At 59.4% G+C, this 43,492-nt stretch carries 44 protein-coding genes; 23 read left to right on the top strand and 21 right to left on the bottom strand.

Features of this window, described 5'->3' with window-relative positions; translation table 11 throughout:
• From Q4481_RS15835 to Q4481_RS15810, 6 genes are all read right to left on the bottom strand, one after another.
• The coding region (locus tag Q4481_RS15835; RefSeq protein ID WP_304377359.1) for an ICP22 family protein at positions 1-1,034 on the bottom strand (1,034 nt) is incomplete at its 3' end.
• Positions 1,035-1,138: 104 nt separating this feature from the next.
• Complete coding sequence (locus Q4481_RS15830) at positions 1,139-1,330, bottom strand: hypothetical protein (protein ID WP_304377358.1); 192 nt, start codon at positions 1,328-1,330, stop codon at positions 1,139-1,141.
• Between the two features lie 145 nt (positions 1,331-1,475).
• Positions 1,476-2,285 carry a 4,5-DOPA-extradiol-dioxygenase gene (gene ygiD, locus Q4481_RS15825; RefSeq protein ID WP_304377357.1) on the bottom strand — a complete coding sequence of 270 codons (810 nt, stop codon included), beginning with the start codon at positions 2,283-2,285 and terminating at the stop codon, positions 1,476-1,478.
• Positions 2,286-2,378: 93 nt separating this feature from the next.
• On the bottom strand, positions 2,379-3,176 hold the full coding sequence (locus Q4481_RS15820; RefSeq protein ID WP_304377356.1) for a hypothetical protein: 798 nt from the start codon (positions 3,174-3,176) through the stop codon (positions 2,379-2,381).
• A gap of 55 nt (positions 3,177-3,231) precedes the next feature.
• Positions 3,232-4,710 (bottom strand): NAD-dependent succinate-semialdehyde dehydrogenase, encoded by a 1,479-nt coding sequence (locus tag Q4481_RS15815; protein ID WP_304377355.1) that lies wholly within the window; start codon positions 4,708-4,710, stop codon positions 3,232-3,234.
• Positions 4,711-4,713: 3 nt separating this feature from the next.
• Positions 4,714-5,994, bottom strand: coding sequence for a 4-aminobutyrate--2-oxoglutarate transaminase (locus Q4481_RS15810; RefSeq protein WP_304377354.1), 1,281 nt, complete (start codon positions 5,992-5,994; stop codon positions 4,714-4,716).
• A gap of 181 nt (positions 5,995-6,175) precedes the next feature.
• Here Q4481_RS15810 and Q4481_RS15805 point away from each other — a divergent pair, with 181 nt between their 5' ends.
• Positions 6,176-7,000 carry a MerR family transcriptional regulator gene (locus Q4481_RS15805; RefSeq protein WP_304377353.1) on the top strand — a complete coding sequence of 275 codons (825 nt, stop codon included), beginning with the start codon at positions 6,176-6,178 and terminating at the stop codon, positions 6,998-7,000.
• Positions 7,001-7,018: 18 nt separating this feature from the next.
• Here the strand turns inward: Q4481_RS15805 and Q4481_RS15800 are convergent, their stop codons facing one another.
• Together Q4481_RS15800 and Q4481_RS15795 are read right to left on the bottom strand one after the other, a co-directional pair.
• Positions 7,019-8,365, bottom strand: coding sequence for a sigma-54-dependent transcriptional regulator (locus Q4481_RS15800; RefSeq protein ID WP_304377352.1), 1,347 nt, complete (start codon positions 8,363-8,365; stop codon positions 7,019-7,021).
• A 4-nt stretch (positions 8,366-8,369) separates the two neighbouring features.
• On the bottom strand, positions 8,370-10,211 hold the full coding sequence (locus Q4481_RS15795; RefSeq protein WP_304377351.1) for a sensor histidine kinase: 1,842 nt from the start codon (positions 10,209-10,211) through the stop codon (positions 8,370-8,372).
• 237 nt (positions 10,212-10,448) lie between these two features.
• On the opposite strand from Q4481_RS15795, the gene Q4481_RS15790 reads away from it, so the two are divergent.
• On the top strand, positions 10,449-11,786 hold the full coding sequence (locus Q4481_RS15790) for a dicarboxylate/amino acid:cation symporter (protein ID WP_377353176.1): 1,338 nt from the start codon (positions 10,449-10,451) through the stop codon (positions 11,784-11,786).
• 131 nt (positions 11,787-11,917) lie between these two features.
• Here the strand turns inward: Q4481_RS15790 and Q4481_RS15785 are convergent, their stop codons facing one another.
• A complete protein-coding gene (locus Q4481_RS15785; protein WP_304377349.1) occupies positions 11,918-12,541 on the bottom strand; it encodes a TetR/AcrR family transcriptional regulator in 624 nt (207 codons plus the stop codon).
• A gap of 90 nt (positions 12,542-12,631) precedes the next feature.
• Here Q4481_RS15785 and Q4481_RS15780 point away from each other — a divergent pair, with 90 nt between their 5' ends.
• Positions 12,632-13,012 (top strand): hypothetical protein, encoded by a 381-nt coding sequence (locus tag Q4481_RS15780; RefSeq protein WP_304377348.1) that lies wholly within the window; start codon positions 12,632-12,634, stop codon positions 13,010-13,012.
• Positions 13,013-13,053: 41 nt separating this feature from the next.
• Here the strand turns inward: Q4481_RS15780 and Q4481_RS15775 are convergent, their stop codons facing one another.
• Together Q4481_RS15775 and odc2 are read right to left on the bottom strand one after the other, a co-directional pair.
• A complete protein-coding gene (locus Q4481_RS15775; RefSeq protein ID WP_304377347.1) occupies positions 13,054-13,653 on the bottom strand; it encodes a GNAT family N-acetyltransferase in 600 nt (199 codons plus the stop codon).
• Positions 13,654-13,781: 128 nt separating this feature from the next.
• Complete coding sequence (gene odc2 / locus Q4481_RS15770; protein ID WP_304377346.1) at positions 13,782-14,915, bottom strand: ornithine/lysine decarboxylase; 1,134 nt, start codon at positions 14,913-14,915, stop codon at positions 13,782-13,784.
• A gap of 566 nt (positions 14,916-15,481) precedes the next feature.
• On the opposite strand from odc2, the gene Q4481_RS15765 reads away from it, so the two are divergent.
• The 7 genes from Q4481_RS15765 to xylA all read left to right on the top strand — a co-directional run bounded on the left by Q4481_RS15765 (position 15,482) and on the right by xylA (position 22,730).
• Complete coding sequence (locus Q4481_RS15765) at positions 15,482-16,375, top strand: LysR family transcriptional regulator (protein WP_304377345.1); 894 nt, start codon at positions 15,482-15,484, stop codon at positions 16,373-16,375.
• Between the two features lie 81 nt (positions 16,376-16,456).
• Positions 16,457-17,095 carry a DUF1007 family protein gene (locus Q4481_RS15760; protein ID WP_304377344.1) on the top strand — a complete coding sequence of 213 codons (639 nt, stop codon included), beginning with the start codon at positions 16,457-16,459 and terminating at the stop codon, positions 17,093-17,095.
• Complete coding sequence (locus Q4481_RS15755) at positions 17,095-18,195, top strand: nickel/cobalt transporter (RefSeq protein ID WP_304377343.1); 1,101 nt, start codon at positions 17,095-17,097, stop codon at positions 18,193-18,195. Before Q4481_RS15760 ends, Q4481_RS15755 begins: the two co-directional genes overlap by 1 nt.
• Positions 18,196-18,264: 69 nt before the next feature.
• Positions 18,265-18,798 (top strand): DUF1993 domain-containing protein, encoded by a 534-nt coding sequence (locus Q4481_RS15750; protein ID WP_304377342.1) that lies wholly within the window; start codon positions 18,265-18,267, stop codon positions 18,796-18,798.
• Positions 18,799-18,901: 103 nt separating this feature from the next.
• On the top strand, positions 18,902-19,927 hold the full coding sequence (locus Q4481_RS15745) for a LacI family DNA-binding transcriptional regulator (protein WP_304377341.1): 1,026 nt from the start codon (positions 18,902-18,904) through the stop codon (positions 19,925-19,927).
• Between the two features lie 17 nt (positions 19,928-19,944).
• Entirely contained in the window at positions 19,945-21,399 is a 1,455-nt protein-coding gene (gene xylB, locus Q4481_RS15740) for a xylulokinase (RefSeq protein ID WP_304377340.1), read from the top strand.
• Between the two features lie 20 nt (positions 21,400-21,419).
• Positions 21,420-22,730 carry a xylose isomerase gene (xylA, locus tag Q4481_RS15735; RefSeq protein ID WP_304377339.1) on the top strand — a complete coding sequence of 437 codons (1,311 nt, stop codon included), beginning with the start codon at positions 21,420-21,422 and terminating at the stop codon, positions 22,728-22,730.
• Positions 22,731-22,791: 61 nt separating this feature from the next.
• Here the strand turns inward: xylA and Q4481_RS15730 are convergent, their stop codons facing one another.
• On the bottom strand, positions 22,792-23,814 hold the full coding sequence (locus Q4481_RS15730) for a LacI family DNA-binding transcriptional regulator (protein ID WP_304377338.1): 1,023 nt from the start codon (positions 23,812-23,814) through the stop codon (positions 22,792-22,794).
• Between the two features lie 168 nt (positions 23,815-23,982).
• Between Q4481_RS15730 and Q4481_RS15725 the strand changes: the two genes are divergently transcribed.
• The 4 genes from Q4481_RS15725 to Q4481_RS15710 all read left to right on the top strand — a co-directional run bounded on the left by Q4481_RS15725 (position 23,983) and on the right by Q4481_RS15710 (position 28,766).
• Entirely contained in the window at positions 23,983-25,509 is a 1,527-nt protein-coding gene (locus Q4481_RS15725) for a sugar ABC transporter ATP-binding protein (RefSeq protein ID WP_304377337.1), read from the top strand.
• A gap of 63 nt (positions 25,510-25,572) precedes the next feature.
• Positions 25,573-26,565 carry an ABC transporter permease gene (locus Q4481_RS15720; RefSeq protein ID WP_304377375.1) on the top strand — a complete coding sequence of 331 codons (993 nt, stop codon included), beginning with the start codon at positions 25,573-25,575 and terminating at the stop codon, positions 26,563-26,565.
• 66 nt (positions 26,566-26,631) lie between these two features.
• Entirely contained in the window at positions 26,632-27,576 is a 945-nt protein-coding gene (locus Q4481_RS15715; RefSeq protein WP_304377336.1) for a substrate-binding domain-containing protein, read from the top strand.
• Between the two features lie 137 nt (positions 27,577-27,713).
• The gene (locus Q4481_RS15710; protein WP_304377335.1) at positions 27,714-28,766 is read left to right on the top strand and encodes a sugar phosphate isomerase/epimerase family protein; all 1,053 of its coding nucleotides are present in this window, start codon (positions 27,714-27,716) and stop codon (positions 28,764-28,766) included.
• Here the strand turns inward: Q4481_RS15710 and Q4481_RS15705 are convergent.
• Positions 28,763-29,401: a CatB-related O-acetyltransferase gene (locus Q4481_RS15705; protein ID WP_304377334.1), complete on the bottom strand. Its 639-nt coding sequence runs from the start codon at positions 29,399-29,401 to the stop codon at positions 28,763-28,765. The genes Q4481_RS15710 and Q4481_RS15705 overlap by 4 nt on opposite strands.
• 113 nt (positions 29,402-29,514) lie before the next feature.
• On the opposite strand from Q4481_RS15705, the gene Q4481_RS15700 reads away from it, so the two are divergent.
• Both Q4481_RS15700 and Q4481_RS15695 read left to right on the top strand, forming a co-directional pair.
• Entirely contained in the window at positions 29,515-30,684 is a 1,170-nt protein-coding gene (locus Q4481_RS15700) for a Gfo/Idh/MocA family protein (RefSeq protein WP_304377333.1), read from the top strand.
• 108 nt (positions 30,685-30,792) lie between these two features.
• The gene (locus Q4481_RS15695) at positions 30,793-32,187 is read left to right on the top strand and encodes a GH1 family beta-glucosidase (protein WP_304377332.1); all 1,395 of its coding nucleotides are present in this window, start codon (positions 30,793-30,795) and stop codon (positions 32,185-32,187) included.
• Between the two features lie 37 nt (positions 32,188-32,224).
• Here the strand turns inward: Q4481_RS15695 and Q4481_RS15690 are convergent, their stop codons facing one another.
• From Q4481_RS15690 to Q4481_RS15660, 7 genes are all read right to left on the bottom strand, one after another.
• Positions 32,225-32,689, bottom strand: a complete 465-nt coding sequence (locus tag Q4481_RS15690) for a hypothetical protein (RefSeq protein ID WP_304377331.1) — start codon at positions 32,687-32,689, stop codon at positions 32,225-32,227.
• A gap of 4 nt (positions 32,690-32,693) precedes the next feature.
• Positions 32,694-33,161 (bottom strand): MarR family winged helix-turn-helix transcriptional regulator, encoded by a 468-nt coding sequence (locus tag Q4481_RS15685; RefSeq protein ID WP_304377330.1) that lies wholly within the window; start codon positions 33,159-33,161, stop codon positions 32,694-32,696.
• A gap of 117 nt (positions 33,162-33,278) precedes the next feature.
• Complete coding sequence (locus tag Q4481_RS15680; protein WP_304377329.1) at positions 33,279-34,460, bottom strand: amino acid aminotransferase; 1,182 nt, start codon at positions 34,458-34,460, stop codon at positions 33,279-33,281.
• Between the two features lie 19 nt (positions 34,461-34,479).
• A complete protein-coding gene (gene trhO / locus Q4481_RS15675) occupies positions 34,480-35,421 on the bottom strand; it encodes an oxygen-dependent tRNA uridine(34) hydroxylase TrhO (RefSeq protein ID WP_304377328.1) in 942 nt (313 codons plus the stop codon).
• Positions 35,422-35,493: 72 nt separating this feature from the next.
• A complete protein-coding gene (locus Q4481_RS15670) occupies positions 35,494-35,913 on the bottom strand; it encodes an EVE domain-containing protein (protein ID WP_304377327.1) in 420 nt (139 codons plus the stop codon).
• On the bottom strand, positions 35,910-36,278 hold the full coding sequence (locus tag Q4481_RS15665; protein WP_304377326.1) for a VOC family protein: 369 nt from the start codon (positions 36,276-36,278) through the stop codon (positions 35,910-35,912). The genes Q4481_RS15670 and Q4481_RS15665 overlap by 4 nt, the downstream gene beginning before the upstream one ends.
• A 60-nt stretch (positions 36,279-36,338) precedes the next feature.
• Positions 36,339-37,055 carry a helix-turn-helix transcriptional regulator gene (locus tag Q4481_RS15660; protein ID WP_304377325.1) on the bottom strand — a complete coding sequence of 239 codons (717 nt, stop codon included), beginning with the start codon at positions 37,053-37,055 and terminating at the stop codon, positions 36,339-36,341.
• Between the two features lie 152 nt (positions 37,056-37,207).
• Here Q4481_RS15660 and Q4481_RS15655 point away from each other — a divergent pair, with 152 nt between their 5' ends.
• From Q4481_RS15655 to msrQ, 6 genes are all read left to right on the top strand, one after another.
• Positions 37,208-37,846 carry a 2-dehydro-3-deoxy-phosphogluconate aldolase gene (locus tag Q4481_RS15655; RefSeq protein WP_304377324.1) on the top strand — a complete coding sequence of 213 codons (639 nt, stop codon included), beginning with the start codon at positions 37,208-37,210 and terminating at the stop codon, positions 37,844-37,846.
• Between the two features lie 110 nt (positions 37,847-37,956).
• The gene (locus Q4481_RS15650; protein WP_304377323.1) at positions 37,957-38,670 is read left to right on the top strand and encodes a tellurite resistance TerB family protein; all 714 of its coding nucleotides are present in this window, start codon (positions 37,957-37,959) and stop codon (positions 38,668-38,670) included.
• 74 nt (positions 38,671-38,744) lie between these two features.
• Entirely contained in the window at positions 38,745-39,434 is a 690-nt protein-coding gene (locus Q4481_RS15645) for a GNAT family N-acetyltransferase (RefSeq protein WP_304377322.1), read from the top strand.
• 5 nt (positions 39,435-39,439) lie between these two features.
• Positions 39,440-39,640, top strand: a complete 201-nt coding sequence (locus Q4481_RS15640) for a hypothetical protein (protein WP_304377321.1) — start codon at positions 39,440-39,442, stop codon at positions 39,638-39,640.
• Between the two features lie 115 nt (positions 39,641-39,755).
• Positions 39,756-40,700, top strand: a complete 945-nt coding sequence (msrP, locus tag Q4481_RS15635) for a protein-methionine-sulfoxide reductase catalytic subunit MsrP (RefSeq protein WP_304377320.1) — start codon at positions 39,756-39,758, stop codon at positions 40,698-40,700.
• Positions 40,700-41,350, top strand: coding sequence for a protein-methionine-sulfoxide reductase heme-binding subunit MsrQ (gene msrQ / locus Q4481_RS15630; protein WP_304377319.1), 651 nt, complete (start codon positions 40,700-40,702; stop codon positions 41,348-41,350). The genes msrP and msrQ overlap by 1 nt, the downstream gene beginning before the upstream one ends.
• Here msrQ and Q4481_RS15625 read toward each other — a convergent pair.
• Positions 41,329-42,081 carry a gamma-glutamyl-gamma-aminobutyrate hydrolase family protein gene (locus Q4481_RS15625; RefSeq protein ID WP_304377318.1) on the bottom strand — a complete coding sequence of 251 codons (753 nt, stop codon included), beginning with the start codon at positions 42,079-42,081 and terminating at the stop codon, positions 41,329-41,331. The two genes, msrQ and Q4481_RS15625, sit on opposite strands and share 22 nt — an antisense overlap.
• Before the next feature lie 229 nt (positions 42,082-42,310).
• On the opposite strand from Q4481_RS15625, the gene Q4481_RS15620 reads away from it, so the two are divergent.
• On the top strand, positions 42,311-43,417 hold the full coding sequence (locus Q4481_RS15620; RefSeq protein ID WP_304377317.1) for a TRAP transporter substrate-binding protein: 1,107 nt from the start codon (positions 42,311-42,313) through the stop codon (positions 43,415-43,417).
• Positions 43,418-43,492 lie beyond the last annotated feature (75 nt).

Below are 43,492 nucleotides of genomic sequence, written 5' to 3'. Positions count from 1 at the left end.
TGATCTTCTGCGGGAGCGGCATGATCTTCTGCGGGAGCGGCATGATTCTCTGCCGGCGCAGCATGATCCTCCGTCGGTGCGGCGTGGTCCTCTGCGGGGGCCGCATGACCTTCAGCAGGTGCTGCGTGCTCGCCGGATGTATCGGCGGCGGTTTCACCATGTTCGGACGCCGGCTTTTCTTCTGAGCCACCCAGTCCGATCATTCCAAGCACGCTGTCGAGGAAACCGGGTTCTTCGGCGGCAGCTTCCGCCGGATGTTCGCCTTCCTTGGCCGGCTCGCCATGGTCGGCTGCCTTGTCGCCCTCAGCGGGTTGCTCGCCATGGGCATTTTCCTTGGCAGCCTCGCCATGTTCATTGGCCGGTTTGCCATGGTCGTTGGCTGCCGGTTTGGCCTCGTGGCCTTCCTTCTTCTTTTCGCCGTGGGCGTTCTTGTCGGCTTCCGCATCCTCGGCAGGCTTTTCGGGCTCGGCGCAATCCACCTTGTCCGGGGCGTCCTTCATCTTGCCCATCATCTTCTGTACGTCTTCGAGATCGAGCGAAACGCGATCGCCGTAGAACCGGCCTTCAGCCGTCGGTTGGCCGTCGAAGTAGCGAGCGACGAAAGGCGACTTCATTTGCGGCAGATAACGCGGGTTCATGGCAATCAACACTTCCGCGCCGATGGCGCGGCCACGCATTTCCGCCCGGGTTGCCGGGCCCTTTGCGTCGAGAACGTTCACCTGGATGAGGTCGACCTGGTAGGCTTTGGCCGCGAGACCGGCAATGCGAAGCGCTGTCTTGATCCGCATCTCGCCATCGGCGTTCTCCATGCGGATATATTTCCGCAGCCAGAGCCGCCGGGCCGGGGTTTTCAAGACCATGGTCTGGATCGTGGTGCAGGCTTCGCCAGCCACGTTTTCGGCGGGTTTGCCCATGATTGCATCGGAGCCGATATAAAGTGCTGCCGCACCTGTTCCTCCGAGAAGCACGGTCATGCCAAGCACGATGAACAGAAGCTTTCGGGAAAGCCGAATCTTGGGTAGGCCGATTTTCAACTCGAGACTCCGTCGTCGTGCCCAGATGATCGGGTCAGACCCGCTTCACGCCATTATAGGCGGCAGCGATTGCCGAAGATTTAACGGAATCGAGACGATGTTCGTTAACGACAGACGCGGACCATGCGTTTGGAGATGCGTCCATAGCCATCGGCCACCGCGACCTTGCGCATCACGCAGTTGGCGCTTGGCTTCTTGACGTACCAGCCACGCTTTTTCCAACCGGCTTCACTATCGACCTGCATTGCTAGCAGGATAGGCAATACGAGAACTGTGGTCAGAAGCGGCTTGAACATAAGGTCCCCTCAATATTTCCTTGTTGGGGGGACAATAGCGTCGCGATGAATACTGCGCTGTTCCGGATGAAACAGCCGGAAGTGCTGTCTGGATTGGTGCTGCTCGGCGGTCGATTCCGCCGAGCAGGGGAGGGTCTGGTTCTGTTCAGCTCAGCACGAAGGACCGCATTGAGATCGAACCCAAATCAATCGTGTCGTTGAAGAAGCTGACTTTTTCCTTCTCGTCCATCACGGCAAGCGGATAGAGGATCGGCAGAAAATGTTCGACAGTCGGATGGGCTAGTGCGGCGGTGCGGCCAAGGCTACCGGCGTCCAGCACCTTGCCGATATCCTTGTTGCCGATCGCATCGGCCATATAGGCATCGAACTCGACGGCCCAGTCGAACTTCTGGCCGTCAAAACTCAGCGCGCGCAGATTGTGAACGATATTGCCGGAGCCGATGATCAGCACACCCTTCTCGCGCAGCGCCTTCAGTTCCTGAGCCAGCCTGAAATGATCGGCCAGACCTTTCGACAGGTCGAGCGACAACTGATAGACCGGGATATCGGCCTTGGGAAACATCTGGATCAGCACCGACCAGGCACCGTGATCAAGGCCCCAGCGCTCGTCGGAATGGGCGTGGCTTTCTTCCAGCAACTCGATGGTGGCCTGGGCAAAGTCCGGGGCACCGGGGGCATTGTACTGCTGGGCGAAGAGTTCCGGCGGGAAGCCGCCAAAATCGTGAATGGTCTTGGGGTTGGAGCCGATATGGACGAGTGTCGCGCCTCTCGTCATCCAATGGGCGGAGATGACGAGGATCGCCTTAGGCGTCGGCAGTTCCTCGCCCATCTGTCGCCAACTGCGGCTATATTCATTGTCGATGATCGCATTCATCGGGCTGCCATGGCCGACGAAAAGTGCCGGCATGCGCGGTGTGTTGGGAAGGGAAGCGAATGCGTTGGAAAGCGATGCCATCTTGATCTCCGGCGGCCAACGGGCCGCATCTTCTGGCATCAAGATAGGTGGTTTGGAATGTTCACGAAAGGGTGGAGATGATCGACAAATCGTTCACTGATTTGAGCATTTTCGGTCGGTGTACATGCTGGGCTTTACAGGCGAAAAGCTGAGCGTCCACCAGGACCAATTGTATATGCCCGGTTTGGGCGTGGTTTCTACAATGAGCTCGGCGTGATATTCTGAATATTCGCGCGAGACCATGGTCAGAGGTGTCATGTCGAACAATGAGGTGATCTGAGACTGGCCGCTTTCGATACAGAAATGGGTGTCCTTTGCCAGCACCTCAGCAGCCGGAAGTACCTTCGCGCCGTAATAAAGGCTGACCCCGAGCATGATCGGGACGCCGAGAGCGTAGCCCGGCAAATAGTTCCCGAAGGCTCTTGTTGAACCGCGGCGACGCAAGTGAAGAAATGCGACGAGGGCGAGGATACTTGTGCCCAGAAGCACCGGTATCAGGATCGTTCCTGGGTAGCGTGCAAAGGGATGCTCCATAAGAAGCAGGAATGGCGCAGAAAGCCCTGCAAGGAACCAATAGAGGGCGTCAGATAAACGTTTGCGTTTGTCATCATTCGCCACAAATGGAATGAGGCAAAGCCTGAAAATGCCGTGGATCAGTGGGATAAGAATGAAAAGTAAGGCCGCGAGTGCTGCAGATGTAAGGAGGATGGCATAGGCAATATTGCCGCTGCCATACTGGGCTCTGATTCCATCGGCAATAAGCAGCATGGCCACGGCGTAGATCAGGACTGCCAGCGAAAAGAGCCATTTCATCGGCGCGGATAGCAATACGATGAAATAGACAATGGCGAGTGTCGCCACGAAATAGATCAGCCAACTGTAATTGACCAAAGTTCATGCCCCAAATGAAACGGGCCGGCAGAGCCGGCCCGATCAGGTTGCGCCTTTAGATTGAAAGGCACATATACTTGATCTCGATATAATCCTCGATACCGTATTTCGAACCTTCGCGACCCTGGCCGGATTGCTTGATGCCGCCGAAGGGCGCGACCTCGGTGGAGATCAGGCCGGTATTGATGCCGACCATGCCATATTCCAGCGCTTCGGCCACCCGGAAGATCTTGGACATGTCCTTCGAGTAGAAGTAGGAGGCCAGGCCGAATTCGGTATTGTTGGCCATCTCGATGACCTGCTCTTCGGTTTCGAACTTGAAGAGCGGAGCCACCGGTCCGAAGGTTTCCTCGCGCGCCACAAGCATGTCGGTGGTCACGCCGGTCAGGATCGTCGGTTCGAAGAACAAGCCACCCTTTTCGTGCGGCTTGCCGCCGGTAGCCACCTTGGCGCCCTTCGATACGGCATCCGAAATATGTTCCTCGACCTTGTCGACAGCGGCTCTGGTTATCAGCGGGCCGGCATTGACGCCAGCTTCGAAACCATCGCCGACCTTCATGGCAGAAACCTTGGCGGCCAGCTTTTCGGCGAAGGCGTCATAAACGCCGGCCTGGACATAGAGGCGGTTGGCGCAGACGCAGGTCTGGCCGTTGTTGCGGTATTTCGACACCATGGCGCCTTCGACCGCAGCATCGAGATCAGCATCGTCGAACACGATGAACGGCGCATTGCCACCCAGTTCGAGGCCAAGCTTCATGATCTGGTCTGCGCCCTGGCGCATCAGGATCTTGCCGACATTGGTCGAGCCGGTGAAGGTCAGCTTGCGCACCTTGTCGTTCTCGGTGAATTCCTTGCCGATCGACGAGGAATCCTTGGAAGTGACGACGTTGAAGATGCCGGCCGGAACCCCGGCACGCTCTGCCAGAAGCGCCAGCGAAAGCGCCGAGAGCGGCGTTTCGGCGGCAGGCTTGGAGATCATGGCGCAGCCCGCAGCCACGGCCGGCGCCATCTTGCGGGCCAGCATGGCGTTGGGGAAGTTCCACGGCGTGATTGCCGCCACGACACCGATCGGCTGCTTGATGACGATGATGCGCTTGTCGGGCTGGTGGCCGGGAATAGTATCGCCATAGACGCGCTTGGCTTCTTCGCCGAACCACTCGACATAGGAGGCACCATAGAGGATTTCGCCCTTGGCCTCGGCCAGTGGCTTGCCCATTTCCATGGTCAGGATGGTTGCCAGGTCATCGGCATTGGCGACCATCAGTTCATAGAGCTTGCGCAGGACGCCAGCGCGTTCCTTGCCGGTCTTCGCAGCCCAGATCTTTTGGGCCTTGTAGGCGGCATCGATGGCACGGGCAGTCTCGGCGCGATTCATGTCCGGCAGGGTGGCGATCACGTCGCCATTGGCTGGATTGGTCACGTCGAAAGTCTTGCCGCTGTCGCTCGTGGCAACCCATTCGCCAGCGATCAGCGCCTTGTCGATGACCAGAGACGGATCCTTGAGCTTCGACAGGAGTGCGTTCGAAATCGGCATAGATCAAGCCTCCTTGGCGCATTCGCGCAGGGTTTCCTCGAGAATATCGAGGGCTTCGGCGAATACGTTGTCCTGAATGGTCAGCGGTGCGAGGAAGCGGATGACATTGCCATAGACGCCGCAGGTCAGAAGGATGAGGCCCTTTTCGAGCGCCTTTTCACGCACCTTGTTGGTGAAGGCGGCGTTCGGCTCCTTGGTGCCCGGAATGTTGAATTCGACGGCATTCATGAAGCCCGGTCCGCGAATGTCAACGATCTGCGGCACGGCTTCGATCAGCGACTGCAGGCGCTGCTTGAGGCGGTTGCCGAGCGAGGTTGCGCGTTCGCAGAGCTTTTCTTCCTCGATGATGTCGAGCACGGCATTACCGGCTGCAACGCCAAGCGGGTTACCGGCATAGGTGCCGCCAAGACCGCCCGGTCCCGGTGCATCCATGATGTCGGCGCGACCGGTGACGGCCGCGATCGGCAGGCCGCCGCCAAGGCCCTTGGCCATGGTGGTGATGTCGGCGACGACACCGGTATGTTCCATCGCAAACAGCTTGCCGGTACGGGCAAAGCCGGTCTGCACTTCGTCGGCGATCAGCAGAATGCCGTGCTTGTCGGCGATTTCGCGCAGCTTGACGAGCAGAGCCTTCGGCGTTTCATAGAAACCGCCTTCGCCCTGTACGGGTTCGATGATGAAGGCTGCCACGCGGGCCGGATCGACATCGGCCTTGAACATCTTGTCGAGCACGCCGAGCGTCTCTTCAACAGAACCGCCATGCAGCTCGGCCGGGAACGGAACGTGGTAGACATCCGGCATCATGGCGCCGAAGCCGACCTTGTATGGAACAACCTTGCCCGTGAGCGTCATGCCCATGAAGGTGCGGCCGTGGAAAGCGCCGGTAAAGGCGATTACGGCCGGGCGGCCGGTGGCGGCGCGGGCGATCTTGACGGCATTTTCAACGGCTTCGGCACCGGTGGTCACGAAGATGGTCTTCTTCTTGAAATTGCCCGGCACGGCATCGTTCAGGCGTTCGGCGAGCCGCACATAGTTCTCGTAGGGAACCACCTGGTGGCAGGTGTGGGTGAAGTGATCGAGCTGGTCCTTGACAGCAGCGATCACCTTCGGATGGCGGTGACCCGTGTTGACGACGGCGATACCGGCGGCAAAATCGATATAGCGGCGGCCCTCGACATCCCAGATTTCGGCATTCTCAGCCTTGTCGGCATAGACTTGCGTGGTGACGCCAACGCCGCGCGAAATCGAATCGGATCTGCGGGCGGCAAGTTCGGTATTGAGCATGGAAACCCCCGGGGTCTAGGTGCTGGATGGAATTCTCGGCGAGCCGGAAGCGTTATGGCTTCGGCAAGTTCGAAAAGATTTTTTGCATTTTTACTGTAACTTTGCAATATGGAAGTTGGGGAGAATTTGTAGAGACGGGTGAAGCAGGCGCCCGGTGGAGCCGGAACGGACAGGTGGCCATATGCAAGAGCAGATTCGGTACAAGATTGCGGAGGCGGCCCGAATGGCAGGCGTTTCGCCATCGACGCTCAGACTCTGGGAGAGCCAGGGGCTTGTCGATCCCGTCCGCACTGAGTCTGGGCAACGGCTCTATGAGGACAGCCATATCGAACGGCTGAAGAAGATCAGCTATCTGCGCAGTGAGAAGGGTCTGAATCCGGCTGCGATCCGCGAGAGCTTAGAGGATGATCCCGTCGCGGACAATGGTCCAAGACCGGTCTCTCAGTCTGTTGCCGCAGCCGAGGCGCCGATCGGCCACAAGATCCGCCATCTGCGGCGTGAAGCCGGCAAGACGCTGGAAAATGTCGCCAATGCCACCGGCATTTCTGTTTCAATGCTGTCAACATTCGAGCGCACCTCGCAGGGCCTGTCGTTCACGGCGCTACATCAGCTCGTGAGCCATTTCGGCACGACGATTTCCATTCTCAGCGGTCAGGAAGATCGCGGGACGGGCGAATCCCTGATCCGCAACGGCCAGTGGGCAAGCTGGCCCTCGACCTCGTCGGGTGTGGCGATCCAGGTCCTGTCGGAAGGAAAGAACCAGATGGAATGCCACCGGTTTCAGCTGGCGCCGGGGGCCTCGAGCGAAGGCGCCTATCAACACATCGGCGAGGAATTCATCCATGTTCTGAGCGGCAGCCTCGAGATCGTGCTCGATGGCGACCAGTTCTTCGAACTGGGCGCCGGCGACAGTTTTTATTTTGAAAGCCGGCGGCCGCATTCCTGGCGCAACAGTTATGCCGGTGAGACGGTGCTGCTCTGGATCAATACGCCACCGACGTTCTGATGCGCGTGTGGCAATCGCCTATTTTGCATAGTCTGCCCGATTGATGCCGTGGCGCTGGAGCTTGTCATAGAAGGTCTTGCGGGCGATGCCGAGCGCGTTGATCGTTGCCTGAACATCGCCGCCGGTTTCCTGCAGGGCCTTGCGGATCTGATCCGCTTCGAAGGCTTCGATACGGTCTGAAAGGGTTGGCTGGTCTGTCGTCACAGTTTGTTGTTTTTCTCCCTCGGGTTCAAATGTCTCGAGCCCGAGCACAAACCGTTCCGCGACATGGCCGAGTTCGCGGACATTGCCGGGCCAGTCCCTTCTCATCAGGCCATCGAGGAAGCCGCGCTCCATCCGGGGAAGGTCGCGATTGAAGCGACGGGCCGCCTTTTCCGCGAAATAGGCAAACAACAACGGAATATCGTCGCGGCGATCGCGCAAGGGCGGGATCGTCAGCGTCACGACATTCAGTCGATAATAGAGGTCTTCGCGAAAATCACCGCGCTCGGTCGGGTTGCCAAGGTCCACTTTGGCGGCGGCCACAACGCGAAGATCGACAGGGCGAACCTCGTTGGTGCCCAGTGGTGAGACTTCCCGCATTTCCAGAATGCGCAGGAACTTGACCTGGGTAGCGGGCGGCATGCTTTCGATCTCGTCGAGAAACAGGGTTCCGCCGGACGAATGCTCGATGCGACCGATGCGCTTTTTCTGGGCGCCGGTGAAGGCGCCGGTTTCATGGCCGAACAGTTCGCTCTCGATGACGCTTTCGGGCAGGGCACCGCAATTGATGGCGACAAAATTGCCTTTCGAACGGTGCCCGAGCCGGTGGAGCAGACCTGCCACCACTTCCTTGCCGCTTCCCGTCTCGCCGCGAACCAGCACATCGACATCGGTGTCGGCGATCTGTCTCAGCGTATGACGCAGACGCTCCATCGCGAGGGTCTGGCCGATCAAGGGCAGGTCATCGGCGGCGCGTTCGACCTGCTGGCGAAGATTGCGGTTTTCGAGGACCAGCCGCCGTTTCTCCATGGCTCGGCCAATGCTCTGCAGAAGCCTGTCGGTTGCGAAGGGTTTGGCGATGAAATCATAGACGCCGTCATGGATGGCCTGGACCGCCATGGCGATGTCGCCGTGGCCGGTGATGAGGATTACCGGCAGATCGGCGTCGCGCTTGCGGATTTCGGAAAAGAGCGTCAGGCCATCCATGCCCGGCATTCGGATGTCGCTGACAAGGATGCCGGGGAAATCTGCCGCGAGGCTTGCAAGAGCCTCGGATGCCCGACCGTAGGTCAAGACCTCATAGCCCGCAAGCTCCAGGGTCTGAGCGGTCGCGTGCCTGAGATCGGCATCGTCTTCTACCAGCGCCACTTGACCGATCGTCATACCGTCATGCCTTTCTCAGATAGACATCGAACGTGGCGCCGTCGGTGCTGCTCGCGACCTCGATCCGGCCACCGAATTCCTTTGCGATCTCCTGCGAGATCACCAGCCCCAGCCCCAGGCCACGTTCCTTCGATGTATTGAAGGGCGAGAAAAGCTGCGCCTGCACCTCTTCGCTGAGGCCGGGGCCATTGTCTGCAACGCGAATACAGACCATCTCGCCGATTGTGACAGTCTCCACCCGAACACGACCCTCTGGCCGCTCTGCAAGCGCTTCGAGTGCGTTCTGGAACAGGTTAATGAAGATCTGCTCCAGCCGTATCCCTTCGCCCAGCACCATCAGGTCCGGGTCCGTCCGCTCGATCTGCAGGGCTTCCATGCGGCCGGAAAAGCGGGTGCGCAACAGCAGGGCGGCTCCTTCAAGGACCTCCGTCAAGCGTGTCGGACCGACGCGCCCATGGCCCTTGCGGGCGAAATTCCGCAGACCGTCCGTTATATCGGCGATCCGCTCGGTCAGCCGCGCGATCGCGGCAAAGTTCTCGGTCGCTGCCTCATTTTTCCTGCGGGTGAGAAAGATCGCGCCATTGTCTGCATAGGCACGAATGGTGGCGAGCGGCTGGTTGATCTCGTGGGCGACACCTGCACTGACCTGACCCAGAATAGCGAGCCGGTTGGCTGCCACGAGATCCTGCTGCACCCCTTTCAGCTTGTGTTCCGTGCTCTTGTGGCCGGCGATCTCCGCCTCCAGTGCGTCGCGCGCTTGCGTGAGATCTTCGGTCCGCTCCCGGACGCGTCGCTCCAGTTCGGCCTGGATGCGTGCGGCTGTCGTCAGGCGTTCCTGTGACATCTGGCGGCGTCGGATCAGGATCGCGGAACCGGCAAGAACCGGTATGAAACCGGCAAGTGCGAGAAACATCGTCTGGCGAGCGCGGGAAGCCATCTCGGCATCGGTGGCGAGCAGATAATGGAGGCTCCATGGCGTCGAGGGAACCGCAAGCGTGAGATGCAGATAGGTATCTTTATGGTTCAGGCCGGGCAGTGCCGCACGGGTCAGGCTCAGGTCGCTGCCGATCGCTTCGTCCACCGGTAACGGCAGATAGTGCAGATCGGCCTGACCAAATTGCATGCTGTTGCGCAGGGCTGTGCGCTCGGCAGCGGGCAGCGGAACCAGGGTGTTGAACCTCATGGCCGCCAGGCTTGAAATGAGAATGATGCCACGCTGATCGGAAATGAAGGTGGCGCGGCCGGTTGCCTGCCACCTTGCTTCAATCCCGTCGAATTCGCTTTTCACCACCACGATGCCAAGCGGTCCCCGGGTGCCATCAACGCGACGGGACAGGTAGAGGCCAGGCCGTTTGCTGACGCTGCCGAGCGCGAATTCCTCGGCCCGTCCATCGCGCATCGCATCGGAGAAATAGGCGCGGAAGCTATAGTTGTTGCCAATGAAACTCGTCGGCTCCCGCCAGTTGCTCGAGGCGATCGCCCTGCCGTCAGGACCGATGACGTAGATAACCGACGCCTGGCTATCGGAGACCAGTCCTTCCAGCTTGCGGTTCAACCGGTCTATCTGCACGCCGCTGCGGCTCGACAGGGCGTCTGCGACTTCCTTGTCGAGTGACAGGATCAATGGCACCGCGCGCGGACGCTCGAGGGCCGCCTGCATCAGGGCGATTTTCAGTTCGGCATCACTTCTCGCCTGCTCGACGAGGTCCGCCAGGGCAAGCGAGCGCCCATAGTGCCATCCGATGGTTCCGACCAGAGCCGCCAGAACGAGCGACAGGGCCATCAGCCACAGGCGAAGCGTCCGGGATTGGGTCTGGGTCGGTGCAAAATCGTCAACCTGGTTCATGGTGGCATTGTGTGGATTTCCGCACATTGATCAAGGGAAATGTGCGAAATTCCAGACATACGGCGGTGTCTTCCTACTGCATCTAAAAATAATCAAATAATATCATATTGTTATAAATATGGCAAAAACTGGCACAAGGTTTGCGAACAGATGTCCAGACGGTCGTGAGACCGCCTTTGTTCAACGAACGTGCCCCGGGAGACCAGGCTTTCTGGTGGGGCCCCAGTGGAGGATATCATGGTCGCGCCTGCTGCAATCGCCGAACCCCGCATCAAACTGCCTTTCTATCGCCAACTCTATTTTCAGGTCCTCACGGCAATCGCGCTCGGGATCCTGCTCGGACATTTCTATCCCAAGCTCGGCGCCGATCTGAAGCCGCTTGGCGATGCCTTCATCCGGTTGGTGAAGATGGTCATCGCACCGGTGATCTTTCTCACGGTCGCCACCGGCATTGCCGGCATGGCTGACCTTCAGAAGGTAGGCCGCGTTGCCGGCAAGGCAATGCTCTACATCCTCACTTTCTCCACATTGGCGCTGGCAGTCGGCCTCCTGGTGTCCAACATCGTCCAGCCGGGTTCCGGCATGCATATCGACGTGTCGACGCTCGATGCCAAGGCCGTTGAAACCTATGCCGCCAAGGCGCACGAGCAATCGATCACCGGCTTCCTGATGAACATCATCCCAACGACGATCGTCGGAGCCTTCGCCGAAGGCGACATTCTGCAGGTGCTGTTCTTCTCCGTCCTGTTCGGGGTTGCGCTTGCCATGGTGGGCGAACGCGGCCGTCCGGTGGTGGATTTTCTGCAGGACCTCACGGTTCCGGTGTTCAAGCTCGTCTCGGTTCTGATGAAGGCAGCCCCGATCGGCGCCTTCGGCGCCATGGCCTTCACCATCGGCAAGTATGGCATTGGCTCGATCGCCAATCTCGCCATGCTGATCGGAACCTTCTATGTCACTGCGTTCCTGTTCGTGGTCGTCGTTCTTGGTGCCGTCGCCCGTTATAACGGCTTTTCGATCTTCGCCCTCATCCGCTACCTCAAGGAAGAACTGCTTCTGGTTCTTGGTACCTCCTCTTCGGAGGCTGCGCTTCCGGGCCTGATGCACAAGATGGAAAAGGCTGGCTGCAAGCGCTCCGTGGTCGGGCTCGTGGTTCCGACCGGCTATTCCTTCAATCTCGACGGAACCAATATCTACATGACGCTGGCGGCACTTTTCATTGCCCAGGCGACCGATATCAACCTGTCGCTTGCCGATCAGATCCTGTTGCTTGCCGTCGCCATGCTGTCATCCAAGGGGGCGGCCGGCATTACCGGCGCGGGTTTCATTACACTCGCTGCCACATTGTCGGTCGTACCGTCGGTGCCGGTTGCCGGCATGGCGCTGATCCTCGGCGTCGATCGCTTCATGTCCGAATGCCGCGCCATCACCAACTTCATCGGCAATGCCGTCGCAACCGTGGTCGTTGCGCGCTGGGAAGGGGAACTCGATCGCGACCAGCTCGCAGCCGCACTCGGCGGCCAGCTTCAGCCTGAGGCGATCGATCTGATTGAGCCGATGGCCCAGCCCGCCGAATAATAGAGACGTTGCGCTGAGAAGGGCGGGGTTTGCGAACCTCGCCCTTTCTTCGTTGGACCGGGTCGCCATTCCTAGGTGGGAATGGAGTCGAGCCCTTTACGGTCCGTCAGGTTTTTCAGGCACATCCTGTTTCAGAGCATCGCCGGCGACGTGTCGTCGGGTTTGTACAGTTTTAACAGAATTCCGCGTGCACGACGGCTCCGTGCTTCGATGGCGCCCGGTTCCAGGACTGGAATCTGTCCGGTGACCCGGCGTATCTGCAAATCGCCAATCAGCAAACTCAACCAGATTTCTGCGGCCTCTTCTTCCCGTTCCAGTTTCAGAACGCCGGAGGCGGAAGCGCGTTTGAACAGGGCGCCCACCAGCGGTGCGACAGTATCGCGACCGGCGCCTGCCAGCGCTCGTCCGAGATTCCCGCTTCCATCTGCGACAGCCGCCTTGTTGAGAGCGATCGCGCGCGGCCCCGTCAGCATCGATAAAAGGCGCTGCCCGACAAGATCGAGCATTGCCAGTGGTTCGCCATCGTCCTCGGTGCTTCCGGCCAACAGGGCCTTGATCTCGTCTGCGTTGCGTTCGACCAGAGACCGGAACAATCCGACCTTGTCGCCATACCAACGATAAAGGGTCTCCAGTGAAGCGCCGGCCCGTTTGGCGACTGCCTGCATTGTTACCGCTTCAAACCCGCCTTCCTCTATCAGCCTGTAGGTCACATCCTCGATCTGGCGGAGCCGTTCCTGTCGTTTTTCCTCGCGCATCGTTTCTTCCAATCCTCGCTTGACGAAAGCCGTAATTCAAATTACGTATTCGGTCAAACGTAATTACAATTACACCTTCAGGAGACGCTTATGTTTGGATCGAAAGCGGCGGAAGCCTCACTGACAACCCTGATCATCGTACAGACCGTCATGCTCGGTGCGCTTTATGCGGGCGTGCCGCCGCATCCGCCGCAGTCGACGCCGCTTTTCGCAATGGCGCCCTTTCTCGCGCTGGCGATTTCGCTTGCGGCAGCAGCATTGATCTTCAGGGGCGCGAATTCGCGCATATTCGCATGGTTGGGTGGTCTGGCGGCAATCGCGGCGCTGGTCTCGTTCGGGCCGCAGAAGTATTTTGATCCCGCAATTGGCGGCATCTGGCCTGCCGTGGTGGCGGGCCAGGTGTCTGCAACTATTTTGCTGGTATCGATTGTGCGGGAAAACAGGCGCAAGCCTCAGGGCGAAGCGCCATGAACAGGCACCGCCACCCATAACCTTTAAAGAAGCTCTGGCCGTCAGGCGGCCTTGCGGCTCGCCATATCCAGCATCCTGGCGCCGGTCGGCACCAACACGCCGGCGGCGCCATCGAGCCACTTGTCCTTGAGTTCGAGTGCCAGGAAGCGTTCGCGCGCAAAGGGTCCGGGCATCATCAGGGTGGCGGCTTTATCGATCGAGAAGCCGAAGCGCTCGTAATAGGGCGCATCGCCGACCAGCAGAATGGCGCCATGGTCGCGCTTCTTTGCCTCGAGAATTGCTGCCCGCATCAGGGCGCTGCCGATACCCTTGCCTTCGTGTTCAGGGTCAACAGCAAGTGGTCCGAGCAGCAATGCCGGCACCGCATTTCCCTGAAAGGTCACGCCCGCCTGGACATGCCAGAGGCGAACCGTGCCGATGACATGGCCTTCGCTGTCGCGGGCGACCAACGACAGGCCTTCAGCCGGTACGCGGTTGCGGCGGATCTGTTCGGACGACTTCTTCTTGCGGCCCGCCCCCATGGCCGTATCCAGCAAACGCTCGCGGGCTACGACATCGGCGGGGGTTTCCCGGTCGATGCGGAAGGCGGCTTCTTTTTTCGGCGCAAAGAATGCGCGCATGGATTCCAGAACAGCGGCCATCTTGGCCTCCCAGAATGTTGAATGGCTGCAGTGGGCGGCGCAAGCAGGCGCGCCACCGCAACGACCGCTCGAGGCGGTTAGACGACGATCATTGTGGGTCGCGCTCCGACTTCCGCCGGAGCTGCAAATCAGATGACGTAGGCCTTGAGCGGCTCGAAGCCATTGAAGGCCACGGCCGAGTAGGTCGTCGTATAGGCGCCGGTGCCCTCGATCAGAACCTCGTCGCCGATCGTCAGCGAGATCGGTAGCGGATACATGTTCTTCTCATAGAGCACGTCGGCGGAATCGCAAGTCGGACCGGCAAGCACGCAGGGCTCCATGGCGTCGGCGTCACGCACGGTGCGGATCGGGTAACGGATCGCTTCGTCCATGGTTTCGGCGAGACCGCCGAACTTTCCGATGTCGAGGAACACCCAACGATGGGCGTCATTGTCCGACTTCTTCGAGACCAGCACCACTTCGGCCTTGATCACGCCGGCATTGCCCACCATGCCGCGACCCGGCTCGATGATCGTTTCCGGAATATGATTGCCGAAATGCTTCTTCAGCGCGTCGAAAATCGCCCGACCGTAAGCCTCGGAGGACGGAATGTCCTTGAGGTAACGGGTCGGGAAGCCGCCGCCCATATTGACCATCTTCAGCTCGATGCCGCGCTTGGAAAGCTGCGTGAAGACGCGCTTGGCATCGGCCAGAGCCGAATCCCAGGCATCAAGCTTGGTCATCTGCGAGCCGACATGGAAGGAGACGCCGTAGGAAACAAGGCCGAGCTGATGGGCGTAGACGAGAACGTCCACAGCCATCTGCGGCACGCAACCGAACTTGCGGCTCAAGGGCCATTCGGCGCCTTCGCCATCAGTGAGGACGCGGCAGAACACGCGGGCGCCGGGGGCAGCACGGGCAATCTTCTCGACTTCCTCATGGCAATCGACTGCGAAGAGATTGACGCCAAGCGCATGGGCGCGAGCGACATCCCGTTCCTTCTTGATCGTGTTGCCGTAGGAGATCCGGCTCGGAGTCGCTCCGGCATTCAGCGCCATTTCGATTTCGGCCACCGAGGCGCAATCGAAGCTGGAGCCGAGGTCCGCCAGGAGTCGGAGGATTTCCGGGGCCGGGTTTGCCTTGACGGCGTAGTAGATCTGGCTGTCGGGCAGGGCGTGGCGGAATGCCTTGAAGTTGCCCTTGACGACGTCGAGGTCGACGATGAGGCACGGACCATCGGGTCGTCGGGTTGCGAGGAAATCGCGGATGCGCTGAGTGGTCATGACCTAGTCCTTCCAAAATCCAGAGCGAGTACATCCATCGCCGGAACCGGTAACCGGCCACGGACGGGACAAGCGAGATTTCGGCATGCGCAAAACCCTCAGGAACCAGCCGGTGGAGACACCGGAACCCGATTGGTGCGACATGCGCTCGAACGGCCGCCGCAAGCGGCGAACATTCTTGAGATCTGCCTTGGATTGGAGGGAGTTCCCAACCGCACTTCCGGCAATGAAGGTGTGCCTCTTCAGTAACCCCGGCTGATGGAAAGCCGGCAGACACCAGAAAGGCCCGCACCGTCGTTGCTTCAAGATGTCCTCGCATTTTCCGGTTGGCCGGAATAGCGACTGGAGCGGTTAGGTCCAGGTACCGTACCGATAACCTCACCTTAGGGATCAATCCCAGTTCGAGGGTCGGCGGACACCCACAGGCACGTGCGACTTTGGGCAAGCCGTGAGATAGGGATATTCGTCGTCACAATCAAGATTTTTTTTGCCCACTGTCGAAAAAAATCGGGCATGGTAAAACACTGGCGCTGCGCCGTTTTCTGGCATTTTTGTGATGGGGTTACATGGACACTCTGACCCGGATGAGGGCTTTCATCGATGTCGTGGATGCGGAAGGCTACTCGGCAGCCGCCCGCAAGCTGGGTCGCTCCAAGGCGCTTCTTTCGAAATATGTCAAGGAGTTGGAAGATGAGCTCGGCGCGCTGCTGCTCAATCGAACGACCCGGCAGTTCTCGTTGACGGAGGCTGGCCATACCTACTATCGGACCGCGTCCGAGATCCTGAAGGAGATCGACAATCTCTCCGATCTCGTCCGCGAAGGGGCAACCGACCTCAAGGGCCGGATCCGAATCACGGTGCCCCGAAGCTTTATCGATGCCGATATCGGCCGTTCGCTGATCGATTTTTCAACCGAGCATCCCGACATCACGCTTGAGATCATCGCCGAAGACCGATTCGTTGATCTCATCGAAGAGGGTTTCGATGTTGCCATCCGCATCACGCGGCTCGAAGATTCCGGCATGATCGCCCGCAAGCTCTGCGATTTCGGACTGCTCTGCTTTGCCTCGCCCAAGCTTCTGGAAACCCATGGACCAATCGAGCGGCCCGATGATCTCGTGAACATTCCCTGCATCGTCGATACCAACGGTCGCTATTACAACAACTGGCGTTTCGAACTTCCCGATGGCAGCAGCCAGACCGTCGCGGTCAAGGGTCCGATCGAAGTCAATTCGCCGATTGCCTCGACGCGGGCGGCAATTGCGGGTCTCGGGGTTGCGCTCATTCCCGATTTTGTTGCCAAACCCAAGACCGAATGCGGCGAGCTCACCACCATTCTGGCCGATTACATGCCCAAGGGCGGCGGCATTTATGCCATTTATCCGCATCGCCGCTATCTGCCGGCGAAAGTGCGTCGTTTCGTCGATTTCCTGCATGGCTGGTTCCGCAAGAATGCCTGACAGATTGCCGCATAGGATCGATTGTCGGAATTTGGACTCAATCTTGGTCGAAGAGAAACCAAGCGAGAGGAAGAACGGGAAATGTTGAGAATCTTGTTGCCGACCGTTTCCGTACTGGCGTTGATGCCTGCGGTTGCGCAGGCGCATCCGCATGTCTTCGCCGATGCGAGGCTGGAGATCGTGGCATCCTCCAGCGGCACGATCGAGGAATTGCACAATATCTGGCGGTTCGACGAAGTCTTTTCCTCCAGCGTGCTGATGGATTTCGACAAGAACACCAATCTCAAACTGGATCCGCCGGAGCTCGAGGAGATCGGCAAGACCGTTCTCGCCTCGCTCGAGGAGTTCAGCTACTACACAACGCTGACGGTGGATGGGAAGAACATCGCTGTCTCCAAGCCCGATGTCATCCATGTCGATTACAAGGATGGCCAGCTCTTGATGTTTTTTGCCATCAAGCCGGCAGCCTCGATGCCCCTCAAGGGCAAGCTGACCTTTGGCGTCTATGATCCGACACTCTACGCATCGATCGACTTTCCGAATGACAGCGATGTGGTGCTGATGGGTGATTTCAAGGGCTGCAAGTCTGCAGTCGTCCGCCCCGATCCCGATGAGGTGTTGAAGGAAAACCAGGCCAACCTGACCCAGGCCTTCTTCGATGATCCTGCCGGAACCAACATGTCGAAGCTGTTTGCAACGCGCATGGAGATCTCCTGCTGATGTCGGGACGCTGGCGCAAGGGACAGTGGGCAAGGGTGATGCTTGTGGGTTCCTTGCTGCTCGGAACCGCAGTCGCTGCCCATGCGCAGTCTTCTCTCGGACTGGGCAACAATGAACCGGGTGCGGGTCCGCCTTCCAGCTTCATCATGGCCTATATGCCGTGGCTGCAACCCGTGCTGACCTTCATCAACGCGAAGCAGCAGGAATTTTACCGAGCACTTACCGGTGCGCTCAAGGCGATGCGCAGCGATGGCTGGCAGGTCTGGTGGCTCGTGGGCCTGTCGTTCCTTTATGGGGTTTTCCATGCCGCAGGCCCCGGACATGGCAAGGCCGTGATTTCATCCTACATGCTTGCCAACGAGATCGAACTCAAGCGCGGTGTCGTGATTTCGTTTGCATCCGCCTTCATGCAGGGCCTGACAGCGATTATCGTCACCAGTGCGGGTTTCCTCATCCTGCGCGGGGCGACCATCAACATGACCGATGTGTCGAAATGGCTGGAGGTCGCGTCCTTTGGACTGATCACCGCTTTCGGCCTCTATCTCCTTGTCGCGAAGATCCGCTCGCTTTTCCGCAGTTCCGCACCTTCGATGCAGGAAGCGGAACTGGCCGTTGCCGGTGCCTCGCTTGGTGCGGCTGCCGTACACGATCACGCCGGCCATGGGCATATGCGTCTCAACCATCGTGATGCGCAAGGTCATAACCATGGCGCCGGTGAAGTCTGTGCGACCTGCGGTCATGTGCATGCGCCAAGCCCGGATTTGGTTCAGGGGGATCGTTTCTCGCTTGCGGATGCTTGGGCGGCCATCACGGCGGTCGGGCTGCGTCCCTGCTCCGGCGCACTTTTCGTCCTCACCTTTTCCTTCCTGAACGGGCTCTATCTGGGCGGGGTGGTCTCGGTGATCGCGATGTCGGTCGGTACGGCGATTACTGTGTCGATCCTCGCGACGATTGCCGTCACCTCCAAAGGGTTTGCGCTCCGTCTGGCTGGCGATGGCTCAGCGGCTTTGCGCCTAGGCCATGGGATTGAGATTCTGGGAGCGTTGGGTGTTGTTCTCTTCGGCCTGCTTTTTCTCGCCGCCTCGCTGCAAATTGGCTGATTGATCAAAAAGTGCTGGAGCTTTTCGGGGCGTCGTGACATTCAAGTCGGCCCAAAGAGGAGCTAAAGTATGACTATTTCTCTGCATTCCGTTGCCGCACGTTCCATCCTTCCGCGTCTGAAGGGTCTGTCCGAGGCGCTCGCCAGCGCCGAAGCCCATTGCGCAACGCATGGCATCGACCCGGCCCTCTGGGTTCAGGCGCGCCTGGCGCCGGATATGTATCCGCTCGCAAGGCAGGTTCAGATCGCGTCCGATCATGCCAAAGGGTGTCTCTACCGGATTGCGGGGCTGGACGTGCCTGCGTTGGCCGACACGGAGACGACATTTGCCGAATTGCGGGATCGCATCGCCAGGACTGTGGACCTCTTTGAGGCGGTGGATGTGGCTCGCGTCAACGGCCGCGATGACATGATGCTCGAGGTCAGATATCCCTGGGGCACACTCGATTTCACCTCCGAGGATTTTCTTGTCGGCTGGGTTATGCCGAACTTCTATTTTCATGTGACCACCGCCTACGACATCCTGCGTCACCTGGGTTTGCCGCTCGGCAAGCCAGTTTTCATGGGTCGCAGCATCGCTGAAGTTCTCCGTAAGCCAGCCTGATCCTCTGATCGTTTGACGGTACCTTTTGCTGTTGTGCCGTCGCTTGAAAGAAAATGATTTACGTACCTCAAAATCTGGGCTAAGAGCGCTGCAGGAGGAATTCATGCGTCCAACTGTACACGATCTGGCCCAATCTGCCGGTGTCAGCCTGGCGACGGTGGACCGCGTGCTCAACAACCGACCCGGGGTCAAGGCCAGCACCCGGTCGCGCGTCGAGGAAGCAATTGCGCGCATCGGCTTCGTGCGTGATGTCGCAGCGGCCAATCTCGCCAAGGGGCGCATCTATCCGCTCACCTTTGTGGTGCCGTCCGGCGACAATTCCTTCATGGTCTCCCTTCGACATCAGATCGAGGAGGCGAAGACCCGCTCGATCGCCGAACGCACTGAAATCGTGATGGTCGAAGTTCCGGCTTTCGATGCCGAAGCACTTGTTGCTGCCTTGCGGGCTCTGCGTAACGATCCTCCGGCAGGTGTGGCTGTGGTTGCGGTCGATACGGAGGAGGTGCGCCGCGAACTTCTGGCGCTGAAAGCCAGCGGCGTTGCGATCGTCACGCTCGTCTCCGATCTCGAAGGTTTCGACCGAGATCATTTTGCGGGTGTCGACAATCTCGCAGCCGGTCGCACGGCCGGCAGCCTCATGGCGCGCTTCCTGGCCGGCAAGACGGGGAGGATCGGCGTGATCGCTGGCTCCATGCTCGTGCGCGACCACCAGGACCGCCTCATCGGATTTCGCGAGCGTCTGGCGGAGATCAATCCGTCGCTTGTCATTCTGCCAGCCGAAGAATGCCATGACGATCCCCACCGCGTCGATGCGGCCGCGCGACGTCTCCTTGCGGAAGCGGAAGGGCTTGTCGGCATCTACAATCTCGGTGCGGGCAACCGTGGTCTTATCGCCGCTCTCTCGTTGATGCCGTCCGGGCCGCGACCGGTCGCGATCGCACATGAACTGACCGACCATACCAGAGCTGCGCTCGAGGGCGGCGTCATCGATGTCATTCTCAATCAGGATGCGGGCCATGAGGTGCGCGCGGCGATCCGGGTCATGAAGGCGAAATCCGACGGGACGCCGGTCATCGCAGCGCAGGAACGCATCCGCATCGACATCTTTCTGAAAGACAATTTGCCCTGAAAGGGCAGGGAGGAAACATGTATCTCGGGCTCGATCTCGGCACATCTGGCGTCAAGGCCATGTTGATGGACGATGGCCAGCAAATCATCGGCTCGGCGACCGGGCATCTTGATGTCTCACGGCCGCATCCGGGTTGGTCGGAGCAGGATCCGTCGCATTGGCTGCGCGCTACGGAGGAGGCGATCGGCCAGCTCAAGCAAAGCCATCCGAAAGAGCTCGCTGCGGTTCGCGGCATTGGCCTGTCCGGCCAGATGCATGGCGCAACGCTGCTCGACAGCAACAACCAGGTGCTGCGGCCCTGCATCCTCTGGAACGACACGCGATCCTATCGCGAGGCCGCCGAACTCGACGCCGATCCACGCTTCAGGGCAATAACCGGCAATATCGTTTTCCCGGGTTTCACGGCGCCCAAGCTGGTGTGGGTGAAGAACAATGAGCCGGATATCTTCGCCAAGGTCGCCAAGGTTCTGCTGCCCAAGGACTATCTTCGCCTCTGGCTTTCCGGCGAGCATCTTTCGGAAATGTCAGATTCTGCCGGCACGAGCTGGCTCGACACCGGCAAGCGTGCCTGGTCGAGCGAGTTGCTTGCCGCGACCGGGCTTTCGGTTGAGCAGATGCCGAAGCTGGTCGAGGGCACTCAGCCGGCTGGAATCCTGAGAGGTGAACTCGCAGCTAAATGGGGCATGGGAACCGGTATAGTTATTGCCGGCGGCGCGGGCGACAATGCCGCATCGGCCTGCGGCATGGGAACAGTTGCCGAGGGCGCCGCTTTCGTCTCGCTTGGTACTTCGGGCGTGCTTTTTGCTGCCAACGCGTCCTATCTGCCCAATCCTGCGAGTGCGGTTCACGCCTTCTGCCATGCGCTTCCCAACACCTGGCATCAGATGGGGGTCATCCTCTCGGCAACCGACGCCCTGAACTGGTATTCCGGCATTGCCGGCGAGAGTGCTGCGTCGCTAACAGCGGAGTTGGGGAACGAACTTCAGGCACCGGGCTCAGTCACTTTCCTGCCCTATCTCTCCGGAGAACGGACACCGCACAATGATGCTGCCATCCGTGGCGTCTTTACCGGTCTCGGTCATGAATCTTCGCGCGTCGTTCTCACACAGGCCGTGCTCGAAGGCGTCAGCTTCGCCATCCGCGACAATCTCGAAGCCTTGAAGAGTGCTGGCACCACGATCGGGCGGGTTACGGCGATCGGTGGCGGTTCACGGTCGCGCTACTGGCTGAAATCGATCGCGACCGCGCTTGATGTTCCCGTCGATATTCCCGCCGACGGCGATTTCGGGGCGGCATTCGGCGCTGCCCGTCTCGGTTTGATTGCGGCGACCGGTGCGGATCCTCTTTCGGTCTGTACGCCACCGAAAACGGCTGAAACCATCGAGCCCGTCGCCGCCCATCGCCCGGCCTATGAGGCTGCCTATCAACGCTACCGCAAACTCTATCCCGCCATTGCCGGTCTCGCCGGCTGAAACCAAACGGAGGAAACACCATGACAACCGGATTTTTCGGCAATATCCAGAAGATAAAGTATGAAGGGCCTGCGAGCACCAATCCGCTGGCCTACCGGCATTATAATCCCGATGAAATCGTGCTGGGCAAGCGCATGGAAGATCATCTGCGGTTTGCCATCGCCTATTGGCACACATTCGTCTGGCCGGGTACCGATCCGTTCGGCGGTAACACGTTCGAGCGTCCCTGGTTCGACAATACGATGGCGGCCGCCAAGCTGAAGGCTGATGTCGCCTTCGAGTTCTTCCAGCTGCTCGGCACGCCCTACTACTGCTTCCATGATGCCGATGTGCGTCCGGAAGGCGCCAATTTCGCCGAAAATACCCGCAATCTCGAGGAAATCGTCGACTATTTCGCGCAGAAGCAGGCCGAAACCGGCGTGAAGCTTCTGTGGGGCACGGCGAACCTCTTCTCGCATCGTCGTTACATGTCGGGTGCGGCGACCAATCCGGATCCGGATGTGTTTGCCTTTGCCGCCGCGACGGTGAAGACCTGCATCGACGCCACCAAGAAACTCGGTGGCGAGAACTACGTGCTCTGGGGCGGTCGCGAAGGTTATGAGACGCTGCTCAACACCAACCTGCGCCAGGAAATGGACCAGATGGGCCGCTTCCTGACCATGGTGGTGGATTACAAGCACCGCATCGGCTTCAAGGGCACCATTCTCATCGAACCGAAGCCGCAGGAACCGTCGAAGCATCAATACGATTACGACGTTGCCACCGTTTACGGGTTCCTGAAAAAGTATGGGCTCGAAAACGAGGTGAAGGTGAATATCGAGCAGGGACACGCGATCCTGGCCGGCCATACGTTCGAACATGAACTGGCGCTCGCCAATGCGCTCGGCATCTTCGGTTCCATCGACATGAACCGCAACGACTACCAGTCCGGCTGGGACACCGACCAGTTCCCCAACAATGTGCCGGAGATGGCGCTCGCCTATTACCAGGTGCTGGATGGTGGCGGCTTCACGACGGGCGGCACCAATTTCGATGCCAAGCTTCGTCGTCAGTCGCTCGATCCGGAAGATCTGCTGATCGGCCATATCGGCGGCATGGATTGCTGCGCGCGCGGCCTGAAAGCTGCAGCGAAGATGATCGAGGACAAGGCACTGTCCGGTCCGCTCGATGCCCGCTATGCCGGCTGGCACAATACCGAAGCCCGCAAGATGCTCGATGGCGGTTACACGTTGGAAGAGGTCGAAAGCTGGGTTCGCGAGACCAATGTCAATCCGCAGCCGAAATCCGGCAAGCAGGAACTCTTGGAAAACATCGTCAATCGCTACGTCTGATTGAAATGGGGGCGGCGGTCCTTCGATCGCCGCCTCTTTCACCCTGCCTGAACGGGATGACCTATTTGCCGCTGCGCGGCCGGCTGACCGAGTTGCGGACGATGAGATCCGGCATCAGCAGGAATTCCGTTTCATCCGGGTGTTCATTTGCCAGCAGTTGCAGGAGAAGCGCCATCGCCTGACGGCCGATCGCCGTCCGGGGCTGGCGAAGGGTCGTCAGGGTCGGATTGATGAAGGTCGCCTGTGGAACATCATCGAAACCGGTGACGGAAAAATCGCGCGGAATATCATAGCCGCGTGCGGTCAATCCCAGCATGACACCGATGGCCGTCTGGTCGTTCACGCACATGAAGGCTGTTGGCAGCGTGTCGCGCATGAACAGTTGCTCAAGCGCCAGCCGGCCGCTTTCGATGGTGCCATCGCCTTCGAGAATGATGCGGGCGGACTGCGGAATGCCGGCTGCGGCCAGACCCTCCTCATAGCCTTCGCGCCGACGACTGAAGGCCAGTCTCGTCCGTGAATCGCCGATGAAGGCAATGCGACGATGGCCTTCGGCAATCAGAAGATCGATCGCCTTACGCGCGCCAGCGACATCATCCACGCCGACATACGGAATGCCGCCGTTGAAGACGGGTTCGAAGACGCCGACGCTCGGTGGCAGCCTTGCGGTCATGCTCTGGTGGCCGAACGGCAGAATGCCGGTAAACAGGATCATTCCGGCGGCCTGGTTGGAATTGAGGAATTTCAGATATTCGAGGCCGCGTTGCGGTTCGTTCTGGGTATGGCCGATCAGCACGCCGTAACCGTGTGACCGTGCTTCGTTTTCAAGGCCGACCAGAATGCTGGAAAAGTTCGGATCGCCGATATCGGGTGCGACCACGAGGATCATGTTCGAACGACCCAGCCTCAGGCTGCGGGCCATGGCATTGGTCGTATAGCCGGTGATGGCAATCGCCTGGTTGACTTTGAGCCGCGTCGAATTGGCGACCTTCTCCGGCGTATGGATGGCGCGCGAGACCGTCGCGATCGACACTTCGGCAATCCTGGCGACGTCTTCGATTGTTGCCGGCGAGGAATTCGTCACTGCTGTCAGCCTTGAGGTCGTGTTGCAGTCGCGAAGTTACACAGACTGACCGGCAGGTCAAATGGGACTGGCCGGAAAATCCACCAATGTCATGAATGTAAACCTTTACATCAATCATGTAAAGGTTTACATAACGGCATGCGGATGGGAGCCGCTGGGGAGGATTTCATGAAGCCGGAGGCTGTCGACGGTGCGCGCACCGTTCTGGCTGCGAAGCGAATCTGCAAGTCATTCAATGGCGTGCAGGTGTTGTTCAGTGTTGATTTCGATCTCAAGGCTGGCGAAATCCATGCTTTGATGGGTGAAAACGGAGCCGGCAAGTCGACGCTGGTCAAGATTCTCTCCGGTTTCGAACAGCCTACTTCGGGCGAGATCCTGCTCGACGGCAAATCCGTCAAACTGCCGGCGAATGGTGCCGCAGAAGCGCTCGGCATCGTCATCATTCACCAGGAATTCAATCTCGCCGAACATCTCACCGTTACCGAAAGCCTGTTTCTCGGGCGGGAGATCACGCGTTTCGGGATGCTCGATCGCAAGCGCATGCGGGCGGAAACGCGCCGGGCGCTCGATCTCCTAGGCTCGCACGTCAACGAAAACGCGCTCATCAGCTCGCTGTCGGTCGCTGACAAGCAAATGGTGGAAATTGCCAAGGCCATCAGTCGGGATGCGCGGGTCGTCTTCATGGATGAGCCGACGGCGGTGCTTTCCCGTGAAGAGACGAGGGTTTTGTTCGAGCAGGTCCGCAAGCTTCGCGATGCCGGCACAAGCTTTGTCTTCGTATCGCACAAGCTCGACGAAGTGATGGAACTGACCGACCGCGTCACGGTTCTGCGCGACGGACAATGGGTGAAGACCGCGCCGACCGCAATGCTGGATGGCGAGGCGATCGCGCAATTGATGGTCGGTCGCGAGCTGTCGAGCCTTTATCCCGGCAAGCGGGAGCCCGATGTCGATGGTGAGATCGTCCTGTCCGTCCGCGGCCTGTCGACCGGTTTCGTCAAGGATGCCAGTTTCGAGGTGCGCAAGGGGGAGGTTCTGGGCTTTTCGGGCCTGATTGGCTCCGGGCGCACCGAGCTCATGGAGGCGGTGGCGGGTCTTAGGCCGCGCGTTGCCGGCGATGTTCGCATCAACGGCGCGCCAATGGCATCGGGCGATGCGCTTTCCGCCAATGCGCACGGCCTCGCCTACATGACCAAGGATCGCAAGTCGAAAGGCCTGTTGTTGAATGCCGGCATGACGGCCAATCTCACGCTGCAATCGCTCGAAAGGCACAGCCGGCTCTTCTATCTCGATCCGAAGAGCGAAGCGGAGGCCATGACAAGGGCAAAGCGCAGATTCGATATTCGGGTACGCGATGCCAACATCGTTGCCGGGCGCATGTCGGGCGGCAACCAGCAGAAGCTGCTTCTGGCCAAGGTCATGGAGACCGAGCCGCAGATCATCATCATCGATGAGCCGACGCGCGGTATCGATGTCGGCACCAAGCAGCAGATCTATCATTTCATCGCGGCACTGGCGCGCGATGGCCATACGATCATCGTCGTCTCCTCGGAAATGCCGGAAGTGATCGGGCTTTGCACCCGGGTCGCCGTCATGCGGGAAGGGCGGATCGTCGGCATGCTCGAAGGGGAGGAGATCTCCGAGCGTGAAATCATGCGCTATGCGGCCGGTTTGAAGAAACAGGATGCGGCCTAAGGCCACGCCCTCAAACAGAGTTCGGGTGAAGGACGGGAACGGAACATGACTGCCCAGGAAGAAATGGCCGCTCAGGCCAAGCCGGCACGGAACTGGAAGGATATCGATCTCAGGGCCGTCGCGCCTTTTGCTGCCCTGATCCTGCTTCTGATCGTCGGGGCGCTGGTCAATCCGAATTTCATCGGCCTAGCGAACCTGGCGAATGTTGCAACGCGCAGCGCGTTTATCGCCATTATCGCCGTCGGTGCGACCTTCGTGATTTCGTCCGGCGATCTCGATCTTTCGGTGGGTTCGATGGTGGCCTTCGTTGCCAGCCTCATGATCATCTTCATGAATTCGGGCGCCATTGCCGATCCCCATCTGATGCTGGTGGCGGCTGTCGTCTTCACGCTCATTGCCGGCGCGGCCTGCGGTCTCGCCAACGGTCTTATCACCACGCTTGGCAAGATCGAGCCGTTCATTGCGACGCTCGGTACCATGGGCATCTTTCGCGGCCTGACGACCTGGCTGTCACAGGGTGGAGCGATCACGCTCAAATCGCCGGAATTGCAGACAATCTATCGCCCGGTCTATTTCGGCTCGATCCTTGGCATTCCGGTGCCGATCGTCATCATCTTTGCCGTGACGGCTGTCGCCGCCTTCATTCTTTACCGGACCCGCTACGGGCGCCATGTGGTTGCGGTCGGTTCCAACCGCGATGTCGCCCGTTATTCCGGCATTACCGTCGATCGGGTCCGTACCATTGCCTTTGTCATCCAGGGCCTCTGCGTGGCGATTGCCGTTCTTCTTTATGTGCCGCGCCTTGGCTCGACATCGGCCACCACCGGCATTCTCTGGGAATTGCAGGCGATCACGGCGGTGGTTGTCGGCGGCACGGCGCTCAAGGGCGGCGCGGGCCGGGTCTGGGGCACCATCTGCGGCGCCTTCATTCTCGAACTGGTCGGCAACATCATGCTGCTGTCCAACTTCATCAGCGAATATCTGATCAGCACCATTCAGGGCTCGATCATCATCATTGCGATGCTCGTCCAGCGCTCGCTGGTTCGGAAATCGTAGCAGGGATCGGGTCAACGGGTCGCCCGGTTCGGAGGAGGAAAGACCCAGAAAGCAAGGGAGTGAGAAATGTTTAAGAAGGTATTGGGAGCGGCATTTCTGGCCGCAGCCCTCGCGACGACCGCCATGGCTCAGGAAACCAAGACCATCGGCGTGTCCATCCCGGCCGCTGACCATGGCTGGACTGCCGGTGTCGTCTATCATGCCGAGCGCGTTGCCGAACTGATCCGCAAGGAACATCCGGATGCCAAGGTCATCGTCAAGACCTCGCCCGATCCGGCAAGCCAGGCCAACGCTGTGCAGGACCTTGCCGTTCAGGGTCTCGATGCGCTCGTGATCCTGCCGACCGACCCGGACCAGCTTGTCAACGCCATCAAGGAAGTCAAGGCGGCCGGTACGTTCGTCACCATCGTCGACCGCGCGCCGTCCGTGCTCGACAATTCGGTGCGTGATCTCTATGTAGCCGGCAACAATCCAGCCCTCGGCGAAGTCGCCGGCCAGTACATCAAGGCCAACACGCCCGATGCCGAAGTCGTCGTGATCCGCGGCATGCCGATCCCGATTGACCAGCAGCGCCAGGATGGCTTTGACAAGGGCATTGCCGGCTCGAACGTGAAGGTTCTCGATCGCCAGTTCGGCAACTGGAACCGCGACGATGCCTTCAAGGTCATGCAGGACTATCTGACCAAGTATCCGAAGATCGATGTGGTCTGGTGCCAGGATGACGACATGGCTGTCGGCGTTCTGCAGGCCATCGAACAGGCCAAGCGCACCGACATCCAGTATGTCGTTGCCGGTGCCGGTTCGAAGGACATGATCAAGCGTGTCATGGATGGCGACAAGATGATCCCGGTCGACGTTCTCTATCCGCCGGCAATGGTTGGCACCGCCATGGAACTGACGGCCGCCGCCATCTTCAACCAGGTTCCGGTTCACGGCACCTATACGCTGGATGCGACGCTGATCACCAAGGACAATGCCGCTGCCTACTACTTCCCCGACTCGCCGTTCTGAGCCGGAATTCCCGAAAAATCTGATCTGCCCGGCTCGTCCGGGCAGATTTTGTATCGACCATGATTGGTCGTTGACACTCTAATCGATTGAGATAAACCGTTACGGCAACGTTGCAGGTGACGTTAGGGAGGGATTTCATGAAGACGATCAAGGGACCGGCATTGTTCCTGGCGCAATTTGCAAGTGACGAAGCGCCGTTCAATTCCTGGAAGTCGATTACCAAATGGGCAGCGGATATCGGCTACAAGGGCGTGCAGGTGCCGTCCTGGGATGGTCGCCTCATCGATCTCGCCAAGGCCGCCGCCTCGAAGGATTATTGCGACGAATTTGCCGGCATCGCGCGCGAGAACGGCGTCGAGGTGACCGAGCTTTCGACGCATCTGCAGGGCCAGCTCGTGGCCGTTCATCCGGCCTATGATGAAGCGTTCGACGGATTTGCGGCACCGGAGGTTCGTGGCAATCCCAAGGCGCGCCAGGCCTGGGCGGTCGAGCAGGTGAAAATGTGCCTGTCTGCCTCGAAGAATCTCGGGCTGAATGCCATGGCTTCGTTTTCAGGAGCTCTGTGCTGGCCATTCCTCTACCCCTGGCCGCAGCGCCCGGCCGGTCTCGTCGAGACCGGTTTCGATGAACTTGCGCGCCGCTGGCGTCCGATCCTCGATCATGCCGAGGAAAGCGGTGTCGATGTCTGCTACGAGATCCACCCCGGCGAAGACCTGCATGATGGTGTGACCTTTGAGATGTTCCTCGAACGGGTCGGCAATCATGCCCGCGCCAACATGCTCTACGATCCTTCGCATTATGTGCTGCAATGCCTGGATTATCTTGACCATATCGACATCTACAAGGACCGGATCAAGATGTTCCACGTCAAGGACGCGGAATTCAATCCGACCGGTCGTCAGGGCGTCTATGGCGGGTTCCAGTCCTGGGTAAACCGTGCCGGCCGCTTCCGTTCGCTCGGTGATGGCCAGGTGGATTTCGGATCGATCTTCTCGAAGCTCACGGCCAATGATTTCGATGGTTGGGCCGTGGTCGAATGGGAATGCTGCCTCAAGCATCCCGAGGACGGCGCCCGTGAAGGTGCGGAATTCGTTCGCAATCACATTATCCGCGTCACCGAAAAGGCGTTCGACGATTTTGCCGGCGGCGGAACCGACGAGGCCGCCAACCGCCGCATGCTGGGAATTTAACCGGCTGCGGAAAGGGCGTCGATATCGCCGGTTTCAAGCGCCGACATTTGGCGTTCGATCCTGGCGATATCCCAGTCCCACCAGGCAATGGCGAGGAGCTTGTCGACGATATGAGGCTCGAAACGCATTCGGATCAGTTGTGCAGGATTTCCCCCGACAACAGCATAGGGTGGGACATTGCGGGTCACGACCGATTGTGCCGCAATGATCGCGCCATGTCCGATCGTCACGCCGGGCATGATGGTGGCGTTATGGCCGATCCAGACGTCATGACCGACGATCGTGTCGCGGCTCGGCAGGTCGGGATAGCCTTCGGGATTGTCGAGACGGAGAATCCGGAACGGATAGGTGGTGAAGCCCTCCATCGGGTGGTTCGCCGAACTGGTAATGAAAAAGGCGCCTCGACCGATCTGGGAAAATCTGCCGATGACAAGCTTTTCCCGGCTGGTGGGGTAGAGATAGGGCGCGAGCAGGGACGCGGTCTCTTCGAGCGGACGCGCGTGGCTGAAATAACTGTATTCGCCGGCTTCAATCCGCGGATGCTTCACCGCATTCCTGAGAAAGATCGTTTCCCGGTAAGGCGTCCCGTCCTCGAGGGTGATGGGATAGATGCGGTCCGGATCGGGAAAGGGCATGATGAGGCCTTGGTTGATTGCTGTTGTGTTGACGGAAAGCGTTCGGCTTCAGGATTGCCAAGGCTCTAGAATTTCAAACCGATAAAAGCAACGAATGGAAGGGAGAGTTGGTCATGGCCATTGAAGGAACCACGGAAAAGCGCGAGCCGCGCATTCGGCTTGGCATGGTGGGCGGCGGCTCGGGCGCCTTTATCGGTGCGGTTCACCGTATCGCGGCTCGCATTGACGATCACTACGAACTGGTTGCCGGCGCGCTCTCTTCGACGCCGGAAAAGGCGCGGCAGTCGGGTGCCGAACTCGGTCTCGCCCCGGATCGTACTTATGATGATTTCCGCTCGATGGCGATCCGCGAAGCCAAGCTCAAGAACGGTATCGAAGCCGTGGCGATCGTAACACCCAACCATATGCACTACCCGGCCGCCAAGGAGTTCCTGCGCCGCGGTATCCATGTCATCTGCGACAAGCCGCTGACATCGAACCTGGCGGATGCCAAGAAGCTCTTGAAAATTGCCGAGGAATCGGATGCGCTGTTCGTCCTGACGCATAACTATACCGGCTATCCGATGGTCCGCCATGCGCGCGAGATGATCCGCAACGGCGATCTCGGCGAAATCCGGCTCGTCCAGGCCGAATATCCGCAGGACTGGCTGACGGAAGCAGTCGAGAAGACCGGTGCCAAGCAGGCGGTCTGGCGCACCGACCCCAAGCAATCGGGTGCGGGCGGCTCGACCGGTGACATCGGCACCCATGCCTACAACCTCGCCTGTTTCGTTTCGGGTCTTGAACTCGAGGAATTGTCGGCCGACGTCCATACCTTCGTGGAAGGTCGCCAGCTCGATGACAATGCCCATGTGATGCTGCGCTTCAAGGGCGGCGCCAAGGGCATGTTGTGGTGCAGCCAGGTGGCGCCGGGCAATGAGAATGGCCTCAAGCTTCGTGTGTACGGAACCAAGGGCGGCATCGAATGGGTGCAGGCGGATCCGAACTATCTCTGGTACACGCCATTCGGTAAGCCCAAGCAGCTGATCACCCGCAACGGTGCCGGCGCCAATGCCGCGGCCGGTCGCGTCAGCCGCATCCCGTCCGGCCATCCGGAAGGTTATCTCGAAGGGTTTGCGACAATCTATAGCGAGGCGGCTCGAGCGATCCATGCAAGACGCAAGGGGTTGCCGGTCGATCCTGCCGTCATCTATCCCACCGTTGCCGACGGGGTCAAAGGCGTGGCGTTCGTCGAGGCCTGCGTTGCCTCTTCGCGCCGTAACAGCGCCTGGGTCAAGGTCTGAAAGCTGCGGCTTGCAATTGAAAGGGAGCGGAGCTAGTAATGCTCCGCTCTTTCATTATAATCGATTGAAATTCGATCTGTAACCTTGCAGACGCACCGGGAGGCCAGAATGGATCCGAAGAAGCTCGCAGCCCGCTTTCCGGGCGATTTTGTTTTCGGCGTGGCTACCGCCGCGTTTCAGATCGAAGGCGCGACCAAGGCCGATGGCCGCAAGGCTTCCATCTGGGATGCCTTTTCCAACATGCCGGGCCGGGTGCAAAATCGTGACAATGGCGATGTTGCCTGCGACCACTACAACCGGCTGGACCAGGATCTCGACCTGATCAAGGAACTGGGTGTCGAAGCCTATCGTTTCTCGATTGCCTGGCCGCGCATCTATCCGGATGGAATTGGCCCTCTCAACGAAAAGGGCCTCGATTTCTACGACCGGCTGGTCGACGGATGCAAGGCGCGTGGCATCAAGACCTTCGCGACGCTTTATCACTGGGATCTGCCGCTGGCACTGATGGGGGATGGCGGCTGGACATCGCGCTCGACGGCGCTTGCGTTCCAGCGTTATTCGCAGACGGTCATCCGCCGGTTGGGTGATCGGCTCGATGCGGTCGCCACTTTCAACGAACCCTGGTGCTCAGTCATCCTGTCGCATCTGCTCGGCATTCATGCCCCGGGCGAGCGCAACATGGAAGCGACGCTCCATGCCGCCCATTACACCAATCTGGCGCATGGACTTGCGGTGGAGGCGATCCGCTCGGAAGCGCCGAAGCTGCCGGTCGGCATCGTTTTCAACGCCCATTCCGTGATCCCGGCATCGGATAGCGAGGCCGATCTTGCGGCTGCGGTCCGCGCCAAGGATTTTCACAACGGCTTGTTCTTTGGCCCGATTTTCAAGGGCGAATATCCCGCGCCGCTTCTGGAGGCGCTCGGCCCGATCATGCCGAAGATCGACGATAGCGACATGAAGACCATCTCGCAGAAGATCGACTGGTGGGGCCTGAACTATTATACTCCGATGCGCGTCACCGTCGATCCCGATCCGGAAGCCATCTATCCGGCCCATATCCAGGCCCCGCCGGTTCACTCGGAAAAGACTGATATCGGTTGGGAGATCGATTCCTCCGGCCTCAGCCTGCTGGTCAAGGATCTCTATGCGACTTATGACCTGCCGGAATGCTACATCACCGAAAACGGCGCCTGCTACAATATGGAGGTCGGTCCGGATGGCGAAGTGGATGACCAGCCTCGCCTCGACTATTACGTTGACCATCTGGGTGTCACGGCCGACCTGATTGCGGAGGGCTATCCGTTCCGGGGCTATTTCGCCTGGTCGCTGATGGACAATTTCGAGTGGGCGGAGGGCTACAAGATGCGCTTCGGCCTCGTCCATGTCGATTACGAAACCCAGGTTCGCACCGTCAAGAAGAGTGGAAAGTGGTATTCCGCACTGGCGCAGGAATTCCCGAAGGGGAATTTTGCTGAAACCCGCGGTGAGGTGTCCGTCTCGTAATTAGATCTAGAACAGAGTGTGATACTTTCGCTTGCTCTCATTGAGCCTTGTTCGTTCTTGCTAGCTGACGTCGGCGGGCGGTCATTTTCCGGCCGTCGCGAAAGTTGAGCCCAAGCAGCGTAAATTGAGTCATGCCGCCGATTAGTTCGATGACCTGCAAGAGGTAGAAACCGGAATCGTATTTTTCAAGCGTGGCCCAGTAATAGAGCACAAGAGCGCTCGGCACCATGACACAGACGCCGTTGATGGCGATTAGCTTCATCCTACTCTTCTTTGCTTCCGTGATGCCGCCTGTCCGACCTTTGTATAGGCTGGCACCAGATCCACCAGTTACGGCCATGGTCACGATCAATAATGGCATGGTGTAGATGATGGTCGTTTTCACAAGTAGAATCGCCGCATGGTCCAGTAAAAGTTCGCTTGCTACGGTGGATAGCATGAATAAGGACACCAGCGCCAGTGCAATGCTGCCAGCGCTTGCATGAATCAGGGGCTTCATCATTCACCTATGATTTCGGATCAGTTGGGTCCACGTCTGCTAGACGGGCTTCGATGGCGGTCAGGCAATACATCGCTTTTTCCAGCAACTCCTGCTCGAGCGGATCTGAGAGTGCTTCGGACCATTTGCTGTAGCGCTCGCTGATTGCCGAGTAGGCGCGCGTGCCTTCATCTGTCAGCGCGTAAAGCGGTGAGCGCTTGTGACGTGGGTTCGGCCTGGAAGCGAGCAGACCGTTTGCCTGCAGCCGGTCGACCTGTTTCTGTGCGCCTTGACGGGTCATGCCCATCTTCCCTGCGATATCCGGCACTGTTTGGGCTGCACCGGAAAGAGCGATAGCACCCAAGACCTGCCAACGGGCACTCGTCAGCCCGAGGGGCGCTGTCAGAACATCGCCGTCTTGTAGCAGCTTTCCATTGATCCGGAATACCGTGAGCAAAAGTTCGGTTAGGATTTCCGTCTTGACTAGTTGTGTCATTATGCATCCTCCATATGACAACTAGTTGCCATATAGACAACTAGTTGTCAATATGTGTTGGATACAGAAAAGGCGGGTCTAAACCCGCCTTCTGAGAAAATTATCAGCCAGATTGCCTCAGAGCACGCTGACAACAGCCTTTGCCAGATCTTCGAGTTTGTCTTCCTTCAGGCCGGCGACATTGAAGCGGCTGTCGCCGACCATGTAGATGCCGAACTTTTCCCGCAGGGCATCGACCTGTGCCTCGGTGATTCCGAGACGCGAGAACATGCCGCGGTGATCGGCAATGAAGTCGAAACGGCTGGAGTTGGACTGCTGGCGCAGCGCTTCCGCAAAGCCCTTGCGCAGGTTGAGCATGCGCGAGCGCATTTCCTCAAGTTCCGTCTTCCAGGCTTCGTAAAGGGCCGGATCTTCGAGCACGATCCGGACGGCAGCAGCGCCATGGTCCGGCGGCATCGAATAGAGGACGCGCGTTACCGACAGTGCCTGGCTGCCGGCGATCTTGGTGGCTTCCGCATCCTTGCCCAGAAGCAGAACAGCGCCGACGCGATCGCGATAAACGGCAAAGTTCTTCGAGCAGGAGGAGGCCACAGCCATTTCCGGGACGATGCCGGCGAGGAGACGCACCGACGCGGCGTCTTCATCGAGCCCGTCGCCGAAACCCTGATAAGCGAGGTCGACAAAGGGGAAAAGGCCGCGTTCGACGAGCAGATCGGCCACGATCTTCCACTGGTCCAGCGTCAGGTTGGCGCCGGTCGGGTTGTGGCAGCATCCATGCAGAAGAATGGTGTCGCCCGCCTTGGCGCTCTTCAGCCCTTCGATCATTGCTTCGAACCGGACAGATCCGGTCGCGGCATCGAAATAGGGATAGGTGGCGGTCTTGAGGCCGGCAGCATGCACGATCGGTGCATGGTTGGCCCAGGTCGGGTCTGACAGCCAGACGGTCGTGTCGGGGCGGGCCTTCTTGAGAAGTTCGGCGATTGTGCGCAAAGCGCCCGAGCCGCCAGCGGTCTGGCAGGAGAAGAGACGGTCGGCCGAAACGCTGTCGGCGAAAACCAGCCTGATCATGCCCTTGTTGAAGCCATCGTCGCCGCCCATGCCGACATAGGTCTTGGTGGTCTGGCCGTCATAGAGGCGCTTTTCCGCTTCCCGGACCGCCTTCATGATGGTCGTCGCGCCGGTCGCGTCCTTGTAGACGCCGACGCCGAGATCCATCTTTTCGGCGCGGGGATCGTTGCGATACATCACCGACAGGCTGAGGATCTTGTCGGGCGGGGCGAGGGTGAGGCTTTCAAACATGGTCTTACCTTTGTGGCTCTTAGCCGAGATGGGACTGGCCGCGTGACTTGGCGAGAGCGATCTGCTTTTCGCGGTCACGGTAGCGTTTGCGGTCTTCGTCCGTATGCACCTCGATGCAGTGCGGACAGGAAACGCCGGCCTCGTAGGCGGGCGAGACCAGGTCTTCGGCGGTCAGCGGATAGCGGCAGGCGCGGCAAAGGCGGTGGCCGCCTTCGCGCAATCCATGTTCCACAGAAACACGCTCGTCAAAAACGAAACAGGCGCCTTCCCAGAGGCTTTCCTCCTCCGGCACGTCCTCGAGATATTTCAGGATACCGCCCTTGAGGTGGTAGACCTCGTCGAAGCCCTGGTCCTTCATATAGGCCGTGGCCTTTTCGCAGCGAATGCCGCCGGTGCAATACATGGCGATCTTCGGCTTGTTGTGCAGGCCGCTATTCTCCTGCACCCAGGCCGGAAATTCACGGAATGTCTTGATATTGGGATCGACGGCGCCCTTGAAGATGCCGATCGCGGTCTCGTAATCGTTGCGGGTATCGATCAGGATCGTATCCGGATCGGTGATCAACGCATTCCAGTCCTTGGGATCGACATAGGTCCCGACCACTTTCAGCGGGTCGCAATCCTCGACCCCCATCGTGACGATTTCCTTCTTAAGCTTCACCTTCATGCGCAGGAAAGGCTTCTTCGATGCCAGGCTTTCCTTGTGCTGCAAGCCTTCAAGTTCCGGCTGGGCGCGCAGATAGGCAAGCACGTTATCCAGCCCTTCGCGCGGGCCGGCAATGGTTCCGTTGATCCCCTCGTGTGCCAGAAGCAGCGAACCGACGACGCCATTGGCTTCGCAGAAGGCCTGCAGGGGCTCGCGAAATTCGCGGAAGCGGGCAAAAGGAACGAAATGATAGAGGGCCGCGACGTGCCACGGCGCGGCTTGTGAAGTCGAAAGGGAGGTCGGATCTGCGCTCATGGCCGGGGAAATAGCGCCTTTGACCGGAAAGCGCAACGAAAACCGCTGCGCTTTTGGTCGCATTGCATGGAGTCAGATGACCGGTTCCATGGCCTTGAGGATCGCGTCGGCGTCGGCCTCGCTGATCCGGACGAGACCGTAGCGGAAAGCCTGTCCCCAGGAAGCCTGCCCGCGTGTGAGTTCGAGCCGGTCGAGCAGGGGCCGGATGGGGACATCGCGTGTCGGCAACCAGTCGACATTGCGACGGTGGGGGATGAAACCATCCCCCATGTCGAAGCGATAGGGTTCACCCTCCCTGGCGATACCGGCGGCGGTGAAGGCTTGCACCCGGTCCTTGCCGCCAAACGTCTGGGTTGGGGAATAGTAGAACACATGATCGCCAGCGTGAATGCGCCTCAGAGGCGCCGCCTTGCCGTGGCAAACCTGCATGAAGCCACCAGCCTTGCCGCGGGCAACATGGTCCGCCGAGGCGACCCCGATCCAGGCGCTCATGGCTGGTTCGCCGGGCTGAAGACGCGCAGGCGGTGGCCATCGGGATCCGCGGCGGTGAAGGTCCGGCCGAAATCCATCGTCGTGGGCACCTGCAGGATGGCAATGCCGCGATCCTGCCATTCGCCGGCGATGCGATCCACTTCGGCATCGGATTGTACGGGCAGCCCGAGCTCGAAGCCGCCGGCAGGTGTGGCTGCGGGTTCGACATTGTCCTTCTTCCAGAGCCCGAATTTCAGGCCGCCGGGCAGAACATAAAGAGCAAATCCCGGGGACTGTTCGACAGGATTGGCGCCGAACAGCTGGTTGTAGAACTGGCTTGAGCGCTCCACATCGGCAACATAGAGCAAATTGAAATTGGGGGTCATGGTCGTATCCTTTCGCGCCGGTCCTTGTGCCGGCAAGCAAGGATCTATCGACACATGCTGTCAGTTTTTGTCAGCATTGGTTTTGAATGCCGCATCCGGAATGCCCGAGGAGCGCTTCCATTCCTTGAGAAGCACGGTCTTGCGGCGAGGATAGCGCTTGTCCTCGCTTTTGATGGCGCTGATCCGGTCGGTGCGGAAATGGCGAAAATCGTTCCGCAATTCGCACCAGGCAACGACCATGCGGAGCTTGTCGAAATAGCCAAGCGCAACGGGCCAGATCCGGCGCTCCGTCAGGTTGCCGGCCCCATCCGCATAGGCGATGTCGACAATCCGTTCGAGGCGGATCGCCCGCCTTATTTCGGCGAGGTCCACCTTGTCGGGCACCTGGCCGGCCGTCGAGCCGACGAGCAGGCTGGTCGCGTCGAGCCGGCTCTTGAGATCCTCCGGGACAACATCGGCGATTTTTGCCAAAGCGTGGCTGGCAGCCGATGCCAAACCGCTATCGGCACGACTGGCCACCCAACGGGCGCCCAGTGCCAGAGCTTCGAGTTCGTCTTCGGTGAACATCAACGGTGGCAGCAGGAAGCCGGGCTTGAGAATGTAGCCCAGCCCGGGCTCGCCTTCGATATCGGCTCCCTGGGCCTGCAACGTGGCGATGTCGCGATAAAGCGTACGCAGGCTCACGCCGAGATCGCCGGCAAGCGAGGCGCCGGAAACGGGGTAACGGTGACGGCGCAGGATCTGCACCAGATCAAGAAGACGACTGCTGCGGGACATGTCCGATCCTTTGCACGCCATCCTGCCAAAAACTGTCAGCAAAGGAAATGGTGTTTCTGTCTCGACAAGAGTGGTCAATGGATTTATGACTCTGAATTCAATCGGTTTAAATTCGAAGGCGCCGGGAGCGCCATCCAATCTCGGAGATCGCAATGACCAGCAAGACCGACAATCTCCTGGCAACGCTCAAGCTTCAGCCCGTGGTGCCCGTCATCATCATCGACGATGCAAAGTCAGCGGTCCCGCTGGCGCGCGCCCTGGTGGCCGGCGGCCTGAAAGCCATCGAAATCACGTTGCGCACGCCGGCCGCGCTCGATGCGATCAAGGCAGTTGCCGATGAAGTCGAAGGTGCTGTTGCCGGTGCCGGCACGGTTCTCGATGGTCGCCAATGGGATCTTGCCGTGAAGGCGGGCTCCCGCTTCATCGTCTCGCCCGGTGCTGGAACTTCGGTCCTCGATGCGGCCGACCAGAGCGATGTGCCCCTGTTGCCGGGCACTGCGACGGCCACCGAGGTGATGACCGTGCGTGATCGTGGCTATTCGGTCATGAAATTCTTTCCCGCCGAACAGGCCGGTGGCGCGCCCTATCTTTCGGCCCTGTCGTCGCCGCTCTCCGGCATCCAGTTCTGCCCGACCGGCGGCATCTCGCTCAAGAATGCCAAGGACTACCTGTCGCTGCCGAATGTCATCTGTGTCGGCGGTTCCTGGGTTGCGCCGAAGGCAATGGTAACAGAGGGCAACTGGGACGGCATTACAAAGCTTGCGCGCGAAGCCTGCGAGTTGCTGGGCTGAGAAATCGAAGCTGCAAAGATGTTCTGTAATCCGAACATCGCCCCTTTGTAATATTGTCGCATTGTTCCTATCTTCTGGGCGAACCCTAGACTTGCCCGAAGGAGGCCCTGATGTTCGACGCGAAGAAGCTGCTGGATCAATTCCTTGGTTCGCAAGTGCCCGGTGCTGGCGGAACGGTGAAGGATCGTGCCAGCCAAGTCGGACAACTGGCGAAGGACAATCCGTTGGCGGCAGGAGCCATTGCCGCCGTGTTGCTGGGTACCGGTACGGGTCGTCAGCTCACCGGCTCGGCGCTCAAGCTTGGTGGCCTAGCCGCGATCGCTGGCCTCGGCTATCAGGCCTACAAGAACTGGCAGGCCGGCCAGGCGCCTCAGCCTGTCGATCCGGCTGCTCCGGCGGGCAATGGTCCCGAACTCCTGCCTGCTCCCTCGGGTAGCGGTTTCGGTGTCGAGGATGAAGCAAACAATGGCGATTTCGCCGTCACGCTCGTCCGCGCCATGATTGCTGCCGCCCGCGCCGACGGTCATATCGACGATGCCGAACGCGAAGCGATCCTCGGCAAGGTGAAACTTGCGGGGCTGGGTGCCGATGCGGAAGCCTTTCTCGCCGCCGAACTCTCCAATCCGGTCGATCTTGATGCGATCGTCGGTGCGGCTGTGACGGAGAGCCAGAAGGTGGAGCTCTTCACCGCTTCCCGTATTGCGATCGATCCCGATACCCGTGCCGAGCGTGGCTATCTCGACCTTCTCGCCGGTCGGCTCGGTCTCGCCGATGCGCTCGTCGATCATATCGAAACGACGGTGGCCAGCGCCAAGGCCGTCTGATAAGACAGTTCGAAACAAGATGTCGAACCGGTCGGCGACGAACAAGGCGCCGGCCGAAACTAATGAAGCGTGCCATGGCCGAAGACTTGAAAAACTGGAAACCCCGTCCTGCTCCGCAACCGGTTGCACTGGAGGGGCGCTATGTGTCGCTTGAGCCTTACGATCGTGCCAGCCATGCGGAAAGCCTGTGGAAGGCACTCGGCGCAGAAGGCACCAATGCGCTTCTTGCCTATTTTGCGGCTCCGGATTTCGCCAACTCCACCGAATTTGCCGATTGGCTCGATACGGTGCAGACCAAGGGCGGATGGCTGACCGAAGTGTTCCGCGACCGCAAGAGCGGCGAAATCGTTGGAATGGCAAACTACATGCGGGCCGATCCGGCCAACGGTGTCGTCGAGGTGGGTGGTGTGGCCCATGGCCCGGCCATGGCCCGTTCGCCGCTATCGACCGAAGTCCACTATCTCATGGCGCGCCATGTTTTCGAAGATCTCGGCTATCGTCGTTATGAATGGAAGTGCCATAACGAGAATGCGCCCAGCAAGGTCGCCGCCGACCGCCTCGGCTTTTCGTTCGAAGGCGTTTTCCGCAAGCACATGATTTCGCGCGGCGCCAATCGCGATACCGCCTGGTATGCCATGATCGATGACGAATGGCCGGCGATCAAGGCCGCTTTCGAAGCCTGGCTCGATCCGGCCAACTTCAATTCGGATGGCTCCCAGAAAGTGTCGCTCAAGGCGCTTCGTGAAACGAACAAGGGTGAGTGATGCCAATGGCTGCCGACAATCAGACCCGTAACAATGCGATTGCCGCCGCCATCATCCTGGCGGTGGCCTGTGCCGGCCTCTATTTCATGCCGTCGATCGTGCTGTCGCTTGGAAAGATCTCGCCGATTCTGGGTTTTGCCGCTGGCGCTGCGATCATTCTCGCCTTTTTCGGCGTGTTCTGGCTCCGCTCCCGTTTTCGCCGCTGATGTCGAAAGCGTGAGAGGGGCGTTCCAGTCTCTCACGGCGAATTGACAAAGCGTGTGAAACTTTCGCGGGCAATCCGGCGTATAAGGCGTGACAGCCAGTCAGGAGGGCCTCGCGATGCCAAGCTACAAGTTCCCCCGCGTTCCGACGTCGGAAATCACCAGCCATGGTGTCTATCTCAATCGCCGCACCTTTGTGACCGGGGCGGTGGCTGCTGGCCTGATCGGCATCGGAAACCAGCCGGCGGACGCAGCACTTGCTGCCAAGGCATCGAACTACAAGGTCAGTGATCCGCTGACCCCGCGCGAGGATGCCACCAGCTATAACAATTTCTACGAATTCGGCACCTCGAAGTCCGATCCAGCGGCCAACTCCAAGGACTTCAAGCCGCGTCCCTGGACCATCAAGGTGGATGGCATGGTTGGCAAGCCGCTCGAGTTCGACATCGACGATCTGATGGCGAAAATGGCGCTCGAGGAGCGGGTCTACCGGTTTCGTTGCGTGGAAGCCTGGTCAATGGTGCTGCCCTGGACGGGCTTCATGCTGGCCGATCTGATCAAACAGGCCGAGCCGCTCGGCAGCGCCAAATATGTCGCCTTCCGGACTGCCCAACGCCCGAAGGAGATGCCAGGTCTCGATACATTCTATCCGGTGCTCGACTGGCCCTATCGTGAGGGGCTGCGCCTGGATGAAGCCATGCATCCGCTGACCATGCTGGCTGTCGGCATCTATGGCGATCTCTTGCCCAACCAGAATGGCGCGCCGGTGCGGCTGGTCGTGCCGTGGAAATACGGCTTCAAATCCATCAAGTCGATCGAAGCGATCACGCTTGTCGAAACGCAGCCGGTGACGGCCTGGAACACGGCGGCACCGCAGGAATATGGCTTCTACTCAAACGTCAACCCGACGAAGGACCATCCGCGCTGGAGCCAGGCCAGTGAGAGCGTCATCGGTTCCGGCGGCTTTTTCGGCGGCAAGAAGCGTCAGACCGAAATGTTCAACGGTTATGCCGACGAAGTCGCCTCGCTCTATGCCGGCATGGACCTGCAGGTCAATTACTGATGGCCACCGCGAACGTTCAGCCGGTCGATCTGCCAAGACGCATCAATCGCGCGCTGGCGAAAGTGTCGCCTTGGGTGATCTATGGCGTCGGCCTCATCCCGGCGGCATGGTATTTCTATCTGGGTGCTACCAATGCGCTCGGTGCCAATCCCGTCCAGAGCTTTGAACATCTGCTGGGCGAATGGGCGATCCGTTTTCTCATCCTGACCTTGATCGTGACACCGCTGCGGGAGCTGACCCGCGTCAATCTCGTCCGGTTCCGCCGCGCGCTCGGACTTCTCGCCTTTTATTATGCGCTGATGCATCTGGCGACCTATGTCCTGCTCGACAGAGGGCTGGATCTCGGGGTGATTGCCACCGATCTGATGAAGCGACCCTATATCATCATCGGAATGACGGGATTTGTCGGGCTTCTGGCGCTCGCTGTCACATCGAATGCCGCCTCGATCCGCAAGATGGGCCGCAACTGGACGCGTCTGCACTGGGTAATCTATCCGATCGCCCTTCTCGGCATCACCCATTATTTGATGGCCGTGAAGAGCTGGCCGCCCCGACCGCTCCTCTACCTTGCCATAATCAGTGTGCTGCTTGGTTATCGGCTCTTCCGCAGGATGCTGCCGAACATCATTCAGCGGCGGGCAGCGGCATAGGCCTTCACGGCCTCGCCGAAAGACTTGAACAGGCGAGCGGACGTTTCGTCGCTTTCGACCCAGTATTCCGGATGCCACTGGACGCCGACGGCAAAGTTCTTCGCATCGATCACATTGACGGCCTCGATCGTGCCGTCATCGGCGACCGCCTCGATCGCCAGTCTCGGTGCAGCCTTGCCGATGGCCTGGCGGTGCAGCGAATTGACCTGGAATTCGCCGGTGCCGAGAATGCTCGCCATGCAGCTGCCTTCCTTGACATGAACGGACTGCCGGATCGCATACATGCGGTCGCGCTCGGGCACATCCGGTCGGCGGTGGTCCCACTTGCCCGGCTGTTCCTGGATTTCGGTCTCCAGCGTGCCGCCCAATGCCACGTTGAGTTCCTGGATGCCGCGGCAGATGGCAAGAAGCGGAATACCGCGATCAATGGCGCGGCGGATCAGTTCCATGGAAGTCGTGTCACGGGCGCGATCGAACGGACCGTCGGCTTCGTTGACGGGCTTGCCATAGAGTTCGGGATAAACGTTCGATCGCGATCCGGATACGAGGACGCCATCGACCCGGTCGAGAATGGACTCGATATCGTTTCCACTTTCAAGCGCGGGCACGACGATTGCTGTTGCACCGGTGCCCTTGACCACGGCATTGACATATTGATGGGGCGTTGCGTGCCAATTGTAGCCATCCAGTTCGCGAGTGTCGGCGGGAATGGCAATAATCGGTGCAGGCATCATGAACTCCGGAAAATCACTTTGGTGGCATACAGATGGCCAACCGAACTTGCTGCGTCAACCATATTTAGACATCGCAGCGGCTATTAGACAGAAGTCTAATACAAATTATCCGGTTCGGCTTGAAAGCGAAGTTTTAAAATGTTTAACTCGCTTCGTACTGCGGGGGGGAGAACAAGCAGTGCATCAAGCGGCTCCTCTCTGTCAATTTCCATTCTGGGAGGACTTTATGGACCGTCGTTCATTTTTCAAGAAGGCCGGCACGGCAACCCTTGGCGCGGCCGCAGCTACTACGCTTGCAGCGCCCGCGATTGCCCAGCAGAATCCGAAAATTTCCTGGCGTCTGACCTCTTCGTTCCCTAAGGGGCTCGACACGATCTATGGCGGTGCGGTGGATATCGCTGACCGTGTTCGCGCCATGACGGATGGCAATTTCGACATTCAGGTCTTTGCCGCTGCCGAAATCGTCCCCGGTCTTGAAGCAGCCAATGCTGCCGGCGCCGGCACGGTCGAGATGGCACACACCGTTCTCTACTATTACTATGGCAAGGAACCGGCCTACGCTTTGGGTGCAGCCATTCCTTTCGGCCTCAATGCCCGCATGCAGAACGCCTGGTACAATGCCGGCAACGGTCAGACGCTCGTCAACGAGTTCATGGCAACGCAGAACCTCTATTCCTTCCCGGCCGGCAACACCGGCGTGCAGATGGGTGGCTGGTTCCGCAAGGAAATCAATACGCTCGACGACCTCAAGGGTCTGAAGATGCGTATCGGCGGTCTCGCCGGCAAGGTCATGGAGCGTCTCGGCGTCGTGCCGCAGCAGATCCCGGGCGGCGACATCTATCCGGCGCTTGAAAAGGGCACCATCGATGCCGCCGAGTGGGTCGGCCCTTACGACGACAACAAGCTCGGTTTCGCCAAGGTCGCGAAATACTATTACTATCCGGGTTTCTGGGAGGGTGGCCCGGTCGTCCATGCGGTCATCAATCTCGAGAAATGGAACTCGCTGCCGAAAAACTACCAGGCGATTCTTGAAGCCGCCTGCGCCCAGGCCAACGCCGACATGCTGGCCAAGTATGACGCCCGCAACGCCGTTGCACTGAAGGAACTCGTGGCGGCCGGCGCCGTGCTCAAGCCCTACAGCCAGGAAATCCTGCTTGCAGCCTATGACGCGGCAATTGCGACCTATGCGGAACTGTCGGCCAAGAGCCCGCACTTCAAGAAGATCTACGACGACCAGTTGGCATTCAAGCGCGATGCCTATCTATGGGCGCAGATCGGCGAATATACGTTCGACACATTCATGATGATTCAGCAGCGTTCCGGCAAACTCTGATATCATACGAAGGTCGTAGAGATGCTCCGGGTGCACTCACCCGGAGCATTTTTCATTTTCGTGTCGCATATAATC

The organism is Fluviirhizobium alvei (assembly GCF_030551875.1).
Classification (GTDB): domain Bacteria; phylum Pseudomonadota; class Alphaproteobacteria; order Rhizobiales; family Rhizobiaceae; genus Rhizobium_E; species Rhizobium_E alvei.
Note: the sequence above shows the minus strand (reverse complement) of the source record. Positions and strands in the feature narration are given on the sequence as shown.

Bases quoted from the DNA above. Each gene is read 5' to 3' on its own strand.
- Q4481_RS15830 (WP_304377358.1), bottom strand. From the start codon at position 1,330: ATGTTCAAGCCGCTTCTGACCACAGTTCTCGTATTGCCTATCCTGCTA.
- ygiD (WP_304377357.1), bottom strand. From the start codon at position 2,285: ATGGCATCGCTTTCCAACGCATTCGCTTCCCTTCCCAACACACCGCGC.
- Q4481_RS15815 (WP_304377355.1), bottom strand. From the start codon at position 4,710: ATGCCGATTTCGAACGCACTCCTGTCGAAGCTCAAGGATCCGTCTCTG.
- Q4481_RS15810 (WP_304377354.1), bottom strand. From the start codon at position 5,994: ATGCTCAATACCGAACTTGCCGCCCGCAGATCCGATTCGATTTCGCGC.
- Q4481_RS15805 (WP_304377353.1), top strand. From the start codon at position 6,176: ATGCAAGAGCAGATTCGGTACAAGATTGCGGAGGCGGCCCGAATGGCA.
- Q4481_RS15800 (WP_304377352.1), bottom strand. From the start codon at position 8,365: ATGACGATCGGTCAAGTGGCGCTGGTAGAAGACGATGCCGATCTCAGG.
- Q4481_RS15795 (WP_304377351.1), bottom strand. From the start codon at position 10,211: ATGAACCAGGTTGACGATTTTGCACCGACCCAGACCCAATCCCGGACG.
- Q4481_RS15790 (WP_377353176.1), top strand. From the start codon at position 10,449: ATGGTCGCGCCTGCTGCAATCGCCGAACCCCGCATCAAACTGCCTTTC.
- Q4481_RS15785 (WP_304377349.1), bottom strand. From the start codon at position 12,541: ATGCGCGAGGAAAAACGACAGGAACGGCTCCGCCAGATCGAGGATGTG.
- Q4481_RS15780 (WP_304377348.1), top strand. From the start codon at position 12,632: ATGTTTGGATCGAAAGCGGCGGAAGCCTCACTGACAACCCTGATCATC.
- Q4481_RS15775 (WP_304377347.1), bottom strand. From the start codon at position 13,653: ATGGCCGCTGTTCTGGAATCCATGCGCGCATTCTTTGCGCCGAAAAAA.
- odc2 (WP_304377346.1), bottom strand. From the start codon at position 14,915: ATGACCACTCAGCGCATCCGCGATTTCCTCGCAACCCGACGACCCGAT.
- Q4481_RS15765 (WP_304377345.1), top strand. From the start codon at position 15,482: ATGGACACTCTGACCCGGATGAGGGCTTTCATCGATGTCGTGGATGCG.
- Q4481_RS15760 (WP_304377344.1), top strand. From the start codon at position 16,457: ATGTTGAGAATCTTGTTGCCGACCGTTTCCGTACTGGCGTTGATGCCT.
- Q4481_RS15755 (WP_304377343.1), top strand. From the start codon at position 17,095: ATGTCGGGACGCTGGCGCAAGGGACAGTGGGCAAGGGTGATGCTTGTG.
- Q4481_RS15750 (WP_304377342.1), top strand. From the start codon at position 18,265: ATGACTATTTCTCTGCATTCCGTTGCCGCACGTTCCATCCTTCCGCGT.
- Q4481_RS15745 (WP_304377341.1), top strand. From the start codon at position 18,902: ATGCGTCCAACTGTACACGATCTGGCCCAATCTGCCGGTGTCAGCCTG.
- xylB (WP_304377340.1), top strand. From the start codon at position 19,945: ATGTATCTCGGGCTCGATCTCGGCACATCTGGCGTCAAGGCCATGTTG.
- xylA (WP_304377339.1), top strand. From the start codon at position 21,420: ATGACAACCGGATTTTTCGGCAATATCCAGAAGATAAAGTATGAAGGG.
- Q4481_RS15725 (WP_304377337.1), top strand. From the start codon at position 23,983: ATGAAGCCGGAGGCTGTCGACGGTGCGCGCACCGTTCTGGCTGCGAAG.
- Q4481_RS15720 (WP_304377375.1), top strand. From the start codon at position 25,573: ATGGCCGCTCAGGCCAAGCCGGCACGGAACTGGAAGGATATCGATCTC.
- Q4481_RS15715 (WP_304377336.1), top strand. From the start codon at position 26,632: ATGTTTAAGAAGGTATTGGGAGCGGCATTTCTGGCCGCAGCCCTCGCG.
- Q4481_RS15710 (WP_304377335.1), top strand. From the start codon at position 27,714: ATGAAGACGATCAAGGGACCGGCATTGTTCCTGGCGCAATTTGCAAGT.
- Q4481_RS15705 (WP_304377334.1), bottom strand. From the start codon at position 29,401: ATGCCCTTTCCCGATCCGGACCGCATCTATCCCATCACCCTCGAGGAC.
- Q4481_RS15700 (WP_304377333.1), top strand. From the start codon at position 29,515: ATGGCCATTGAAGGAACCACGGAAAAGCGCGAGCCGCGCATTCGGCTT.
- Q4481_RS15695 (WP_304377332.1), top strand. From the start codon at position 30,793: ATGGATCCGAAGAAGCTCGCAGCCCGCTTTCCGGGCGATTTTGTTTTC.
- Q4481_RS15690 (WP_304377331.1), bottom strand. From the start codon at position 32,689: ATGATGAAGCCCCTGATTCATGCAAGCGCTGGCAGCATTGCACTGGCG.
- Q4481_RS15685 (WP_304377330.1), bottom strand. From the start codon at position 33,161: ATGACACAACTAGTCAAGACGGAAATCCTAACCGAACTTTTGCTCACG.
- Q4481_RS15680 (WP_304377329.1), bottom strand. From the start codon at position 34,460: ATGTTTGAAAGCCTCACCCTCGCCCCGCCCGACAAGATCCTCAGCCTG.
- trhO (WP_304377328.1), bottom strand. From the start codon at position 35,421: ATGAGCGCAGATCCGACCTCCCTTTCGACTTCACAAGCCGCGCCGTGG.
- Q4481_RS15670 (WP_304377327.1), bottom strand. From the start codon at position 35,913: ATGAGCGCCTGGATCGGGGTCGCCTCGGCGGACCATGTTGCCCGCGGC.
- Q4481_RS15665 (WP_304377326.1), bottom strand. From the start codon at position 36,278: ATGACCCCCAATTTCAATTTGCTCTATGTTGCCGATGTGGAGCGCTCA.
- Q4481_RS15660 (WP_304377325.1), bottom strand. From the start codon at position 37,055: ATGTCCCGCAGCAGTCGTCTTCTTGATCTGGTGCAGATCCTGCGCCGT.
- Q4481_RS15655 (WP_304377324.1), top strand. From the start codon at position 37,208: ATGACCAGCAAGACCGACAATCTCCTGGCAACGCTCAAGCTTCAGCCC.
- Q4481_RS15650 (WP_304377323.1), top strand. From the start codon at position 37,957: ATGTTCGACGCGAAGAAGCTGCTGGATCAATTCCTTGGTTCGCAAGTG.
- Q4481_RS15645 (WP_304377322.1), top strand. From the start codon at position 38,745: ATGGCCGAAGACTTGAAAAACTGGAAACCCCGTCCTGCTCCGCAACCG.
- Q4481_RS15640 (WP_304377321.1), top strand. From the start codon at position 39,440: ATGGCTGCCGACAATCAGACCCGTAACAATGCGATTGCCGCCGCCATC.
- msrP (WP_304377320.1), top strand. From the start codon at position 39,756: ATGCCAAGCTACAAGTTCCCCCGCGTTCCGACGTCGGAAATCACCAGC.
- msrQ (WP_304377319.1), top strand. From the start codon at position 40,700: ATGGCCACCGCGAACGTTCAGCCGGTCGATCTGCCAAGACGCATCAAT.
- Q4481_RS15625 (WP_304377318.1), bottom strand. From the start codon at position 42,081: ATGCCTGCACCGATTATTGCCATTCCCGCCGACACTCGCGAACTGGAT.
- Q4481_RS15620 (WP_304377317.1), top strand. From the start codon at position 42,311: ATGGACCGTCGTTCATTTTTCAAGAAGGCCGGCACGGCAACCCTTGGC.